62 protein-coding genes and 1 pseudogene (1 of these 63 cut by a window edge) are annotated in these 53,222 nt (G+C 64.1%); 31 read left to right on the forward strand and 32 right to left on the reverse strand.

Features of this window, described 5'->3' with window-relative positions:
- Nucleotides 1-401 carry the end of a CHASE3 domain-containing protein gene (locus tag AC0L21_RS00490; protein ID WP_473256993.1) on the forward strand. It extends 1,852 nt beyond the left edge of the window, so 401 of the gene's 2,253 nt are visible here — the last part of the coding sequence; the start codon falls outside the window, past its left edge; its stop codon occupies nt 399-401.
- Nucleotides 402-509: 108 nt separating this feature from the next.
- Here the strand turns inward: AC0L21_RS00490 and AC0L21_RS00495 are convergent, their stop codons facing one another.
- The 3 genes from AC0L21_RS00495 to AC0L21_RS00505 all read right to left on the reverse strand — a co-directional run bounded on the left by AC0L21_RS00495 (nt 510) and on the right by AC0L21_RS00505 (nt 2,456).
- Nucleotides 510-809, reverse strand: coding sequence for a putative quinol monooxygenase (locus tag AC0L21_RS00495; RefSeq protein WP_473258353.1), 300 nt, complete (start codon nt 807-809; stop codon nt 510-512).
- Between the two features lie 63 nt (nt 810-872).
- A complete protein-coding gene (locus AC0L21_RS00500) occupies nt 873-1,541 on the reverse strand; it encodes a type 1 glutamine amidotransferase domain-containing protein (protein WP_473256994.1) in 669 nt (222 codons plus the stop codon).
- A 156-nt stretch (nt 1,542-1,697) separates the two neighbouring features.
- Nucleotides 1,698-2,456, reverse strand: a complete 759-nt coding sequence (locus AC0L21_RS00505) for an alpha/beta fold hydrolase (protein ID WP_473256995.1) — start codon at nt 2,454-2,456, stop codon at nt 1,698-1,700.
- A 239-nt stretch (nt 2,457-2,695) separates the two neighbouring features.
- Here AC0L21_RS00505 and AC0L21_RS00510 point away from each other — a divergent pair, with 239 nt between their 5' ends.
- Nucleotides 2,696-5,575, forward strand: a complete 2,880-nt coding sequence (locus AC0L21_RS00510) for an ATP-binding protein (protein ID WP_473256996.1) — start codon at nt 2,696-2,698, stop codon at nt 5,573-5,575.
- A 39-nt stretch (nt 5,576-5,614) separates the two neighbouring features.
- Here AC0L21_RS00510 and AC0L21_RS00515 read toward each other — a convergent pair whose 3' ends face one another.
- Nucleotides 5,615-6,511: a DMT family transporter gene (locus AC0L21_RS00515; protein WP_473256997.1), complete on the reverse strand. Its 897-nt coding sequence runs from the start codon at nt 6,509-6,511 to the stop codon at nt 5,615-5,617.
- Between the two features lie 502 nt (nt 6,512-7,013).
- On the opposite strand from AC0L21_RS00515, the gene AC0L21_RS00520 reads away from it, so the two are divergent.
- The 4 genes from AC0L21_RS00520 to AC0L21_RS00535 all read left to right on the forward strand — a co-directional run bounded on the left by AC0L21_RS00520 (nt 7,014) and on the right by AC0L21_RS00535 (nt 12,825).
- On the forward strand, nt 7,014-7,214 hold the full coding sequence (locus tag AC0L21_RS00520) for a hypothetical protein (RefSeq protein WP_473256998.1): 201 nt from the start codon (nt 7,014-7,016) through the stop codon (nt 7,212-7,214).
- 56 nt (nt 7,215-7,270) lie between these two features.
- Nucleotides 7,271-11,035: a vitamin B12-dependent ribonucleotide reductase gene (locus tag AC0L21_RS00525; RefSeq protein ID WP_473256999.1), complete on the forward strand. Its 3,765-nt coding sequence runs from the start codon at nt 7,271-7,273 to the stop codon at nt 11,033-11,035.
- 174 nt (nt 11,036-11,209) lie between these two features.
- A complete protein-coding gene (locus AC0L21_RS00530; RefSeq protein WP_473257000.1) occupies nt 11,210-11,962 on the forward strand; it encodes an AAA family ATPase in 753 nt (250 codons plus the stop codon).
- A 347-nt stretch (nt 11,963-12,309) separates the two neighbouring features.
- Complete coding sequence (locus AC0L21_RS00535; RefSeq protein WP_473257001.1) at nt 12,310-12,825, forward strand: ParB N-terminal domain-containing protein; 516 nt, start codon at nt 12,310-12,312, stop codon at nt 12,823-12,825.
- Nucleotides 12,826-12,940: 115 nt separating this feature from the next.
- Here AC0L21_RS00535 and AC0L21_RS00540 read toward each other — a convergent pair whose 3' ends face one another.
- Complete coding sequence (locus AC0L21_RS00540) at nt 12,941-13,237, reverse strand: HdeA/HdeB family chaperone (protein ID WP_245313402.1); 297 nt, start codon at nt 13,235-13,237, stop codon at nt 12,941-12,943.
- Nucleotides 13,238-13,456: 219 nt separating this feature from the next.
- Between AC0L21_RS00540 and AC0L21_RS00545 the strand changes: the two genes are divergently transcribed.
- Complete coding sequence (locus AC0L21_RS00545; RefSeq protein WP_473257002.1) at nt 13,457-14,515, forward strand: hypothetical protein; 1,059 nt, start codon at nt 13,457-13,459, stop codon at nt 14,513-14,515.
- A 56-nt stretch (nt 14,516-14,571) separates the two neighbouring features.
- Here AC0L21_RS00545 and AC0L21_RS00550 read toward each other — a convergent pair whose 3' ends face one another.
- The gene (locus tag AC0L21_RS00550; RefSeq protein ID WP_473257003.1) at nt 14,572-14,931 is read right to left on the reverse strand and encodes a c-type cytochrome; all 360 of its coding nucleotides are present in this window, start codon (nt 14,929-14,931) and stop codon (nt 14,572-14,574) included.
- Between the two features lie 151 nt (nt 14,932-15,082).
- Entirely contained in the window at nt 15,083-16,090 is a 1,008-nt protein-coding gene (locus AC0L21_RS00555) for an acyl-CoA desaturase (protein ID WP_473257004.1), read from the reverse strand.
- Between the two features lie 268 nt (nt 16,091-16,358).
- Here AC0L21_RS00555 and AC0L21_RS00560 point away from each other — a divergent pair, with 268 nt between their 5' ends.
- Nucleotides 16,359-17,093 carry a lytic transglycosylase domain-containing protein gene (locus tag AC0L21_RS00560; protein ID WP_473257005.1) on the forward strand — a complete coding sequence of 245 codons (735 nt, stop codon included), beginning with the start codon at nt 16,359-16,361 and terminating at the stop codon, nt 17,091-17,093.
- Between the two features lie 119 nt (nt 17,094-17,212).
- Here AC0L21_RS00560 and AC0L21_RS00565 read toward each other — a convergent pair whose 3' ends face one another.
- The gene (locus tag AC0L21_RS00565) at nt 17,213-17,488 is read right to left on the reverse strand and encodes a hypothetical protein (protein WP_027517656.1); all 276 of its coding nucleotides are present in this window, start codon (nt 17,486-17,488) and stop codon (nt 17,213-17,215) included.
- Nucleotides 17,489-17,772: 284 nt separating this feature from the next.
- Between AC0L21_RS00565 and AC0L21_RS00570 the strand changes: the two genes are divergently transcribed.
- Nucleotides 17,773-18,018, forward strand: coding sequence for a hypothetical protein (locus AC0L21_RS00570; RefSeq protein WP_473257006.1), 246 nt, complete (start codon nt 17,773-17,775; stop codon nt 18,016-18,018).
- A gap of 3 nt (nt 18,019-18,021) precedes the next feature.
- Here the strand turns inward: AC0L21_RS00570 and AC0L21_RS00575 are convergent, their stop codons facing one another.
- Together AC0L21_RS00575 and AC0L21_RS00580 are read right to left on the reverse strand one after the other, a co-directional pair.
- Entirely contained in the window at nt 18,022-18,690 is a 669-nt protein-coding gene (locus AC0L21_RS00575) for a cell envelope biogenesis protein TolA (RefSeq protein ID WP_473257007.1), read from the reverse strand.
- 278 nt (nt 18,691-18,968) lie between these two features.
- Entirely contained in the window at nt 18,969-19,505 is a 537-nt protein-coding gene (locus AC0L21_RS00580) for a helix-turn-helix domain-containing protein (protein WP_473257008.1), read from the reverse strand.
- Nucleotides 19,506-19,706: 201 nt separating this feature from the next.
- Between AC0L21_RS00580 and AC0L21_RS00585 the strand changes: the two genes are divergently transcribed.
- The 3 genes from AC0L21_RS00585 (at nt 19,707) to AC0L21_RS00595 (ending at nt 20,733) form a co-directional block, all read left to right on the forward strand.
- Nucleotides 19,707-20,057 carry a zinc ribbon domain-containing protein YjdM gene (locus AC0L21_RS00585; protein ID WP_027569793.1) on the forward strand — a complete coding sequence of 117 codons (351 nt, stop codon included), beginning with the start codon at nt 19,707-19,709 and terminating at the stop codon, nt 20,055-20,057.
- Between the two features lie 112 nt (nt 20,058-20,169).
- Nucleotides 20,170-20,385, forward strand: coding sequence for a hypothetical protein (locus tag AC0L21_RS00590; RefSeq protein ID WP_473257009.1), 216 nt, complete (start codon nt 20,170-20,172; stop codon nt 20,383-20,385).
- 162 nt (nt 20,386-20,547) lie between these two features.
- Nucleotides 20,548-20,733 carry a hypothetical protein gene (locus AC0L21_RS00595; protein ID WP_473257010.1) on the forward strand — a complete coding sequence of 62 codons (186 nt, stop codon included), beginning with the start codon at nt 20,548-20,550 and terminating at the stop codon, nt 20,731-20,733.
- Between the two features lie 22 nt (nt 20,734-20,755).
- Here AC0L21_RS00595 and AC0L21_RS00600 read toward each other — a convergent pair whose 3' ends face one another.
- The gene (locus tag AC0L21_RS00600; RefSeq protein ID WP_473257012.1) at nt 20,756-21,676 is read right to left on the reverse strand and encodes a DMT family transporter; all 921 of its coding nucleotides are present in this window, start codon (nt 21,674-21,676) and stop codon (nt 20,756-20,758) included.
- Nucleotides 21,677-21,714: 38 nt separating this feature from the next.
- Here AC0L21_RS00600 and AC0L21_RS00605 point away from each other — a divergent pair, with 38 nt between their 5' ends.
- Complete coding sequence (locus AC0L21_RS00605) at nt 21,715-21,963, forward strand: hypothetical protein (RefSeq protein ID WP_473258389.1); 249 nt, start codon at nt 21,715-21,717, stop codon at nt 21,961-21,963.
- A gap of 153 nt (nt 21,964-22,116) precedes the next feature.
- On the opposite strand, the gene AC0L21_RS00610 is transcribed toward AC0L21_RS00605, so the two are convergent.
- Together AC0L21_RS00610 and AC0L21_RS00615 are read right to left on the reverse strand one after the other, a co-directional pair.
- Entirely contained in the window at nt 22,117-22,371 is a 255-nt protein-coding gene (locus tag AC0L21_RS00610; protein WP_018454524.1) for a hypothetical protein, read from the reverse strand.
- Between the two features lie 129 nt (nt 22,372-22,500).
- Nucleotides 22,501-22,704 carry a hypothetical protein gene (locus tag AC0L21_RS00615; RefSeq protein WP_473257013.1) on the reverse strand — a complete coding sequence of 68 codons (204 nt, stop codon included), beginning with the start codon at nt 22,702-22,704 and terminating at the stop codon, nt 22,501-22,503.
- A 330-nt stretch (nt 22,705-23,034) separates the two neighbouring features.
- Between AC0L21_RS00615 and AC0L21_RS00620 the strand changes: the two genes are divergently transcribed.
- Nucleotides 23,035-24,345 (forward strand): M15 family metallopeptidase domain-containing protein, encoded by a 1,311-nt coding sequence (locus AC0L21_RS00620; RefSeq protein WP_473257014.1) that lies wholly within the window; start codon nt 23,035-23,037, stop codon nt 24,343-24,345.
- Nucleotides 24,346-24,355: 10 nt separating this feature from the next.
- Here AC0L21_RS00620 and pdxY read toward each other — a convergent pair whose 3' ends face one another.
- From pdxY to AC0L21_RS00635, 3 genes are read right to left on the reverse strand one after another with little or no spacing between them, the layout of a single operon-like run.
- Nucleotides 24,356-25,168 carry a pyridoxal kinase gene (gene pdxY / locus AC0L21_RS00625; RefSeq protein ID WP_473257015.1) on the reverse strand — a complete coding sequence of 271 codons (813 nt, stop codon included), beginning with the start codon at nt 25,166-25,168 and terminating at the stop codon, nt 24,356-24,358.
- 49 nt (nt 25,169-25,217) lie between these two features.
- Nucleotides 25,218-25,859: an FMN-binding negative transcriptional regulator gene (locus tag AC0L21_RS00630; RefSeq protein ID WP_473257016.1), complete on the reverse strand. Its 642-nt coding sequence runs from the start codon at nt 25,857-25,859 to the stop codon at nt 25,218-25,220.
- Nucleotides 25,860-25,903: 44 nt separating this feature from the next.
- Nucleotides 25,904-26,596 carry a TetR/AcrR family transcriptional regulator gene (locus AC0L21_RS00635; protein ID WP_473257017.1) on the reverse strand — a complete coding sequence of 231 codons (693 nt, stop codon included), beginning with the start codon at nt 26,594-26,596 and terminating at the stop codon, nt 25,904-25,906.
- A gap of 97 nt (nt 26,597-26,693) precedes the next feature.
- On the opposite strand from AC0L21_RS00635, the gene AC0L21_RS00640 reads away from it, so the two are divergent.
- Nucleotides 26,694-27,359 carry an O-methyltransferase gene (locus AC0L21_RS00640; protein ID WP_473257018.1) on the forward strand — a complete coding sequence of 222 codons (666 nt, stop codon included), beginning with the start codon at nt 26,694-26,696 and terminating at the stop codon, nt 27,357-27,359.
- 164 nt (nt 27,360-27,523) lie between these two features.
- A complete protein-coding gene (locus AC0L21_RS00645) occupies nt 27,524-27,868 on the forward strand; it encodes a DMT family transporter (RefSeq protein WP_473257019.1) in 345 nt (114 codons plus the stop codon).
- Nucleotides 27,869-27,919: 51 nt separating this feature from the next.
- Here AC0L21_RS00645 and AC0L21_RS00650 read toward each other — a convergent pair.
- Nucleotides 27,920-28,235: pseudogene (locus AC0L21_RS00650) on the reverse strand (hypothetical protein).
- 83 nt (nt 28,236-28,318) lie between these two features.
- The gene (locus AC0L21_RS00655) at nt 28,319-28,525 is read right to left on the reverse strand and encodes a hypothetical protein (protein WP_473257020.1); all 207 of its coding nucleotides are present in this window, start codon (nt 28,523-28,525) and stop codon (nt 28,319-28,321) included.
- A 110-nt stretch (nt 28,526-28,635) separates the two neighbouring features.
- Here AC0L21_RS00655 and AC0L21_RS00660 point away from each other — a divergent pair, with 110 nt between their 5' ends.
- Nucleotides 28,636-28,914, forward strand: a complete 279-nt coding sequence (locus AC0L21_RS00660; protein ID WP_473257021.1) for a DUF3551 domain-containing protein — start codon at nt 28,636-28,638, stop codon at nt 28,912-28,914.
- Nucleotides 28,915-28,932: 18 nt separating this feature from the next.
- On the opposite strand, the gene AC0L21_RS00665 is transcribed toward AC0L21_RS00660, so the two are convergent.
- The 3 genes from AC0L21_RS00665 to AC0L21_RS00675 form a co-directional block, all read right to left on the reverse strand.
- A complete protein-coding gene (locus tag AC0L21_RS00665; RefSeq protein ID WP_027517641.1) occupies nt 28,933-29,211 on the reverse strand; it encodes a hypothetical protein in 279 nt (92 codons plus the stop codon).
- 173 nt (nt 29,212-29,384) lie between these two features.
- On the reverse strand, nt 29,385-30,383 hold the full coding sequence (locus AC0L21_RS00670) for an SH3 domain-containing protein (protein WP_473257022.1): 999 nt from the start codon (nt 30,381-30,383) through the stop codon (nt 29,385-29,387).
- 173 nt (nt 30,384-30,556) lie between these two features.
- Complete coding sequence (locus tag AC0L21_RS00675) at nt 30,557-32,479, reverse strand: FAD-binding monooxygenase (protein WP_473257023.1); 1,923 nt, start codon at nt 32,477-32,479, stop codon at nt 30,557-30,559.
- A gap of 103 nt (nt 32,480-32,582) precedes the next feature.
- Here AC0L21_RS00675 and AC0L21_RS00680 point away from each other — a divergent pair, with 103 nt between their 5' ends.
- Together AC0L21_RS00680 and AC0L21_RS00685 are read left to right on the forward strand one after the other, a co-directional pair.
- Nucleotides 32,583-33,047 carry a MarR family winged helix-turn-helix transcriptional regulator gene (locus AC0L21_RS00680; RefSeq protein WP_007591720.1) on the forward strand — a complete coding sequence of 155 codons (465 nt, stop codon included), beginning with the start codon at nt 32,583-32,585 and terminating at the stop codon, nt 33,045-33,047.
- 121 nt (nt 33,048-33,168) lie between these two features.
- Nucleotides 33,169-33,597, forward strand: a complete 429-nt coding sequence (locus AC0L21_RS00685) for a COG4315 family predicted lipoprotein (RefSeq protein WP_473257025.1) — start codon at nt 33,169-33,171, stop codon at nt 33,595-33,597.
- A 7-nt stretch (nt 33,598-33,604) separates the two neighbouring features.
- Here AC0L21_RS00685 and AC0L21_RS00690 read toward each other — a convergent pair whose 3' ends face one another.
- Nucleotides 33,605-34,222: a L,D-transpeptidase gene (locus AC0L21_RS00690; protein WP_063628391.1), complete on the reverse strand. Its 618-nt coding sequence runs from the start codon at nt 34,220-34,222 to the stop codon at nt 33,605-33,607.
- Nucleotides 34,223-34,575: 353 nt separating this feature from the next.
- Here AC0L21_RS00690 and AC0L21_RS00695 point away from each other — a divergent pair, with 353 nt between their 5' ends.
- From AC0L21_RS00695 to AC0L21_RS00710, 4 genes are all read left to right on the forward strand, one after another.
- Nucleotides 34,576-35,598: a hypothetical protein gene (locus AC0L21_RS00695; protein WP_473257026.1), complete on the forward strand. Its 1,023-nt coding sequence runs from the start codon at nt 34,576-34,578 to the stop codon at nt 35,596-35,598.
- Nucleotides 35,599-35,976: 378 nt separating this feature from the next.
- Nucleotides 35,977-36,207 (forward strand): DUF6894 family protein, encoded by a 231-nt coding sequence (locus AC0L21_RS00700; RefSeq protein WP_007591727.1) that lies wholly within the window; start codon nt 35,977-35,979, stop codon nt 36,205-36,207.
- 92 nt (nt 36,208-36,299) lie between these two features.
- Entirely contained in the window at nt 36,300-36,689 is a 390-nt protein-coding gene (locus AC0L21_RS00705; protein ID WP_027517634.1) for a hypothetical protein, read from the forward strand.
- A gap of 109 nt (nt 36,690-36,798) precedes the next feature.
- Nucleotides 36,799-37,050, forward strand: a complete 252-nt coding sequence (locus tag AC0L21_RS00710) for a hypothetical protein (RefSeq protein ID WP_473257027.1) — start codon at nt 36,799-36,801, stop codon at nt 37,048-37,050.
- Between the two features lie 28 nt (nt 37,051-37,078).
- Here AC0L21_RS00710 and AC0L21_RS00715 read toward each other — a convergent pair whose 3' ends face one another.
- From AC0L21_RS00715 to AC0L21_RS00735, 5 genes are all read right to left on the reverse strand, one after another.
- Nucleotides 37,079-37,264: a hypothetical protein gene (locus tag AC0L21_RS00715; RefSeq protein WP_018454544.1), complete on the reverse strand. Its 186-nt coding sequence runs from the start codon at nt 37,262-37,264 to the stop codon at nt 37,079-37,081.
- A 175-nt stretch (nt 37,265-37,439) separates the two neighbouring features.
- Complete coding sequence (minE, locus tag AC0L21_RS00720; protein WP_007609560.1) at nt 37,440-37,721, reverse strand: cell division topological specificity factor MinE; 282 nt, start codon at nt 37,719-37,721, stop codon at nt 37,440-37,442.
- Nucleotides 37,718-38,533, reverse strand: coding sequence for a septum site-determining protein MinD (gene minD, locus AC0L21_RS00725; RefSeq protein WP_007591740.1), 816 nt, complete (start codon nt 38,531-38,533; stop codon nt 37,718-37,720). Before minD ends, minE begins: the two co-directional genes overlap by 4 nt.
- Before the next feature lie 19 nt (nt 38,534-38,552).
- A complete protein-coding gene (minC, locus tag AC0L21_RS00730; protein WP_473257028.1) occupies nt 38,553-39,251 on the reverse strand; it encodes a septum site-determining protein MinC in 699 nt (232 codons plus the stop codon).
- Nucleotides 39,252-39,535: 284 nt separating this feature from the next.
- Nucleotides 39,536-40,552 carry an ABC transporter substrate-binding protein gene (locus tag AC0L21_RS00735; protein WP_473257029.1) on the reverse strand — a complete coding sequence of 339 codons (1,017 nt, stop codon included), beginning with the start codon at nt 40,550-40,552 and terminating at the stop codon, nt 39,536-39,538.
- 99 nt (nt 40,553-40,651) lie between these two features.
- On the opposite strand from AC0L21_RS00735, the gene AC0L21_RS00740 reads away from it, so the two are divergent.
- From AC0L21_RS00740 to AC0L21_RS00765, 6 genes are all read left to right on the forward strand, one after another.
- Nucleotides 40,652-41,299, forward strand: coding sequence for a TetR/AcrR family transcriptional regulator (locus tag AC0L21_RS00740; RefSeq protein WP_007591743.1), 648 nt, complete (start codon nt 40,652-40,654; stop codon nt 41,297-41,299).
- An 85-nt stretch (nt 41,300-41,384) separates the two neighbouring features.
- Nucleotides 41,385-42,155 (forward strand): ABC transporter permease, encoded by a 771-nt coding sequence (locus AC0L21_RS00745; protein WP_473257030.1) that lies wholly within the window; start codon nt 41,385-41,387, stop codon nt 42,153-42,155.
- 30 nt (nt 42,156-42,185) lie between these two features.
- Entirely contained in the window at nt 42,186-43,223 is a 1,038-nt protein-coding gene (locus AC0L21_RS00750) for an NAD-dependent epimerase/dehydratase family protein (protein WP_473257031.1), read from the forward strand.
- Complete coding sequence (locus AC0L21_RS00755; RefSeq protein ID WP_473257033.1) at nt 43,210-44,031, forward strand: GNAT family N-acetyltransferase; 822 nt, start codon at nt 43,210-43,212, stop codon at nt 44,029-44,031. The genes AC0L21_RS00750 and AC0L21_RS00755 overlap by 14 nt, the downstream gene beginning before the upstream one ends.
- Nucleotides 44,032-44,037: 6 nt before the next feature.
- Nucleotides 44,038-45,093, forward strand: a complete 1,056-nt coding sequence (locus AC0L21_RS00760) for a dihydrodipicolinate synthase family protein (protein ID WP_473257034.1) — start codon at nt 44,038-44,040, stop codon at nt 45,091-45,093.
- The gene (locus AC0L21_RS00765; RefSeq protein WP_473257035.1) at nt 45,081-45,872 is read left to right on the forward strand and encodes an ABC transporter ATP-binding protein; all 792 of its coding nucleotides are present in this window, start codon (nt 45,081-45,083) and stop codon (nt 45,870-45,872) included. Before AC0L21_RS00760 ends, AC0L21_RS00765 begins: the two co-directional genes overlap by 13 nt.
- A 132-nt stretch (nt 45,873-46,004) precedes the next feature.
- Here the strand turns inward: AC0L21_RS00765 and AC0L21_RS00770 are convergent, their stop codons facing one another.
- The 3 genes from AC0L21_RS00770 to AC0L21_RS00780 all read right to left on the reverse strand — a co-directional run bounded on the left by AC0L21_RS00770 (nt 46,005) and on the right by AC0L21_RS00780 (nt 48,546).
- On the reverse strand, nt 46,005-47,096 hold the full coding sequence (locus AC0L21_RS00770) for a TRAP transporter substrate-binding protein (protein ID WP_027569765.1): 1,092 nt from the start codon (nt 47,094-47,096) through the stop codon (nt 46,005-46,007).
- Between the two features lie 146 nt (nt 47,097-47,242).
- The gene (locus AC0L21_RS00775; RefSeq protein WP_007609546.1) at nt 47,243-47,500 is read right to left on the reverse strand and encodes a hypothetical protein; all 258 of its coding nucleotides are present in this window, start codon (nt 47,498-47,500) and stop codon (nt 47,243-47,245) included.
- Nucleotides 47,501-47,595: 95 nt separating this feature from the next.
- Entirely contained in the window at nt 47,596-48,546 is a 951-nt protein-coding gene (locus tag AC0L21_RS00780; RefSeq protein ID WP_473257036.1) for a DUF2778 domain-containing protein, read from the reverse strand.
- Nucleotides 48,547-48,768: 222 nt separating this feature from the next.
- Here AC0L21_RS00780 and AC0L21_RS00785 point away from each other — a divergent pair, with 222 nt between their 5' ends.
- Together AC0L21_RS00785 and AC0L21_RS00790 are read left to right on the forward strand one after the other, a co-directional pair.
- Complete coding sequence (locus AC0L21_RS00785; RefSeq protein WP_473257037.1) at nt 48,769-49,209, forward strand: DUF1810 domain-containing protein; 441 nt, start codon at nt 48,769-48,771, stop codon at nt 49,207-49,209.
- A gap of 97 nt (nt 49,210-49,306) precedes the next feature.
- Complete coding sequence (locus tag AC0L21_RS00790) at nt 49,307-51,388, forward strand: methyl-accepting chemotaxis protein (RefSeq protein ID WP_473257038.1); 2,082 nt, start codon at nt 49,307-49,309, stop codon at nt 51,386-51,388.
- A gap of 5 nt (nt 51,389-51,393) precedes the next feature.
- Here the strand turns inward: AC0L21_RS00790 and AC0L21_RS00795 are convergent, their stop codons facing one another.
- The gene (locus AC0L21_RS00795) at nt 51,394-51,984 is read right to left on the reverse strand and encodes an NADPH-dependent FMN reductase (RefSeq protein WP_473257039.1); all 591 of its coding nucleotides are present in this window, start codon (nt 51,982-51,984) and stop codon (nt 51,394-51,396) included.
- 51 nt (nt 51,985-52,035) lie between these two features.
- Entirely contained in the window at nt 52,036-52,983 is a 948-nt protein-coding gene (locus AC0L21_RS00800) for an AraC family transcriptional regulator (RefSeq protein ID WP_473257040.1), read from the reverse strand.
- Nucleotides 52,984-53,222: the final 239 nt, after the last annotated feature.

The raw sequence follows: 53,222 nt of genomic DNA on the forward strand, positions 1-53,222 counted from the left end.
CGACGCCGCCGGCGGAAGGCGGCGCCGAGACCATTTTCGTGGTCGAGGATGATCCGCTGGTGCGCAACTTCGTCACCGTGCAGCTCCAGAGCCTCGGCTACCAGACCGTCGCCGCGCCCGACGGCAAGGCCGCGCTGGAGCTGATCCAGGCCGGCCAGCCGTTCGATCTGCTGTTCACCGACGTCGTGATCCCCGGCGGCATGAGCGGGCGCGAGCTCGCCGACAAGGTGGCGACGATCCGCCCCGGCGTGAAGGTGCTCTATACCTCGGGCTATACCGACAACGCCATCGTCCACCACGGCAAGCTCGACGACGGCGTCATGCTCCTGACAAAACCCTACCGCCGCAACCAGCTCGCCGAGATGATCCGGAAGGCGCTGGGTGGCGGGGTGGCGGGTTAGAGTTTCTGGCTCGCGCGCCTTGGTCGAAGTCCCACCTGGAAATGTCGGTGTGGTAAACGCGCACGGCCATTACGAATGGCGATTGGGCCATTCGCGGCGTGATGCCCATCATCCAACATCCACGGCTTTCGCGATGACTGCCGTACGTTCCGCCAGTTCAGGAACCTTGGCCAAGTAGGCCTGGTAGTGCCGCGAGCTTCGATGCGCTTCGACCGCAGCGGCGTCCCGGTAAAGCTCATCAAGGACGTAACGATGGTCGTCCGAACTGTCGCGCCAGACGTCCCAGCGCAGATTGCCGGGCTCGGCCCTGCAATGCGGCGCCAGACCAACAAGGAGTTCTCTGAGCTCAACGCTCTTGCCCGGGTGAGCAACTAGAATGGCAGTGATCTTCGAGGGCATTGTTATCACCCAGGCTTCCTCGGGGGGAACGGCGGCCTTCAGGGCAGCCAAGCGATGCTCGGCTGCCTAGTTCTATTTTCTGAGTGCCGCTAGCAACTCCTTGGCCAGGAGCCCGGCCGAGGCGGGATTCTGGCCAGTGATGAGGCGCCCGTCGACGACGACGTGAGGTTGCCAGTTTGCTGCCGACGTATACTCGGCACCCTCTGCCCGCAGGGCATCTTCAAGTTCGTAAGGCACGTCTTCGCGCGCGTAGTCGTACTCTTCCTTCTTCGAGAACGATGTGAGCTTCTTGCCCTGCACGAACGGCTTGCCATCGCCAAGGTCTACCCCGAGCAGCGCGCACGGACCGTGACAAACGGCAGTTACAAACTTCCCACTGCTCCAGGCGCGCACGACTGCATTCTGAACGACAGGGTTACGCTGAATGTCGACCATCGGTCCAAGACCGCCTGGCACGAAGATGGCTTCGTAATCGGCAGCATCAACCTCAGCCAGTTTGCGACTGCGATTCAAGCGGCGAAAGGCCTTGCTTTCGAGAAAAGCCTTCTGCGCAGGATCTTTCTCGTCATAGGCATCATATGGCGTCCATCCGCCCCTTAGAGAGGCGAACTCAACGGCAATGCCTGCCTTGTCCAGCACATCGAACGGATGCGCGACCTCGGCGAAAAAGAAGCCCGTCTTACGATTTTTCGGACCGATCACGGCTGCGTTGCTGACGATAACCAGGACGTGCTGAGTCATGATACTCCCCTTGAGTTTTGTGAAGGCCCTAAGCCCAAACGTCGTAATATTCGCCAACATGGCATTGGGCAGCTGGGATCAAGCAGCGTAGAGCGGCCGCTGAAGAAAGGACACCAAGCCTCTTCAAACCGGCCCTTGTTTAGTGTGCCGGTGATATCAATCTGCTTCTCCGGCTGCGCTTTCGATGAAGGCTGCAACTTCCCGCGGATGGGAGAGCATCGCGGCATGGCTGCTCGGCAGCTCGGTAAGTTTCGCTTTTGCTCGCGAAGACATGAAGCGCTGTGTGCTGGGCGGCACCATGTGATCTTGCGTTGTCAGCATGTAGTGCACGGGCTTGTCTTTCCATGCTGCGCCGACGATCTTGTGTTCGACCGCTTTGAGTCCCCACGGAACTTGTGCTGCTGCCATGAAGGCGGTGATGGAGATATCGACATCCTGCGCAAATGCACTCGGAAACTTCGCCGGATCAACCAGAAGATAGCCGCCGCTCGGCGGCAACAACGGTGCTCCAGCCTCGCCCGGAGTAGGACGCGTCGCGAGCTCGTAGACGGATTCTCCGACCTCTGGCGCGAAAGCGGCAATATAGACAAGCTTGCGAACCTTCGGATCGCTTCCGGCTTCGGTGATGACGGCACCGCCATACGAGTGGCCCACCAAAATGACCGGCTTTCCCGCCTTGCGGATGACCTCCCGCGTTGTCTCGACATCACCGTCGAGCGTTGCAGTCGAGTTCTGGACGACCAAAACCTCATAACCGTCGCGGGTGAGAATGTCGTAGACAGCCTTCCAGCCCGAGCCGTCAACGAAGGCGCCGTGGACGAGAACGATCGAGACGGGCCTGCTTGCGGGCGTCTGCGCGAACGAAGGAAGGCTGGCCGCCATGGAGAGGAATGCTCCGAGGATCAGGCGTTTCATTGCGATACCTTTCGGACGGACGAAACTTCGATCCAGCGACTATAGTACGGTGGGCGGTGCGGGTCGGTTAAATCAGGTAAATCCGCTGTTCGTGGCAGGGGCCCGCATGAGGCTAAGGAACGCTTTGGGTCCTGCGACCAAATGCTCGCTGCAATCGTGCTTTTTTAAAAACCGCGATGTTCAGCAGCCTTGGGACGCATGATATTTCAGCGGATTGTCGCCTCGTTTGGCAGTGAAGAATGCGGGCTACCACGGAGACATTGCAGAGAGGCCGGCGTCGAGAGGAACTCACGTTTTCCTTTGGGCCATTCCAACTCGTTCCGCGCCGCCAGCTTCTTCTTTTCGATGGTCGCGCGGTCAAAATGGGCGGGCGCGCCTTTGAGCTGTTACAGCTGCTGGTGCAGCGTCGCGGCGAACTCGTCAGCAAGAATGAGTTGATGGAGGCCGCTTGGCCCGGCACCTTCCTCCACGACAGCAATCTCAAGGTCAATATGTGGAGCTTGAGGCGCTCGTTGGGCGACACGCAGGTTGAGCCCGTCTACATCGCGACGGTGGCGCGGCGGGGTTACAAGTTCATTGCGGATGTGCAAGCCAGCATCGGCGAGATCGGGGACGAACTTGCGCATGCGGAGCCGGCCAGCTTGTCGAGGCCGCCCGTGGTGCGAGGCATCGTTGGTCGCGACGCCGAGATTGCCGATATTGCCCAGGCCTTGATCGGGAGTAGACATATCACGCTGGCAGGCGCCGGCGGCATCGGCAAGACGACGGTCGCCGTCGCAGCCGCACAGGTCTTCGCACCCCGCTGCCGTGACGGCGTGTGCTTCGTCGACCTCGCGACGATTGCTGACCCCATGCTTTTCGGCGCTGCGCTGGTAACGGCCTTGGGGATCCGGGGCAATCCGGACAACAACATGACTGCCGTCCTCGATTATCTGAGGTCGCGCCAAATGCTGGTGGTTCTGGACAATTGCGAACATGTGTTGCCTGCCGCCATCATGTTTGCCGGCAGGTTCATGACGGACACATCGTCTTCCAGGCTGCTGGCCACCAGCCGCGAGCCGCTAGGCACCCCCACTGAGCATCTGATGCGGCTCGGTTCGCTTGGCTCGCCCAGGCCCGGCTCCGCCCTTACAATCGATCAAGCCATCAAATTCCCTGGGGTGCAGTTGTTTGTCCGCCGCGCCGCAGAATGGTCGGACTATCAGTTCGTCGATGACGACTGCGAAGCGGTCGCCCGGATATGCCACGCGCTCGACGGGCTTCCTCTTGCCATTGAATTGGCGGCAGCCCAGCTCGGCAGGTTCACGCCTCGCCAACTGGTGACGCTTCTCGATCAAAACCTGGGTTTTCGCGCCCCCGGCATCGACGGCGCGACGCCGCGTCATGAGACCCTGATGGCGACGATCGACTGGAGCTTCAAGCTCCTGTCACAGAGGGAAGCCAGACTGTTCGGTTTGCTGTCGGTGTTCAGTGGCGCGTTCGACGCCGAGGATGCCGTTTTTGTCGCGGAGGCTGCGGGGCTCACGCCGGTCGACGTCGTCACCGGCCTCGGCGGCCTGGTGACCAAATCGCTGTTGAACGCGCAAGTGCAAGGAGCCAGCCTTCGCTATCGGCTGCTGGACAGCACACGGCATTATGCAGCGGAGCGCCGGCTGGGTGATCCTACATCCCGCCATGCTCTACACCGTCACGCACAGCGGGTGCTCGCTCTGTTCGAACAGTCCGAGGAGGAGTGGAACTGGCGCGAACCCGCCGATTGGACGCACCGGTATCTTGGCCGCATCGCGGACCTGAGGGCAGCTTTGTCATGGGCGTTTGGCGAGGACGGGGACCCCCTCCTCGCGATCAGGCTGGCGGTGGCCGGCATTACGTTGTGGTCGGAGACGTCGATTCTTTCGGAGGCGCAGGCACGGTTGGAGACCGCGCTCGGCTTGGCCAAGTCCATTGCATGTGACGATCTGCTGCGTGCAAAGCTCGCCTGTGCGCTGGGATGGAGTCTGTTCTACGCGCGCAAGCTCTCGAACGAGAACGCGCTTGCATGGCTCGATGCCATTGCCTTCGCAAGGCGTGCCGGGGATGTCGAGTATCAGCAACGTGCATTGGTCGGGTTTGCTTTTTACCTGCTGCAGATCGGTCAAATCCCGCGTGCGATTACCCATCTTGAAGAAGCAACGGCGCTGGCCGATCGGGACCGTGACCTGACGGCGACGTCCGAAGCCGATCGCGCTTGGGCATGGGCTCACGCCTTCGCCGGCGAATTGGGCAAGAGCCGCCTGGTTCTCGATCGCCTCGCAGCGACCTATTCGCTGGCCGAAAGCCGTTCGCGCAAGGATGCGAACGAGGTTTATCGCTTCATCACCGTTCGCTTCAATCTGCCTTTCGTGGCCTGGATGCAGGGGCAAGCCGAATATGCGGCGAAGCTGGCCAACGATGCCGTCGAGGCCGCGGATCGCGGCGGTCACTGGGTGTCGCAGTCGAATGCGCTAGGCCTCGCCGCACTTCCGATCTCACTCGAAACCGGGAATTTGGCGGCGCTCGAGCATTACGCGGAGCGGCTGCGTCGCAATCTGGATCGGGAGCGCATCTCGCGCTGGATTCCGGTCGAGCGCTATTTCTCGGCCTGCCTGCGCGATTTGCGCGGAGATCTTGCGGCGGTGGAGGATATCCGTGCGGCGATCGAGGAGCTGATCGACTGTCGCTTCCTGATGCGGATCGGCAGCTATCTCGCCATCCTCAGCCGCGCCTATCTGCGACAAGGGCGGATCGAAGAGGCGCGAAAGGCGATCACAAGGGCTATTCACCATCAGGAAGATCAGGGAGAGCGCTGGTGTCGTTCGGAGCTTCAGCGGGTCGAGGCGTCCGTACTCCTTTCCGAAGGTGAGCCGCTTCTTGCCGAAAACCTGTTACAGCAGGCACTGGCTGAGGCGCGCGCGATAGGGGCGAAGACCTTTGAGCTGCGCGTAGCCACCGATCTTGCAGCGCGCTGGATAGCGGCCGGGCGCCGGCCGAAGGCCGTCCGATTGCTCACTCCGATCTACGAGCAGTTCAGTGAAGGATTTGAAACTCACGATCTGCTCGCCGCCGCGTGCCTGTTGGAGCGCGCGCGAGCGTCCGCTTAGGACGTCAGGCGGCCGGCCGCTTCATGAGTCCGCGCCCTATCACCGCGTCGCCAGCACCACCGCCGCCAGCGTGAAGACCAGCGCGGCAATCTGCCCCGCTCCCAGCGGCTCGTGCAGCGCGATCGCGGATGCCACGACGCCGATGACGGGCACCGCCATGGTGCCGATCGCGGCGACGGAGGCCGGCAGGCGCGCGAGCGCTGCGAACCAGCTGACATAGGCGATGCAGAACTGCACCACGGTCGAATAGACCAGGAGCCACCATCCGACCGGCGTCACCAGCTCCAGATGCGTGGTCTCGACGGCAAGGCCGATGATCGTGATCGGCAGGCAGCCGATCCCGATTTGCCAGGCCGCGGCCGTGATCGGCGGCAGACGGATCGGGTACTTCTTCGAAAACACCGTGCCGGCGGCGAAGCCGAGCGCGCCGCACAGCGCCATGACGATGCCCGGCAGCTTGTCCGCGGTGGCGGCAAAGCCGTTGCCGCCCATGATCGAGGCAAGCCCGGCAAAGGCCATCACCAGCGCGATGGTGCGCAACAAGGTCGGCCGCTCGCCCAGCACCGGCCAGGCGATCAGCGAGGCCCAGACCGGCATGGTGTAGGCGATCAGCGCGGCTTCGCTCGCCGGCAGCCACAGCAGCGCCAGCCCCATCAGCACCATCCAGCCGGTGACGTTGAGGATCGCGGCGGTCACGAGCCGCGGCCAGATTTCGCGCGGGACACTGAGGCTGTCGCGGCGGATCAGCGCCAGCGCCGCCAGCAGCACTGCGCCCAGCACGCCGGTGACCCCGCGCAAGGTCAGCGGCGGCAGCTCGGAGAGCAGGAATTTCGTCACTGGCCAGTTGAAGCCCCAGCCCACCGAGGTGATGGCGAGGAACATCAGGCCGGCCGGGGCGATGCGCGGTCGCAGCACCGGCCGAGTCGAATCAAGCATGTGGGTAGTCCGGCAAAATCGAGGGCAGCTTGGCGCGGATTCGCCCCTCCCACCACCACCCCGGCGGGCATGCCTGCCCTCACCTTCCGTAGCCCTACGTGAGTCCCGGTGTGGCAAGCCCGCGATCTAAAAATATACCTGCCCTGTGAACAGCGGGGTGAAGCCTCAGCGGCACCCCAAGATGGAAATTTTTTCGGTTGGGAATCCCTGAGGACTCACTGATACTTGGCTCAACAACAGGCGCGGGCCTGCCCCCTGTTATCCCCCACAATCCACCATATTTAGTATTTGATTCAGGAACTCGCACTAGTTCTTGACGGGCGTAACGGAGAGTCCTAGTTTTCGATCCGTTCGGCGCGAGTGTGTTTGCGTCCCGCCGGCACTCCCCCAAAGGGTCTGCAAAACAGCACTCCGCCAAGCCAGACAAAGGCAGCGGGATACGGGCTTGTCTGCCCGGCGAGCGGACTTTTCGGGCGCCTGAACGGGCTGGAAACAGGCTCGGATGGCAATGGTTGAAGACGTGACGTTGTGGGGCGTTGAACGCATGTCGGGCTCATCCCTTTGGGGCGGATGGGTCTGGACGTGCCGGCGGATGATCGGTGCGCGCATCGAGCAATCGCGTCGGGAGAAAACGGGCCGGGTCTACCGGCTGAACTGCGATGCCAGGGGCCAGGCGGCCGCCAAGCACCGCGAAATGAAATGATGACCCGGCACGCCTGAACGGAGGCGGTCCGGTCAAAGATAGGACGGGGCAAGACCATGCGGATTGAGCGGCGCCACACCACTTCGGGACAGTCACCTTACGCCGGCATCGAGTTCCGGCTGACCACGTCGGAGATCAGGAATCCCGACGGCTCGGTCGTGTTCAAGCTCGACAATGTCGAGGTGCCGACCGCGTGGTCGCAGGTCGCCTCCGACGTCCTGGCCCAGAAGTACTTCCGCAAGGCCGGCGTTGCCGCGCGCCTGAAGAAGGTCGAGGAAGAGTCCGTCCCCTCCTTCCTGTGGCGCTCCGTGCCCGACACCGAGGCGCTTGCCCTGCTGCCCGAGAAAGAGCGCTTCGTCAGCGAGCTCTCGGCCAAGCAGGTGTTCGACCGTCTCGCCGGCTGCTGGACCTATTGGGGCTGGAAGGGCAACTATTTCTCCTCCGACGAGGACGCCCAGACCTTCTACGACGAGCTCCGCTACATGCTGACCATGCAGATGGTCGCGCCGAACTCGCCGCAATGGTTCAACACCGGTCTGCACTGGGCCTATGGCATCGACGGCCCCGGCCAGGGCCATTATTACGTCGACCCCTTCACCGGCAAGCTGACCCGGTCGAAATCCTCCTACGAGCATCCGCAGCCGCACGCCTGCTTCATCCAGGGCGTCGGTGACGACCTCGTCAACGAGGGCGGCATCATGGACCTCTGGGTCCGCGAAGCCCGCCTGTTCAAATACGGCTCCGGCACCGGCTCCAACTTCTCGCGCCTGCGCGGCGAAGGCGAACGCCTCTCCGGCGGCGGCCGCTCGTCCGGCCTGATGAGCTTCCTCAAGATCGGCGACCGCGCGGCGGGCGCGATCAAGTCGGGCGGCACCACGCGCCGCGCCGCCAAGATGGTCGTCGTCGACGTCGATCATCCCGACATCGAGACCTATATCGACTGGAAGGTGAAGGAGGAGCAGAAGGTCGCCGCTCTCGTCACCGGATCCAAGATCAACCAGAAGCACCTCAAGGCCGTGCTGAAGGCCTGCGTCAATTGCGAGGGTTCGGGCGACGATTGCTTCGATCCCGAGAAGAACCCGGCGCTGCGCCGCGAGATCAAGCTCGCGCGCCGCAGCCTCGTGCCTGACAATTACATCAAGCGCGTCATCCAATTTGCAAAACAGGGCTACAAGGACATCCAGTTCGACGTCTATGACACCGACTGGGATTCGGAGGCCTATCTCACGGTCTCGGGCCAGAACTCCAACAACTCGGTCTCGCTGAAGGACGACTTCCTGCGCGCGGTCGAGACCGACGGCGACTGGAATCTGGTCGGACGCACCACCAAGAAGATCACCAAGACGCTGAAGGCGCGCGACCTCTGGGAGAAGATCGGCTACGCCGCCTGGGCGTCGGCCGACCCGGGCCTGCACTTCAACACCACCATGAACGACTGGCACACCTGCAAGGCGTCCGGCGACATCCGCGCCTCCAATCCGTGCTCGGAATACATGTTCCTGGACGACACGGCGTGCAACCTCGCCTCCGCCAATCTGCTGACGTTCTACGACATCCCCTCCAAGCGCTTCGACGTCGAGGGTTACGAGCATCTCTGCCGGCTCTGGACCATCGTGCTCGAAATCTCGGTGATGATGGCGCAGTTCCCGTCGAAGTCGATCGCCGAGCTCTCCTACGAGTTCCGCACGCTCGGCCTCGGCTATGCCAATATCGGCGGCCTCCTGATGACCATGGGCCTGTCTTATGACTCGAAGGAAGGCCGCGCCATCGCCGGCGCGCTGACCGCGATCATGACCGGCATCACCTACAAGACCTCGGCCGAGATGGCGTCCGAGCTCGGCACCTTCCCCGGCTACAAGAAGAACGCCGCGCACATGCTGCGGGTGATCCGCAACCACCGCCGCGCCGCCCACGGCCAGTCCAACGGCTACGAGGCGCTGAGCGTCAATCCCGTGCCGATGGACCTGGTGTCCTGCCCGCAAGGAGACCTCGTCACCCATGCGCAAGCAGCCTGGGATGCGGCGCTCGAGCTCGGCGAGAAGCACGGCTATCGCAACGCCCAGACCACGGTGATCGCGCCGACCGGCACGATCGGCCTCGTGATGGATTGCGATACCACCGGCATCGAGCCTGATTTTGCGCTGGTGAAGTTCAAGAAGCTCGCCGGCGGCGGCTACTTCAAGATCATCAACCGCGCGGTCCCCGCAGCGCTTCGCGCGCTCGGCTATCGCGAGAGCGAGATCGCAGAGATCGAGGCCTACGCCGTCGGCCACGGCTCGCTCTCCAACGCGCCCGGCATCAACGCCTCGACCTTGAAGGCCAAGGGCTTCACCGACGAGGCCATCGCCAAGGTCGAGAAGGCGCTGCCGACCGCCTTCGACATCAAGTTCGCCTTCAACAAATGGACCTTCGGCGAAGATTTTATCCGCGACCAGCTCGGCATCGGCGCCGAGGCGATCGCGGCCCCCGGCTTCGACCTGCTCCAGGCCGTCGGCTTCACCAAGCGCGAGATCGAGGCGGCCAACGTCCACATCTGCGGCGCGATGACGGTGGAAGGTGCCCCGCACCTCAAGGCCGAGCACTATCCGGTGTTCGACTGCGCCAACCCCTGCGGCAAGGTCGGCAAGCGCTATCTCTCGGTCGAGAGCCACATCCGCATGATGTCGGCGGCGCAGCCCTTCATCTCGGGGGCGATCTCCAAGACCATCAACATGCCGAACGACGCAACTGTAGAGGACTGCAAGTCCGCCTACATGCTGTCGTGGAAACTCGCATTGAAAGCCAACGCGCTCTACCGCGACGGCTCCAAGCTCAGCCAGCCGCTCAACTCGCAGCTCATCGCAGACGATGAGGACGAGGACGATGCGGTCGATCATCTCTACGACAAGCCGATGGCGGCGCGCACCGCCCAGGTCTCGGAAAAGATCGTCGAGAAGCTGGTCGAGCGCATCATCGTGATGCGCGAGCGCGAGAAGATGCCGGATCGCCGCAAGGGCTACACCCAGAAGGCGGTCGTCGGCGGCCACAAGGTCTATTTGCGCACCGGCGAGTATGACGACGGCCGCATCGGCGAGATCTTCATCGACATGCACAAGGAAGGCGCGGCACTGCGCTCCTTCATCAACAACTTCGCCATCGCGGTGTCGCTGGGTCTCCAGTACGGCGTGCCGCTCGACGAATATGTCGACGCCTTCACCTTCACCCGCTTCGAGCCGGCGGGCCCCGTGCAGGGCAACGACAGCATCAAGTACGCGACCTCGATCCTCGACTACGTCTTCCGCGAGCTGGCGGTGAGCTATCTCAGCCGCTTCGACCTCGCCCATGTCGATCCAAGCGAGACCGGGTTCGACGTGCTCGGCAAGGGCGTCGAGGAAGGCAAGGAGCCGGATGACCACGGCCAGCGCGCCTCCAAGCTGGTGTCGCGCGGCCTCACCCGCTCCCGCACCGACAACCTCGTGGTGATGCGCGGCGGCTCGACCGCGGTCGCCCAAGGCAACGACAGCGCGCCGGCCGGCGGCTCCAAGGTCACCTCGCTCGCCTCCCACGGCGCAGGCCGTGCCGGCGACGTCCTGGAAGGCGCGGTCGCGCTGAAGCAGGAAGTGGCCCACGACCTCTCGCCCACCGAGAAGCTGGAGGCCCTGCAATGGAGCAAGGCCGGCAGCGCGCAAGTCGCGGTCCCCAGCAAGGCCGAGCGCCGCGCGGAAGCGAAGGCCAAGGGCTACGAAGGCGAGATGTGCAGCGAGTGCGGCAACTTCACGCTGGTGCGGAATGGCACCTGCATGAAGTGCGATACTTGTGGAAGCACGACGGGATGTTCGTGAGAGTTAGCTTACGGCAACGTATCGCGTCAGCACCATAACACACTCCGGCGGTCGCTTTGACCGCCGGAAGCGCTTGAGGAACGAACCATGAATCAACACTCTAGTGCTACTGCACTCACAGTCCAGCCGATCTCTGCCATCTAAGGCAGCCCCCATGTCAGCTCATAGTAGACCATGCACATTTCGTCAGTGACTATCGAAGCTTTCAAGCGGGTCAAGCAAGTTGAACTAAGCTTGGCTGATGTCACTATTCTGATTGGAGGAAACAACTCCGGCAAATCATCTGTTTTGCAGGGGATCCACTTTGCCGTGACAACGTTGCAATCGGCACGATCGGCAAGTCTTTCTCCGAATAAGCCCATAAACACGCTCGGCTTCGAACAGCTAATCTTCAAGCCCGCCAGCGACCCGATGAAGCTGCATCATGCCGCGGACATGAATACCGCTAAGGGCCCCGTATTCACGTTTAACTACGCAACCGATGCTGCGCCCGACGATCCTAAGCAATTTCGTTTTATGATGCGTCGAGGCAAGAATGCGAACTTAAGCCTCACATTTCAGCACAACAATCATTTCTACGGCCTCGCGTCCGATAGAAGCCGTCCCCTCTCAGTATTCGTCCCAGGACTAGCAGGTGTAGCTCTCCGAGAGGAGCGTCGCACTGACGCAATCGTTGCGACCGGTCTCGCGCAAGGTGACGCGAACTTGTACCTGCGCAACATTCTATTACGGCTGCTTAGTGATCCTCCGCGGCTGAAACAGTTTCATTCTATAATTGGTGAACTCTTCGAAGGCCTGAAAATACAATCCAACTACGACGAGCGTCTGCATCAGCACATAGAGATACTTGTGAAGGTGGGAGACCAACTTTCACCCCTTGAGCTCGTTGGAACTGGCACACTTCAAGCATTGCAACTCGTCGCATAGAGCGGAGCGAAAGCCATCATTCGGCGATCGATGTTGATGGGTTTCGCTCCGCTCTACCCATCCTACGAGCTTCGTCCGACTTGAAGTGCGGGATGAAATTTCCCATGAGGAGCTCCGATCAAAAAGCTTCTTTTGGTTGATCTTTTTGCTGTATCACGCTCCGCGCGAGTAACCCTAATCGCTTACAAAAATGCTCGCGCACAAGGCCTGGTCCCGCGCGTGAGTGCCAGGACGCCGCAAGCCAGCACCCCGCCGCCGAAATTACCTTTGCGGTCGAGCCCTTCCCTCCTAAACTCCGACCACCGCCGGCATCGGTTCCGACGGCCCGGTAGAAGCGGAGTGAAGTTATGCCCAAACCGGAAAGCTTCCCGATCGAGAAGATCTTCGTTCCCACGAAGCAGAAGAAAGCCATCAAGCCCGAGATCGTCGGGGAGATCGCTGAAAGTATGCTGGACATCGGGCAGCAGGAACCAATTTCCGTTCGGATCGACGGAGACCGCCTCGTTCTGGTCGAGGGACTGCATCGGCTCGAAGCCTGCAAGGCGCTGGGCGAGACAACCATTATCGGTGTCATCGTCCCGGCGGAGGTCGCTCAACACAGGCCGCTGCTGTCCGAAGGACCCGCAGTCGAGGCCGAGCGCATCAAGATGGCGCGATTGAAACAGCTGCGCCTCGAGAAGGAAGCCGCGGAGGCATCGACGGCTGCCTTGAAGAGCGTCAACGCAACGGAAGCGCCGCGCAGCCGTCCGGCGAAAGGCGCCCGCGGCAATCCGAAGGCATCACCGGGCCGGACCGTGGGATCGACACCGAAAACATTGTCGGACTGGATCACGCAGCAAAAGGGCCACGGCGGCCGCTATTGATGGCCGGCGATGACGGTGCAGTGCACTTGACTGTCGATGTAGATTCAATGCACGTCGCCGTAACGCGTTATGGTCAGGCCGACACGACCGCAAACGCCCGCGCCCTCCTCGGCCGCTACTTCGTATTGGCCTCGACGGCCTCCAGCAGCGGCATCTCGCGATGCGACTCGCAGAAGCGCGAGAGCTTGTTGCCGTTCTTGTTCAGCGCTTGCGTGTCCACAACGGGATTGTTGCGGCGGCCGGCGTAGAACCCGGCGAGCCAGACGTTCACGGTCTGCATGTGGGTAATGCGCTGGGTGATGTACTGGTCGCAGCTGATCTTGGAAACGTCGACCAGCACCTGGGCCTTGGCCGGCACGGCCAGCAGCAGGGCCGCGAAGGCACCAAGGATGATCGCTCTTGTCTGAACCATATTTTCCTTCCGATGAATGTCTGCACGGTGGCGACGGTCGGGGGCTGCCTGCTTGATCCAGATCAAGGGCGCCCGTTGCATACCCGGCGACCGCCCCACCCCGAGGCCTCGCCATAATTTCTCCTTCGCACGCGCGTTGTGTTGGATCGTGGCGAGCCTTATCGTTCCGATCGGACTGCCGCACTCCCATTGACGCCCGACTGGATCGAGAGCGCATCGGTGCCCGAGACGAACGACCCCAAACCTGACGACCACAAGCCAGACGCGCCCAAGCCTGACGCCCCCAAGCCGGACGCAGAGCGCGCCGATGGCGGGCTGGCGCGGGCTTACGACCGGATCAAGAGCGCGGAGCAAGACCTTGCGCGGCTGGACCGGCTGGTTTCCGGAATGGAACGCGGCAACGAAGGCCCGCGGGTCTCGCGAGCAAGCGCCGGGGCGGAGGCTGTCGAGACTCCCAAGGACAAGGCTCCCGAGGCCAAGACTTCCAAGAGCACGGCGCTGGCGCCGGCTAGCACGGTTCGCAACCAAGGCCTGAAGGGAAATCGGCCCATGCTGCGCGCTCTGGTCGGTCTCGTGCTGGCGATCGGGATTCTCGGTGCCGCCTTCGCTTCGCAATATCGCGACGAGGCCAGGTCCATGAGCAGGTCGATCATGGCGCGATGGGCTCCGCCGGCGGCGAGCGAGCCTCCGCAAGCGTCCACGGTTGAAAGTCCGGCGCAGCCGCCGGCCGTGCAGCTCGCTGCCGCGGATGAGCCCGGCACGGTGCCCACGCCGCCGGTCGGCAAGGACACCGAGAGCAATGCAGGGTTTGACGCTTCAAGAGCCGACGCTTCAAGGCCTGACGCTTCAAAAACCGGCGCCACGGCGCCTGACCCCTCGTCGTCCGATCTCGCGCAATCGCTCAAGACCATCACCAGCGAGCTTGCGAGCATGAACGGAAAGCTCGAGCAACTGAAAAGCCGCAACGAGCAGACGCTGCGCGAGCAGGCCGAGACCATTCAACAGCTCAAGGCGGCGCAGGAGAAGGATGCGGCGGCCAATGCGCGCCTCGCCGCACAGGTCCAGGCGCTGCAAAAGGAGCTGACGACGTCATCCGCATCTTCATCCGCACCTGCATCCGCGAAACCCGCCGCGCGAAGCGTGATGAACAACGATGCGGCTACGCCTGCACGGCCGCACGCGCAGGCGGCCGCACCTCGGCGACCCCGGCCGTCGCGCGGGCCCTGGATGCCCCCGCCCTATATGGTCGATCCCTACTACGGCGATCCGGATTGGTGAGCCCGCGAGGCGGATGAGCCGACGGCGCGAAGCGAAGCGACACCCCTCAACCGCGGCTAGTCGCTCCTCAGGCTCAGGATGTAGCTCGCCAGCGCATCGGCCTGATCGGACGTCACGATCAGATTCGGCATGTTCTGGTGACTGGTCTTCAGGAACACTTTCAGCGAGAGCGCAGTGGTGCCCTTGCGATTTGCGATGGCTTCGAATCCCGGGGCCGTATCGAACAGTCCGGCCATGCCGGGCTCGACGGCGTGACACGTCTGGCACCACGCTTGCGCAAGACGATGCCCCTCCGATGCCGTGCGCGCGGCCGGCCTGGGTGCCCCGCCGGCGCTGTGGACGATCATGACAAGAAACAGCCCCGACAGCGCGATCAGGATCCCCAGGCCGAAATAATTGCGAATGCTCCGCGACATAGCCATACCTCGCGCTTGCTTGGCAGCTTGCGAGCGTAGGCCCGGCGCGAGGACGCAGAATTGATCCCGATCAAGAACTGCCCTTGCGAACCCCATCGTACGATGACGGCGAGTGATGGGTTTCGCTTCCGCTTGACCCATTCTACGGGAGTCAGACCATCGCTTCCGTATCTGCCACTGGACGTTTCCCGTCCTCTGAATCTCCGGAGCGAGCAGTCCTGCTTCCCGCCGCAAAGATGTCGTGCACCAGCCCGAGTTTCCCCAGCCCCAGAATGATCAGGCCGTTGATGTCGATCTCGTACCAGGCGTGCGAAATGTAGGCGTCGCGCGGAAACCGGTGATGGTTGTTGTGCAGGCCTTCACCGAAAGTGAGGATCGTGGTCACGAACTCGTTGGTGGTGCCGTCGTCGAGATCGAAGCGGCGGTAGCCGTAGCGGCCGTCGCTGTGGCAGACCGAGTTGACCAGCGACGTCGCCATGGTCATGAGGTAGCTGCGGAACAGGCCGGAGAACAGGATACAGCCGGTCATCGTGTGCACGCCGCCAAAGGCGTAGCCGATCGCGCCCGGAATGATCACCGCCGAGAGCGCGTACCAGTACCAGCGCGTCCTGGTGAAGAACATGGCGATCGGATCGGCCAGGATGTCCTTGGCGTAGTATCCGGCATCGGTGGTGGCCTGGTCCCACACCCAGCCGCCTTGCGCATGCATCATCCCCTTGGCGAAGGTGACATAGGGGTTGCCGTCGCCGTCATAATAAGGGCTGTGGACGTCGCCGGGCTTGTCGGAGTGAAGATGATGCCGGCGATGATTGCTCACCCATTTCAGGATCGAGCCCTGCACCGCCATGGTGGCGATGGCGGCGAACAGCGTCCGCATCACCGGACCGCAGCGGAAGCTGCGGTGCACGAAATAGCGATGCATGAAGCCGATCCCGACCGTGGACAACGCGAACGTGCCGGCGAAGACCGAAACCTCCACCCAGCCGATGCCTTGCCAGAAGGCCCAGACCAGCGCCGCGATCGAACCGCCGATCATGATGACGAACGAGATGTAGGAATCGCGAAACTTGGCCTCGACCACCGGCCCTTCGACCAGCACGCCCGGCGGCATTTTCCGCTCCGCAGCTTCCGCCGACACCACGCTTTCGATCACGGTCATTCCAGCCGATCCATTCACACAAAATTAACCCTGTTGCGGCGCACAGTACAACCTCGGGTTATTTCCATCAAGGATTGGAGCTGCCGTGGGAGTACGGAGCGGCGACTTGAAAGACGCGACCGGAGGAAAAAGAAGCCGGGATTTCAAGGCCTGGTGACAGCGTTAACCAGGTACAAAGCCTCCGCGATGCACTCCCACAAGACCGATGCCAGGACGAAGCAAGCCCCTCCTCTCTCGCCTTCGCAAGCTCCGGCGTAGCGCGCGATGGATGCGAAAGACTTTCGCGCGCGCACCGCGGATGGTTCGGATCGCGGGCGGCATGGCGATGCTGCTTGCGGTCGTCGTGCTCGTGAATATCGCCTATCAAACCATGCGCAAGCCGACCGAGCTGTTCGTCCTTGTCGGCCACGCGCTCGACAAGGAGCCATCGGAGACCTGGCGGCAATACGGGCCGCTGTTCCGCAAGCATGCCACCGCGACGATCACGCCCGAATTGCTGGCCGCGCTGGCGCAGGTCGAGACATCGGGCAATCCGCTCGCGCGCACCTACTGGCGCTGGCGATGGAGTTTCAATCCGCTCGCGATCTACCGGCCCGCCTCCAGCGCCGTCGGCCTGTTCCAGATGCTGGACGGGGCCTACGCCGACGCCGCCCGGTTCTGCGTTCGCGGCAATGCGGTCACGGAAGCCGGCTGCGGTTCGACCTTCCTCTATGTTCGCGCAATCCCGAGCCACGCCATCGAGCTGGCATCGGTGTATCTCGACCGCAATGTCGCTGATGTTCTCGCCCGCGCGGGCGATGTGAAGGCGAGTGCGCGCGAGAGGCAGGATCTCGCCGCCTTCATCCATCTCTGCGGCGCTGGCCCCGCCACGGCCTACGCGCGCCGCAAGTTCCAGATGATCGCCGACGAGCGCTGCGGCGATCACCTCGTCGCGAGCTACGTCGCCAGGGTCAACGCGATGAAGCGGCAGTTTGTGCGGCTTGCTGCGGATGACGGCGGTTAGCAAAGGAGCGTAGCCCGGATGAGCGAAGCGACATCCGGGAATGCTGCGGTAACGTCCCGGATATCGCTTCGCTCATCCGGGCTACAGGCGCCAATCAATTCCGCGTCCGTCGGTGGCCTTCACCACCAGTACGGCCAGCGCCAGCCCTCGTAGCGGACATACGACGACACCAGGGGCGGGCCGTAGGGATCGACCCGGTCGTCTTCCGGGCGATAACGATAGCGCGGAACGATATTGTAATCCCACGGCGTCGGCCTGAGCACCGGGACATCCACCCTCAACCGTTGTTCATCCACCACGCGGGCCTTCCGCGCCCGGGCTTCGGCATCCGATATCCCGAGATTACACAGCACCAAGGCGGTTCCGAGCGCACACGCGACAGTCATGATCTTCATGCGTTTGTCTCCTTGCCGCCAGAGTGCAAAAGGACGCCAGGCAAGGCAAGCGAATTTGCGATCAAGCATTGCCGGAACGACCGATGCTGGCCGCCCCGCCTCCATCAGCTTCATCCGCTGCTTGTCCCACCGGCTCTGCTCCGCTTCCGCGCGCTCTCCAGCGCAGCGTGCTGCGCTTTGATCGCCTCCGCTCTCGCCTGGATTGCAAACAGCGATCCAACACGCTAAACGTCTGCGATTGAAGCAAATCGATTCCGGCCTCCGGGGGATATATGTGCAAGCTGATGGCATCTTTGGTCGTGGCGTTTTTGTCCCTGGGTATCTCGATGGCCAAGGCTGCCCCCGTTTACGAGTGTGGCGGCAACGCTGCCTGCCAGGCTAAGCGCGAGCGCATGTCCCAGGACGCTTACGATCGCAACATCGGCCGGTGCCTGACCGCAGCGGGCGCCACGCGCGAGCAATGGCGCGCCCATGCCGTGCCGCGCGCGCAGGCGGACAAGGTCCGCGCCTGCCTCGAAGCACGCGGCTAAGCCCTACTCCCGCGCGCGACGCACAGCCTCCGCCAGCTTCATCCGCTGCTTGTCCCAACGCGTCGCCTCCGCCTCGGCGCGTTTGTCGAGTGCGGCTCGCTCAGCTTCAATCGCCTCCGCCCGCGATTCGTGCTGCCGCCTCGCCTCGTCCAGCGCCGCCTGCGCGCTCGCGACCGCTTTCTCGCGGCGCGCGCGCTCCTTGGCGCGGGCGGCCTCTTCCTTGCGGCGCTCGGCTTCCCGCCGCCGCTCTTCCTTCTCGAAAGCCGCGGCAGCCTTGCGCGCCTGTTGAGCGTCGATCTTGCTGGATGGTTGCTTTGCAGCCTTTGAAGGACGCTTCTTCGGCTTGGACTTGGCTTTGGACTTGGACTTGGTTCTAGACTTTTTTGGCTTGGCCTCGTCGTCAGCGAGATCGGTCGGCAACTCGGAATGCTCGGTGAACGCCCCGTCCGATCCGACCGGACGCCGGAGCACCACGCCCGGCTTCTCCATCGTCGCCGCGACGATGTCGGGATCGTCGGTCTCCTTCGCGGCGCCCTGATGAAACAGATTGGACCTGGCGCCCCAGGCATCCAGCGCCGCCTTCATCGAGGGCGCGGCGATCGCCTGGTCGTAGAATCCGAGCGAGGTCTGGTAGGTCTTCAGTTTTCTTTTTGGTTTTGCTTTCTTTGGCATGTCGCTCCGCAGCTGGCGAGCCACCAGCTTCCAGCGGCGCCATCTTGCCATACTGCCCCTGTTTTGCCCGACGAGTCAAATTCGATTCGGTATCGCCGAAGTCGAGGCGAGGCCGTAGCCCGGACGGTGCCCGCGGCGCGATTCCCGGATTGCGCTGCGCTCCATCCGGGCTACGGCCAATACCAACTCTTTTTCGGATTTCCAACACACTGAAATCCCTCGAGATTTCTACTGTGCATGGGGTTGTTTTCGACGTTTTTATTTTGACGGGGTGCTGACTACGCCGCGTCGACATCCTCGGGCGCCGGCCTCGCGACGAGCCCGTCGAGGCCGACCATCAGCAGATCGGCGATGTGCATCAGCTGATACAGCGGAATGTCCGCCAGGCCCTCCTCGGCCAGCGAGACGAAGGCAGGCGTGGCGCCGATGAGCTCGGCGAGCTGGCTTTGCGTGTAGCCGCGTTTTTCGCGCGCAGCCCTGAGGCGCTCGCCTATCCCCAGCCGGTGTCGGGACTGCTCGTCCGCGGTCATCATCACGGCCTGCTCGTCCGCGCTCGCATAGCCGTCCACGAACGCGCTGCCGATCAGCCTGCCCTTGCGCCAGGCAACCCGGCAGTCCTTGCGCAGTCCGCTGCTGAAGACCAGCGTGAACTGCTCGGCGACCCAGAGCGAGGCGTTGAGGCCGAGGCGCGCGCCGGTGCCGGAGACATCGCGGATCGTGCAGGGCGCGCTGATGATCTTGCCGGTGCCGTTGTCGAACTCGACAATGCCGGTGCGCAGCGTGTGATGCCTGACTGCGGCGCGATGCTCGCTCATGACCAGAACACTCCCTTCCGCCGCGACGTCGAACCGACGCAGCTACAAATTCCGGACCTCGATACCGCAGAGTTTTTCCTGAACTCCTAAGTTTCCAAGGGTTCCGCCATGACTGAAAGCCATGGTAAAGGATTTGCTCCCAATCCATCTTTTTCCGGCGGAAAGCGTGCGGCGCGCCCGTGACGGGCGACGAGGCGAATAATGACCGACGCGATGAAATGTCCGACCTGCAACTCCGAGCACGCTTATCAGGATCGCGGCCTCTGGGTCTGCCCGGAATGCGGCCACGAATGGAGCGGCACGGCGGAGGCCGCCGCGGACGCCGCGCAAGAGGCCGGCGTGCGCGATGCCAACGGCAATGCGCTCACCGACGGCGACAGCGTCATCGTGATGAAGGATCTCAAGGTCAAGGGCTCCTCCTCCGTCGTCAAGGGCGGCACCAAGGTCCGCAACATCCGCCTGCAGGACGCGACCGACGGCCACAACATCGCCTGCAAGATCGACGGCATCGGCGCGATGAATTTGAAATCGGAGTTCGTGAGGAAGGCGTAAGCGCCGCGAACGCCAGGCGACCGCCAACGACGCATCGGGACGAAGAAGCGATGCGTCGGCCTGAACTTTTCGCGAGTTCGGCCGTTCTCTCTGTCAACAGAGGATGGCGGAAATGGTTTTCGATTTGCGGATCATCGCGATCTCGGCGAGTCTCGTTTTGGCTTCGATCGCGGTTGCCGCGGCCAGCGATCTGCGCGACCAGCCGTCCTCGGCCGCCGCCGGAACGAGCGGGCCTGCGGGCGATGCGCGACCCATTCGCGTCGTTCTGCCCGCGCCATGGGAGCCCGCGACGCCGTCGTCAGGTTCAGCGGCCGCTACGCGAAAATAACCCGCCCTACGATCCCGCCAGCCGCACGTCCTGTTCAAAAGTGGACATACGCTGCTGCGCCGGGCCGGTACCGATCACTCAGCATCCGCACGACAATTTTGGGAGGCCGCTCTGCGAGAACCGCCAACAAGCGACGCGACCGGGCCGAACCCCACCGATGACATGTTCGACAATCTGAGCGATCAGGCCGTCTTGCGATTGTACGAAAACATCCGGCATCAGGTTGCCGCCGACAAGGCGCTCGGCGGCAGGTATCGGCTGCTCGGAAAATCCGCCAGCGAGCGCGCCGAGCGGCTCGGGCGGGAGCTGACCTGCCGGGGCGTCAAGTTCACCACCATCGAATGGTAAGCGCCGTTCGCAGGCTTGCGATCTATCGCTGCCGCTGCGCCAGATAGAATCCGCACAGCACCGTCACCAATCCCGCCGTCTGCAATAGTGTCGGCGGCTCGCCGAGCAGGAGCCAGCCGGTGAGCACCGTCAGCGCCGGCACGCAGGCAGGGACGACGGCGGCGCGGGCGACGCCGAGGCGCTGCACCGAGACTGCGAACAGATAAAGCGCAGCCGGGCCCGCAAGCACGCCCTGCGCCAGCGCCTGGATGGCGTTCTCACCGATACCGATCGCCGCGATCCGCGCGAGTCCGCCGGTCATGAGGTAGATCGGCAGCAGCAGCAGCGACAGCACGTTGATGACGAGCGCAGCCGACACGGCCGAGACACGCCAGTGGCGCAGCAGCGCGCCGAAACCTGCGAACATCAATCCGGTCAGCACGAAGGTCAGATCGCCGAGCACGCCGTCGACGCCGATATGGCCGATTGATTCCGCGCCGATCACGCCGAGTCCGCCGACGATGACGACAGCGCCGGCGATGCGCGACGCGGAGACGTGCTCCTTCAGGAACAAGGCCGCGAGCAGCAGGCCGCCGAGCGTCGCGCAGGAGGGCTGGATCACGCTGCCATGGCCGAGCGGCACGAACAGAAAACCAGTGTAGGAGATCAGCGACATCACGGGGCCGCCGAGCACCATCAGCGCAAGGCCCCTGCCCCAGCCGATGCCGCAGAGATCGGAGATGCCGCCGCGTATCACCAGCGGCAGGAACGCGATGCCGGACCAGACATAGCGATGCACGAGCAGATCGACCGGCGTGAAGCCGACCTTGAGCCCGTGCCGCGTGCCGGCAAAGCCGAGCGCCCAGAACACCGCCGCGGCGAGGCCGCAGAGCACGCCGACAAGCGCCGGCGCCGCATCGTTCTTTTGAGTGAGAGCGTCGGCGCCGCTCGTCCGCTGATCCATCAGCAAGGCTTATGTCAGCCAGCGACGAGGCTCAACCCATGCCGTTGCAGATCTGGCTAGAAAAATCCGGGGCTGAGATCGAGCCCATATGTCAGGCTCAGAACGAACACGAACAGCGCGGCGGCTGCGAACAAGGCGAGATGCCTAAGAATGAACGCGCGCGGCGAGACGCTTGCAACAACGGCTTTCTGTGCAATGGGCATGACTACTCCATTATGAAAATGATTCTTGGCTGCTCAATAAGCAGCGACCGCATCAAGCGCCGCGATCTGCAAAGCAACTATTAAAGAGATCACACTCGCTTTGAACGGCCGTACACAAGTGACACGTGATCATGACTCGCCGCGCAAAAAAAAGACCGCGCTCCCGAAGGGAACGCGGTCCAGGCAGGCTCGGAAAAAGAACCTGCGTTGGCTTGATGTTGGCTTGTGGGCCCCAGATCAGCGGGCGCTACCCGTTGTCACATCAGCGGTCTTCACCTTGCGCGGCGACAGAACGCGAGCTTGGTGAACCGAAGCAACGTTGGTGGGCGCCGAGGCCTGCTGCTCGACATGCGCGGCACCGAGCACGCGCACCTGCATCGGGGAAACCGGAAAGCCGTTGGCCTCATAAGTCGGCAGCTCAGCGGCGAAAGCCGCGGTGCTGCCCGCGATCGTCAGGATGGCGGCGGCGATCGACAGAGTCTTCTTGTTCACGGGTGATGCTCCTTCAGTGGAAGATTCGGAGCACATTTAAGCGCGTTTTGCTGCATTGCGACATCCGTTGTTGCAACGCAACAACGCGCCGGGTGCATGGCAATATGTTTAATGCGCGTGGGCGGGGACTCAGCCGCCGAGCACATGGCCCCAGCCGTCGAAAACGTAGTCCTTCCAGATCACGGTTCCGTCATCGCCCGTCCGGCTGGCCCGCCTGAAATCGTCGGCCTGCTCAGCGGTCCAGGTGATGATCGTATCGGAGAGCTGGTCGTGCAGGATGGCGGGCTCGCTGGGATCGAAGGCGTCCATCGGACGAAGCGAGGAGTGCGTCATGGGCGCCTAACGCGCCGACCGTGACAAGGTTGCGCAACGTGTGGGTGAAACACCCTTACGGCGACCCGTGCCAGAATATTCGTCCTTATCGAATTTTGCACACCGCCCGCGCGCAAGCGCCGGTGGAACCGTGATGGAACCCGCGTTGCCCCCGCGCAACACCTGGTCGAAAAGCCCGCTTTTGCCGAATTGCGCCATTGCGCCGCCACACCGTCCTCCGAACAATCGACGCGCGGCGTGCCTTTTCGTGCAAGACTGTTTGGCCAAGACTGTCTGGTCAGACTATTCGGAGAAGACGAGGTTCAACAGAACCGTTTGGAGGCAGGGATCATGAATGATCGGCGGTCTCTTCTGGTGGCGGTCTCCTGCCCCTCGGCGGTTCTCGCCGGCTGGCTGGCGCTTTCTTTGTCCGCGTATGCTCCTGCCCTCATCGAGAACAGCGGCGCCAATGCTTCTGCCGTCTCGCGCGCTAAGGATCTTGGCCGGCTCGACCTCGCCGACATCCCGCACGCTGCGGCCATCGAGGACGGCGTCGCCCTGACCGCCGATATCGCGGCCGCCGTCGCTGCGACACCCTCGATCGTAACCACCGAAGTGGCAGCGCCCGAGGCCCCAGCTCTGGCCATCAAGCTCGCCTCGGCCGACCCAGTGCTGATCTTGCCGACCGAGGCGCCGCTCGCGCCGCAGATTTCGCCTGACCCAGCACCAGTCGCCAGCGAGGTTGCTCCGGCTCCGGCGCCGGAGCCCGTGATCAAGCTCGCATCCGCCGATCCCACTGAGATCGTGACGACGGACGCGCTGTCGCCCGCGACGATCGCGACCGGCCCCGCGCCTGCCGCGAGCAAGGCTTCGCCGTCTGCGGATACGACCGCGGTACTCGACGAATGCTACGTCATGGAAGCCTGCATCGACCGCTATCTCTGGGCGCTCTACCAGCGCACGCCCAAGGAAGACTCGGTCAAGGTCGAGGATCGCCGCGCCGTCACCGTCAAGCGCAAGGGCAAGATGGTAACCGTGATGCGCAGCTTCACGAAACTGGTCGACGAGGACTTTGGCTGGAAGGATCCGAAGGCGGCCGACCGCGCCGGCATGTCGATGATGGACTACGTCATCGGCGGCATGGACAAGAGTTTCAAGAAAAAGCTGTTTCGTACGTTGCTCGCGGCTGAGGCTGCCGGGCTTTCGCCGGGCATCACCAGCGCGTTCCGCGACGACTATCGCCAGTCGATCGCGAGCGGCCTGAAGGCCGCCTCCGACCGCTCCTATCATGGCGGCAGCACGCGAGGCGGATACGGCCACGGCATGGCGGCCGACATCGTCAGCACCAAGGGCGACAACCGCGCGCAACGCTGGGTCTCGACCGAGGTGCTGTGGAAGTGGGTCGATGCCAATGGCAAGGCGCTCGGCATCGGCCGGCCCTATCTCGGCCGCGATCCCCCGCATGTCGGTCCGGTCGACGGTACGGAATACGTCTCGCGCCGCGGCACGTCGGACCGCAAGGAAGCCAACGTCAAGCCGAGGAAAGCGCGCGCCGTGGCAAGCGCAAAGCCGCCAAAGGCGAAGGCACAGGCGACGCGCGAGCAGAAGATCCCCGCGAAGCCGCAGAAATCAGCGCAATCGGCCGCGAAGCGCGCGACCTGAGTATGACGGCTTACCGTCCCGGCATCGGCAGCGGCACGAGCCGCATCTCCGCGGTGCCTGCCTCCTGCGTCCGCACCAGCACCGCGAAGATGGTTTCGACCGCGAGCCGCACCGCCGCCTCGGTCGCTGTGCCCTTGGCCAGATGCGCCGCGATCAGGCCGCTGAGGAGATCGCCGGTGCCTGAGGGGCGGATCGGCAGGCGCAGCGTCGCAAAGCGCGACAACTGACCGTCGGCGCACAGAATCGTTTCCACCTGCCCTTCCGCCGTATCAGTGAGCGTGCAACCGGTGGCGACCACGTCGATGCGGCCGGTCCCGGCCAGCGCCGCGCACGCCGCGCGCAGGCCCTGCGCATCCGCGATGTCGAGGCCTGCGAGCAGCCCGAGTTCGAACTGGTTCGGCGTGGTCAGATTGGCGACCGGCAGCAGCCGGTGCCGGACCACGTCCAGGATGCCGTCGGCGACGTAGACCCGGCCGTCATCGCCGATCACGGGGTCGCAGAGATAGACCAGCTTCGAATTGCGGGTCAGCGCCCGCTCGACGAAATCGGCGACGACAGCGGCATTGCCGGACGAACCGAGATAGCCGGTGACGAGGATCGCGGCCTCGTCGACGAGATCGCGCTCCTCGACGCCTCTGAGCAAATCTGAAACAAGCTCTGTCTCCAGCACCCGCCCGCGCAGGCTCGGATAACGCGGATGGTTCGACAGCAGCGTTGTCGGCACCGCCGCGACATTCACCCCTTCCGCCTGGATGGCATAGGCGGCGGCGCTGTTGCCGACGTGACCGTGGACCACCTGGCTTTGAATGGAGATGACGAGCATGAAAGAGGTCCGTAGGGTCAAATGCCGGAGCGCGCAAGAGTAGCCCGGATCACGAACCGTGGTACCCAAGCCCCGGCCGCAGCACTTGCATCTTCCGCGCCAGCCGCCGATGCCCGCTCTCCTCCGACCGTGCCAGCCGGCCGGCGACCGCGACGTGGTCCGCATCGCTCTTCTGCTGGTTGAGCTTTGTCTGCCCCTCGACGGTATCCACTACGAGATCGATGACGCGAATGGCGGCCAACATGGTCTCGCGCTTGTCTGGCTCCATCTGCGCCAGGTCCCATGGCGTCTTCGGCAGCCGCGCTTCGGCGACCGCGAGTAGCGCATCGCCGTGCCCGCGGTTCTCCTCGAGCCCGCGCCGATGCGCCACGCCCGAGAGGTGCACGGCCTCGTAGAGCCAGGTCGAGACGTTGTCGCGCGAAGAATACCAGTCGTTGGAAATGTAGGCGTCGTCGCCGGCAACGATCAGCAGGAAGCGCCGCGTGCCGTCCGCGAGCGGAACGAGCGGATTCCCGGCGGTGAAATGGATTTGCACGATCGTGCGCCCGTCGCGCTGCTCCAGCACGAAGGGCACATGCGAGGCGCGCGGACCGCGCTCATCCGCCGCGACGATCATACCGAAGCCGCGCTGACTTGCGAATTCCAGCGCTTGCTGCTCCTCGATGCGGAATTGGGGGCGGAGGACATGCATGGCGGGGCGCTCGTCGACTGGCTGGAGGACAGATCGAGGCTAACTCATGATCCGGTCAAGTCAGAAGCGATATTGGCCCGCAAACGCGGATGTCGGGAATGATCTCGCCGCCGCGCCAGCTCATCGATATAGGCGCAGAACATGTCGGCCATTGCGTCGGCATGATGCGCGATCTCCGCCTCGTTGCGCGGTGTCTCCGAGAACTGCTTGCCAACCTCGCTCAGCGTCGTCTTGATCAGCTCGCCGGCAAGCTCCCGCGTCGCATCCGGCGCGTTGGGCAGGGCCTCCCGCATGAAGGCCGCGACGATGCCGTTACCGGCGGCCCGCGCGTCGTGTGCTTCGGGCGCATCGCGATAGAGCGGCGCGGCGTCGCTGAGCGCCGTGCGGATCGCAGCCTCCTCGCACTCGGAACGAATGAAGGCGTGGACCAGCGCTCGCAGCCGCACCAGTGGCGGTTTCGCCCGGTCCGCCAGGATGCCGCGCAGGAGCTCGCTCGTGCGCCGCCACTCGTCGCTCTGGAGGCGGAACAGGATCGCCGCCTTGTTCGGAAAATATTGATAGAGCGACCCGACGCTCACCCCGGCCCGTTCGGCCACCCGCGCCGTCGTGAAACGCTGCGCCCCCTCCTTGGCAAGGACCTGAACAGCCGCGTGCAGAATGGCCGCCACCAGCTCGTTCGAGCGGGCCTGCTGCGGCTGTTTTCGTGAGGAAACTGAACGGCTTCGGCGATCGGCCATGGCGCCCTCGGAAAATGCGAATAGCGAATGCGACGAATTAGTCGTATTTCAATTCTCACGCAAGCACGCGCCTCGCGACGACATCTGGAGACTACACATGACCACCCCTACCATCATATCACTTGCACCACTGCTCGATCGTCTGTTCGACCAGGACGAAGCGGCGCGCGGCGCGATGCGAGCCGCGTTCGCCGATGTGACCGACGCCGAACGCGCACGGATGATGCGGAGCAAGACCGCTTACCGCGACCTCTACGGGCGGCTGAAGGACGCACCGCTCGCAGTCTCCCGCGAGACCGGTCACCTGCTTTACATGCTCGCACGCAGCTCCCGCGCTAAAGCGATCGTCGAGTTCGGCACCTCGTTCGGCGTCTCGACCCTGCACCTTGCCGCGGGCTTGCGCGACAATGGCGGCGGCCGCCTCATCACCACCGAATTCGAACCGTCCAAGGCGGCCCGGGCGCGCGAGAACCTCGCGGCCGGCGGGCTGCTGGATCTCGTCGAAATCCGCGAAGGCGACGCGCTGAAGACGCTTCAAGTCGACCTGCCCGACACGATCGATCTCGTGCTGCTCGACGGCGCCAAGGCGCTATATCCCGATATCCTGGATCTGGTCGAAGGCCATCTCCGACCGGGCGCGATCATCGTCGCCGACAACGCGGACGACAGTCCCGACTATCTGGCGCGCATGCGCAGGCCCGGAAGCGGCTACATGTCCACGGCCTTTGCCGAGGATGTCGAACTCTCCGTGCGGATCAACTAACGCCACCGCCAATGGGCCGCCGCGCGAACCATCGCGCGGCGGTTTCGTGCTGCGCTCCGCCGTGTCGCAGGCTCGTCACTGACACGTGATAACTGGACCCGGGCAAACGTCATATTCCCCGTACCGCGCGGTATTTTTCTTTGCGCAACACGCCCGAGCCCGCGATGACTTCGGCCTTCAATGCCTACGCAGCGCTTGCCCTCGCTATCGTCCTGGAGGTCACGGCGTCTGCCTTCCTCCAGCAATCCGCGCAGTTCACGCGGCCGTGGCCGACGCTGGCGATGGTGCTGTTCTATGTCGCCTCGTTCTACGCGCTGTCGGTCGCGATCCGGGTCATCCCCCTGAGCATCGCTTATGCGATCTGGGGCGGGGTCGGCATCATCCTGACGGCAACCGTCTCCTTCGTGCTGTTTCGCCAGATGTTCGACGCTGCGGCCTTCGTCGGCATCGCGCTGATCGTGTCCGGAGTCGTGGTCATCAACCTGTTCTCGGCGGCCACGGTGCATTGATGCCGGCAAGGCCTCGGCTTGGCGACGCCCTCTCGGGCAGCCGGCTCACACCTACTGGCTTTGCGACGGCGTGGGAGCACGCCGCCTGGATCGCTTCGCGCCAGGCTTGGCCGCAGCTCCAGGCGGCGCCGTGTCGACCGATTCCAGATAGGCGGCAAGTGCCTTGGCTGTGGCCGAACTGGTTGCGTAGTGGTCCTTCAGGAACCAGGACAGCGTCAGGTTGAAGCGCCCTTTTGGCGAGGCCGCGCGGGCTGCGATGGCAGGTCGCGCATCCATCGGCGAAGAGCTTTTGCGGCGACTTGCCGGCATCGAGATTTTGCGCGGCGGCAATTGTCGCCGTCAGGACGGCGGCGGCTGCAAGAGTCATAGTTGGAAGACTCATCAGGCGCGCGGTCACGCCGCGCCCCGATCGAATGTGCGAAATCAATGTCGTCCCTGCCCGTCTTGCGGTCAGGCCGCCAATAGCTGATCGAAATCGGGCGGCGCGTAGGCCTTGCCGTCCTGGTCGGTGATGACGACCTTCCACCCCTCGCTCGCCCAAACCTTCGCCTTCGCGACGATGAGCAAACGGCTCTCGCGGGCAAAACTGCACTTCTCGTTGTCGCGTTCTGCGACCATCTTGTAGGCCAATGCGCATCCCCTTGCGTTGCCCTGCACCCGCTCTCGTCGTGGCAGCGGGCTTTGGCGGCAATTCGCCGGGAGCGTGGCAATTTGGTGCCATCCGCGGCAGCATGTGCTTTGTTCCGGCTAAGCGAGGGAGATCGATCGTGCGCCGCATCATGAATGCGATTCTGCTTCTCGCGGGCTTGTTTGGTGCGGGCCTGCCCCGCGCAGCGCCGACAGCGGCGCAGACCTACGATCCGCGTCATCCCGTCTGCATCGAGATCTACACCATCGACGGCCGCAGCATCGATTGCAGCTTTGCGACAATGGCGCAGTGCGCCGCGACCGCGTCCGGGCAGTCCGCCCAGTGCTACGCCAATCCCTATGCCGCGCAGAGCCGGCAGCTGAGCCCGGTTCCGTCGCCGCCGCGACGAAGCCGATAGCACAGGTCTGCGCTCCGATCAGTGGACGCGAATGATGTGGGGGCGGCCAAGATCGATCAGCCCCTGCACCGCCGAGAGGCGGTCGTCGAGGGCTGCGATGGTCAGCAACAGATTGTTGCGGCGTTCGTCGAGAAGGCCCATCTCGGCGCCGGAGAGTTTGGTGCTCGATCGCTCCTTGTGAATCACCTCGAGAGATTGGCGCAATCCGGCAATCAGCCCGGACAGCTGCTTGGCTTCCTTGGTCATCGACCGCTTCGCGACATTATGGCGGCGCGTCTCCGCCTGGTTCTGTCTCATCGTCGTCATCCTCCCGTGCCCCGCTGCCCCGAGTGGATGCTTACAGCTTTGAGTAGACATATTACGATCGATGAAATCTGTCCGCGAAGAAGCTTCTTAAATTGTACGCGCACGGAACCCGGTCCGCCCCGAGCAGAAAGCCCGGCGCGAGGGCCGGGCTTTTGTTGGTAAATTTAGTGCTTTTGGTGGCCGCCACCGGGACCGCCGGCCGGCGCACCGCCGCCGTGCGGCGCGGCGTTGATGTGAGGTGCGCCGCCACCAGCGCCATGAGGCATCGCAGGCGCAGCCGCGCGCGGCGCCGGCATCTGGGCATGAGCATTCATCGGCGAGCCGCGGCTCACATTGGGCTGGGCCATATGCGGCATCGCGGGCCGGCTTGCGGGCGCGGCTGATACACGCGGCGCCTCGTGTGCGCGCGCCATCGGTTGCGCAGGCACAGCCGCGCGGTGTGCGGCCTGCTCGTGCATGATGCGGGCCTGTGCATCGCGCGGATTGCGGCCCTGAAGATTGGTCCGCTCATGCGCGATGCGGTCAGCTCGTCCCGCACGGCTCCGGTCCGTCGTCACCGCAGTCTCGTGCCTGGCGATCGCGGCGTCGTGTCGTGAAGTCATGGTATCACGGCCGGAGACCGCGGCCGCGCCCTTAACACTTTCCTTCGCATTTACCTTGGCATTCGCACCGTTGCGCCCGAGTGCGACCGCCGCATCGCGCGTTGCCGCGCGGCCGATGCGAGCCGCGCGCGGATCGATCGTCATCCGCATCGCGTCGCGCTGGTGCGAAGTCCAGTAGCTATTCCAGTGGGCATGCCGCCGATACCAGGGCCGCCCCTGATAATAGCTCGACCAGTACGAGGTCAGCACGAAGGGGACGATCGGCACGTCGATCTCGTCAACATAGTCGGGGAGATAGACGTAGTGATTGCGGTAGAGATATTCGAGATATTGCGACGACACCCAGCCGCGGTCATCCGAGAAGCTCACGTCGCACCAGGCATTGCCGCGCAGGCAACCATGGATGTCGACGCGGGCGCCCTCGGGGATGCGATCGACCAGCGGAAAGCCCGGACCCGGCCCGGCGCGCAGGCCGGTCGAGACGGTGACCATGCCCGGTGCGGCCAACGCGGCCGTCGGGGCGAGCAGCAATGCGGCTAACAACACGCTTCGGAATTTCATGGCGTAGTCCTCCTCTTTCGAGTCGGAACGCGCAGGCACAGCGGGCGTTCCGCGTGCGAAGATCTCATTCGTCAAAAGATCGAGACGTATACCGCGCGCGGTTCAATATTCATTCGCCGTTCATCGACACCGCGCGGAGAGAGAGCCTGCGGGTGCGCCGGCGACCTCACTCGTCAGTTCACTTGCAGCATGAAGGCGTCGAAGTACGCAGCAAGCGCAGCAAAATCATCGAGCGGCAGCACGGTCGCGACATACTGATCCGGCCGCACTACGACCATGCAGCCCGCCCTACGGTCGATGCCGCGCATGGTGAAAACGTCCTGACCATTCTTGAGGTCCGGACAGAACAACTTCTCGTAGTCGATCAGGCCGTACCGGCCCTTGCGCGGAAGCAGCAGCGCTGGCATCGCCTCGACGGCGAGCTCGCGATGATCCTGCTGGAACACCGCCCGCAGGTCGATCACGCTGTCGATGTCGGCGGCCGCGGGCGTGTAACGCCGGACCGGCGACTCCCGCGCCTCGGAGAGGAAATTGCACAAGGCGCGAATGGCCGAGCCGGCGGCTGCCGGATCATCAGCGCCGGAGAAAGCGTAGATGCGGAAGCGGCCATCCGCCGGCGCAGCGTGACCGAGATGCACGGGCTTGGCATCCGCAAGCCGGATCACCGGCGCGGAATGAAAGCGCGTGCCGATGACGAAACCTTGCGCGAGATGCTGATGGGAGGTCGCTCCGGTCAGAACCGACGGGCGGTAGTGCGTCGCCGTGCCCGCGGTGTAGCGGCCGTGCTTCACGAAATAGTCCTGCGTCCTGGCGGCGTCGGCGCCGCCGGTCTTGGCCGCGGACGCGAGAATCCCGGCCCATTCGCGATCGAAATCGATCAGCTCTTTCGCAACCGCCTGGCGCTCCTCCGAATAGGAATGCAGCAGGCTCGGCGCAGACTGCTTGCGCAAAACGGCAGCGAGCTTCCAGCCGAGATTGAAGGCGTCCTGCATCGAGACGTTCATGCCCTGCCCCGCCTTCGGGCTGTGGGTGTGGCAGGCATCGCCGGCGATGAAGATCCGCGGCAGACGCGTGGCGATCTCGGTCTCCGGCACGTCGTCGAACTTGTCGGTCAGGCGCTGGCCGATCTCGTAGACCGACCACCACGCGATCTCCTTCACATCGAACGTATGCGGCTTCAGGATCCGCTGCGCTTTCGCGATCACGTCATCGGCGGTGATGTTGCGATTGGCGACGCGCTCGCCGATGTCGAGCTTGGCGAGCTCGACATAGAGGCGGACCATGTAGCCGCCCTCGCGCGGAATGATCAGCAGGCTGCCGTCCTTCGCCGACTGGATCAGGGCTTTGAAGCGGATGTCGGGAAAATCGGTCACCGCCAGCACGTCCATCACGCCCCAGGCATGATTGGCGGAATCGCCGAGCAACTCGCGGCCGATCGATCTGCGCACCATGCTGCGGGCGCCGTCGCAGCCGACGACGTAGCGCGCCTTGATCGTCTCGACCTTGCCCTCGTTCTCGGCATCGACCCGTTCGAGCCGCGCCGTCACGGCATGGTCGGAGGGACCCGCGGCCGGATCGACCCGAAGGTCGAGCAGGCGCCGGCTGTAATGGGGCTCGAGCCTCGCTGGCGCCTTGCGCATGACGTCGAGAAAGCCGTCATGGATGCGCGCCTGGTTGAGAATGACGTGCGGGAATTCCGACAAACCGTCCTCGACGTCCTGCACCCGGCCGCTGCGGACGATATGTTCCGGCGCCCGCTCGTCCGGCTTCCAGAATGTCGTCTCGTTCACCCAGCAGGCTTCCTTCAGGACGCGCTCACTGAATCCGAAGGCGTGGAACATCTCCATGGTGCGGCATGCGATGCCGTCGGCCTGCCCGACCAGCAAGCGGCCCGGCTTCTGCTCGACGATGCAGGTCTTGATGTCGGCAAACTGGGCAAGCTGGGCCGCGAGCGTCAGGCCCGCAGGGCCACAGCCGACGATGAGGACATCGACCTCGTCAGGCACGCCCCCCGTTGCGCCCGAACCCTGAATGCGCGCGGCGGGATCGGCGATCTCAGGGTCGCCCGGCTGAAATCCATTGAGATGGAATTGCATGAGCACCTCTCCCGGATACGCTCTGTTTGGATATTGCTCAGTATGCTGACTATCAGTATACTTGTCAACGACACCGGCGGACCTGCCCCAACGGAGAAATTCGGTGAAAGACAACAACGACATGCCCGGACATCTGGCGCGCCGATTCCAGCAGATCGCGGTCGCGGTGTTTCTGGCCGAAGTCGGGGATGCCGGCTTCGACCTCACGCCGGTGCAATACGCCGCGCTCGCGACCATCAAGGCTAATCCTGGGCTCGACCAGGTGACCCTCGCAGGATTGATTGCCTACGACCGCACCACCATCACCGGCGTGATCGACCGCCTCGTGCAGAAGGGGCTCGCGGAGCGCCGCGCCTCGCGCCGCGACCGGCGTGCCCGCGAGCTCGAGATCACCGACGAAGGCCGCCGCACGTTGCGCAAGATCACGCCGGCCGTGGAATCCGCGCAACGCATCATGCTGCGCGGCCTCAGCGCGAAAGAAAGTGAGGATCTGATGCGCCTTCTGCACAAGGCCATCGCCGCCGGCAACGAGCTCAGCCGCGCCCCGCTGCGCGAGGCGCAGGCATAACCCCCGTAATTCTACCGGTAATTGTCGCAGTGTCGCGAAACCAGGAACTAACCTTCGCCTGTTACGGTCGGCCGCATTCGGCGTTTAACGCGCGATTAACTTTGCCGGTCTGGAGTTTCGGATGTTCAGGTTCCTCATTGCGGCGGCGGCCATCGCGCTCTCGACCGCTCCGGCACTCGCGAACGGCCATGGCGGCGGCGATGCCCCTCCTCCGCCGAAGCCCGCGACCTCACCGGCGAAGGTCATCCTGACCAAGCAAGGCCCCACGCTCGTCGACCTCAATGGCATGACGCTCTACTATTACGAGCGCGATACCACCGGCAAGACGTCGAACTGCAACGGCAAATGCGTCGAGAGCTGGATTCCGCTCTCCGCAACGGCCGATGCCAAGGCGATCGGCGACTTCACCGTGATCAACCGCAACGACGGCAGCAAGATGTGGGCATATCGCTATCGTCCGCTCTACACCTCGCCGGCCGACAAGGCGCCGGGCGAGGCCAACGGCAATGCCACGACGCTGCAATGGCGCATCGCCCGTCCCGAGAACTAGGGCGACCTCACCCGCGCCAGCTCGGCCGCGCCTCGACCTGCGCGTTCTGTCCGGGCGGCAGCACCACGACCATTGAATTGAGCTTCACCCGGTCATAGAGATCGATCACGTCCTCGTTGCGCATCCGGATGCATCCGGACGAGATCGCCTGCCCGATATATTCCGGCTGGTTGGTGCCGTGGATGCGGTAGAGCGTGTCCTTGTTGCCGGCATAGAGATAGATGCCGCGAGCACCCAGCGGATTCGCGGGACCACCGGGCACACGCGCCGGATAGGGTCCGAGCCGCGCCTGGATGTCCGCCGTCGGAACCCAGTCCGGCCATTCCGCAAGGCGACCGACCCGCGCGACCCCGGAGAACGCCATGGCTTCCTCGCCGACCGCGACACCGTAGCGGATCGCCTTGCCTTCGGGCAGCACGAAGTAGAGGTAGCGCGCATCGGTATCGACCAGGATCGTGCCCGGCTGCTCCTTGCGCGGGTAATCGACGATATGACGAAGATATTGCTCGGGCACGTTCGCCTGCGCGTACGGCGTATGAGCGAGTAACTGCCGGTCGCGCGGCGTCATGCTCGCGTCTGTCGATGGCGAAAGCGTCGTCTGCATGCAGCCGCCCAACGGAAGCATGGCAAGGACGAATAGAACTAATAAGGATCTTGGCACCGCCGGCCCCAATAGCGATAGCAGCACCCCCAGCAACACCAGATGCTGCCAAAATCGTGCTGAAAACAAGGCATTGCGGAACAATTACGCGTGTTTGGTCGACCGGGTTCCATCACCACAAACGGCGCAAGAGCGTCGCACAGTCTCCATCCCCTCGCCTTGCTTTGGTCAAACCCGGCTGGACTCGTGCGTCATGTGCTTGGGCCTCGGGAATTGGATGGGCTCACCTCACGGATCTGCTCGCGCGAATGCGGACGGCCAACACTTCAACTACTCAACACCGGGCTTCAAAACACCCGGGCTTCAAAGGAGCTGCGATGCTCGCGACGCTGAACTCTCGGCAAATCGTCGATGAGATCGTGAAGGACACGGTCACGAACAACGACCCGCACGACGCGGTGCAGATTTCGCCTGACATTGTGCTGGCCTCGCGCCGTCTCAGCGTCGCGCCCGCGCTTGCGCCTGAGATCACGGCCCGTCCGGACCCCAAAATAGATCCGGCGTTCGCGCTGAAGTCCAGGATGAATCCGCAGCCGAAGTTCAGTCCCATCGCGGAGCCGCAGGCGGCAGCGCCCTCGGTCGACACCGCCGTGCGCGTCGCGCCCGGTGATGGCCTCAGCCGGCAGAAGCGCTCCTCGGCCGGCAAATGGCTGCGCGGCGCGTTCGTCACGATGCTGTTTGCGGGCGGAAGCGCGGCCGCCACTGTCGCCTGGGAGAAACATGGCGACACCGCAAGACAGATGCTCGCCGAATGGACGCCGGCATTGGCCTCGCTACTGCCTTCGACCTCGGAGACGGCACCGCTCGCCGCCGCACAGGCTGCGCCGCCTGCGGACCAGGCCGCAACGGGTCAAGCCGCCACGGATCAAGCGGTCGATCAATCTGCGGCTCCGCCTGCAACCCAGGTTGCAGCAGCAGTGCCCACGGCAACACAACCCGATCCTGTACAATCGGTGCAGTCGATGACGCGCGATCTCACCGCGATGGCGCAACAGATCGAGCAGCTCAAGGCCAACATCGCCGAGTTGAAGGCCGGGCAGGAGCAGATGGCACGCGAGATGGCGAAGCCGCCGGCGCCGAAGCCGGTGGCCGATGCGAAGCCGCGCGTCGATCCGCGCGCGCAAACGTCCGCGCTGCCGCCGCGGCCCGCGGCGCCGCCGGTTCGCAAACCGAAGCCGGTCGTGTCGCACACCTACATGCCGGCTTATTCGCCCGCGCCGCTCGCGCCGCCGCCGCCGGCCTCGCAGGCTGCCGCAGCCCCACCGCCAGCTGCCATGACGACGCAAGCCGTTGCCGACGACGACGGACCTGTCGTGCGCCCGCCAATGCCGCTGCGCTGAACCATCTCACGCGAGGACACGACGCGTCGCGCCAGGGACGCTGTCCGAGTCGGTGTGATGCGTTGAGTCCGGATGACTACGGGAAGCGATGCTTCGATCGTTTTTGCATCAAGAGAAAAGGCCGTCGGGATCTATGCCGGCGGCCTTCTCTTGCAGCTGCCGGTTCCCGGAGCCCGGTTCTGCTGCAATTTCATGCCTCATGATCACGCCGACATATTTAATAAAATCTTAACACGCTTGAATCTTGCACATCATTTCTGCGCCATAAGCACAGAGATTGCGCGCGCCGTTCATTCGATAAACATCGACTCAGTGGTACCATCGGTCATGTGTTGAAACGTCGACCCGAAGCTCAATTCGTCATACCGGGGAATTCGGATGCCTTACTATTCCTTCGATCTCGTGGTTGGTGAAGAGTTCAAGAACCAGGGCGGTATCATCCTCGAAGACATCGAGGTCGCCTCCGATCGCGCCGTTCAGCTGGCCACCGAGCTGTCGCAGGTGAAGCCCGAGCTGCAAAGCAAGGGTTGCGCTGTGCGCGTCACCGACCGCGATCACAAAGAGGTCTATCGCACGCCGCTTGATCCGGTGCCGGCCTGGCGGCGCTAGCTCGCCGGCCGTCTTCGCGGCCGCACGCTATCCCCATTGCGGAGCGGCGCGCCAGCCGTTAGCCTTCCCGAAAATTCGGGGAGGTACCAAGGATGCGCACTGGTTTTCTGATGACGGCCCTGTTGCTGCTGGCGGCGCCGGCCCAAGCGGCCGACCATCCACGTTCGACCTATGTCACGTTGGTTTTGCAAGCGTTCGCCGCCAAGGTCGAATGTCCCGGCACCGATGTCGTCTACCAGGATCTGGTGCAGAAGGCGGAGCAGATGCAGCTGCCCGAAGGCACCACCGAGAAGGTCCGCAAGGCGATCGCCTGGATGCACACCGGCGGCAAATTGGGCGAGAAGCAGGACGACGATCTGATGGCCGAGGTCGCGGTGGCCACCCAGGCGACCGACCTCAACCAACGCCGCCTCGGTATGCCCAGCTGGTGCGAGGCCCAGAAGACCAACCTCGCCGGCCTGATCCGCAGCAAGGGCGGCTAGCGTGATCGCGCGGCGTTAAGCACGCCGCGCCGGAACTTTCGCTTCGGCCAATAATCGTCACAATCCTCGCCAGCATGCGGCTCTCTTCGAATTCGAACAGGGGAGCCCCATGCGCATCAACCATGTCCTTCTCGCGGTCGCGTTTGCCTTTGCTACGGTGCTGACTGCGCCCGTGCTGGCGAAGAATTCCGATGCCCAGAAGGGCGAGGACAAATCGACCTCGTCCTCATCGTGCAGCGCCTATCAGCAGGCGCCCGACGGCTCGTGGGAGCCGCTCCCCTGCAAGGAGACCGGCGAGCGCTCGCAGCCGCAGACGCAGCATCGCACATCACCGCAGGGCGCGGATCGCGGGGAGCATTGAACGCGGGGAACCTTGACGCGCGAGGGTGTCAGCTCTGGTGCGGACCGCGGATGATCTTCATCGCGTCGGCGATGTGACGCCACTCCTTAGCCTCATCGGCCTCGCCGCGGCCCTCGCAAGCCCTGGCCTGTTCGGCGGCCTTCGCGATCGCCGCAAAACCATGCTGTTCCAGCATCTGGCGCGCGACGGTGTGGACCTGGACCTCGGTCATCATGGGCGTTCTCCCGTTTGACGAAACCGCGGTGCATCGCGCCGCCGCGGGTTGTTCACAACGATTGAGCCCCGGACCTCGTTCCGCAGCGTTCCCGTCCGCGCGCAAAAGGCGGCCCGCTATGCCCAGCGGACCGCCTTTTCACCCACCCCAATTTGAAGCGTCGCGGCCGAAATCCCTATCCGGCCGCCGCGCGCCTGCGCTCGAAATCGTTGGGCACCTCGATATCGACCTCGAGGGTCGAGACCTCGTCGCCGCGATCGAGCCGGACGATGACCTTGGTCGGGTCCAGCGTGACGTGCCTGGAGACGACCGCGAGAATTTCCTCACGCAGCACACCGAGCAGATCGGGCTGGCCGCGCAGTCCGCGTTCATGGGCAAGCAGGATCTGCAACCGTTCGCGCGCGACGGGTGCAGAGGCCTTGTTGCCGCGGAGAAGCCGAAGCAGACCCATGCTCATGCGGCCCTCCGTCGCAGCAGGCGGTCCATGAATCCCTTGCGCTCGGTCGGCACCTGCATCGGCACGGTGTCGCCGCACAGCCGCCGCGCCGCGTCGATATAGGCCCGCGCCGGGGCGCCTTCCGCGTTCGAGAGCGTCACGGGCGTACCGACATTGGAGGCGCGCAGCACGTCCTGGCTCTCCGGGATGATGCCGAGCAAGGGTGTTGCAAGAATTTCGAGAATGTCCTCGATGGTCAGCATCTCGCCGCGCGCGGCGCGCGAGGGATCATAGCGGGTGATGAGAATGTGCTTCTCGACCCGCTCGCCCTTCTCGGCCCGCACCGTCTTGGAATCGAGCATGCCGATGATGCGATCGGAATCGCGCACCGAGGAGACTTCGGGATTGGTGACGATCACGGCTTCGTCGGCAAAGCGCATCGCCATGGAGGCGCCGCGCTCGATGCCGGCCGGGCTGTCGCAGATCACCCAGTCGAAACGGCTGCGCAGATCGTCGATGACCTTGCCCACTCCCTCTTCGGTCAGCGCGTCCTTGTCGCGGGTTTGCGAGGCCGGCAGCAGCCAGAGGTTCTCCAGCCGCTTGTCCTTGATCAGCGCCTGCGGCAGCTTTGCGACACCCTGCACCACGTTGATGAGGTCGAACACGACGCGGCGTTCGGCGCCCATCACGAGGTCGAGGTTGCGCAAGCCGACGTCGAAATCGACGACCACGACCTTTTCGCCGCGTTGCGCGAGCGCAGCCCCCAGTGCGGCGGTCGTCGTCGTCTTGCCGACGCCCCCCTTGCCTGACGTCACGACCAGTACCTTGGCCATCTCAAAAATCTCCTTCTGGTCAGTTCAGCGCAGTAATTCGCATGGTGTTGCCCTGCAGCCAGGCTTGGGCCGGCTTGCCGCGCAGGGCCGCGTCGATATCGTCGGCGGTCTGGTAAAAACCATCGATTGCAAGCAGTTCGGCCTCGATCTTCTGACAATAGATGCGTGCGCTCGTGTGACCGTTCACGCCCGCCATGGCGCGGCCGCGCAGCGCGCCGTAGATGTGAATGGAGCCGCCGGCGACGACCTCGGCGCCCGAGCCGACCGAACCCAGAATGGTGACGTCGCCTTCGGGGAAGATCACGGTCTGGCCGGAGCGCACGGGGCTTTCGAGCAGCAGCGAGGTCGGCTTGGTCTCGACCTTTGCCTCAACCTTCTTGGGCGCACTCGGTTCGACCACGCAGCTCCGCCCGCCCGACAGCAGCGGCGGCATCATGGGGGTCAGCCGGCCCTCCTCCACGCCCTCGATCCCGAGCACGCGGATGTTGCGGTCCTGAAGGCTGGTGAGCAGATGGCCGATGCCGGACTGGCTGAGATCGACCGAGGACAGGTCGATCACCACGGGGCGGCCCGCGAAGAAGCCCGGCGAGCGCGCGATGGTGGTGTCGATCTCCTGCAGCCAGTCATGGATCGGAACCGTCGGCACGAACACGAAGGCCACATAGGAGCGCCCACGCAAGCGCACCATTTGGCGTTGAGGTTTTACTGCAGCCTCCATAGCGGCCGACTCGTTCCCTGTTATTGAATGGTTAACGATGCCGCCGATATGGTTAATGGCCGGTTAATTTCTCCGTGGGGTTACGTGGAGGCGGGCTGGCCGGCCGTGGCTCTCGGCGACGGGCAGCCGCCCCGATCTCCGGTGTCGTCCTGGCGAAAGCCAGGACCCATACCGCGGGATCCATCGATGCGGACGGTGGGAGCACCGAACCACGAGTCTTCGCCAAACCGCGCCCTGGGGTGATGGGTCCTGGCTTTCGCCAGGACGACGATAAGGAAGCCCCCCTACTTCTTGACCTTGCTCGCATCCATCTTGATGGCGGGATCGAGCATCCTGGTCGTGAACGCCGTCGTGACGTCGAACGGCTTCTCCATGCCGAGATAGGTCTGGACCAGCTCGTAGTCCTTCTTCATGCGCTCACCGTCGATCCAACCGAGCGCCTTCGTCGTCGTGAATTCGTCCGTCATCAGGAACTTGATGCGCTCCCACTGGCGCTCCTGATTCTCCTTGTCGAGACCGGAGACCTGATCGAGCAACGCCTTCAGGCAGGGCGCGGCGTCGGCGACGCAAGTCGCGAACGCCTTTTGCGTGACCCGCACGAACTCCTCGACCAGCTTCGGGTTCTTCTGCAGATAGCCGCCGTTGACGATCAGCGAATTGCCGTAAGGGTTGAGCCCGATGTCCTTCCAATTGACGTAGCCGAGATCGCTCCCGAACTCGATCACCTTCAAATCGTGCTCGTTGTAGAAGTCGCTGATGATGTCGACGGTATGGCTCTTCAGCGCGGCGATCTTCGCCGTCGGCCCGACATTGACGAAGCCGACGGAGTCCGGGGCAAGCCCTGCGGCCTTGGCGAAAGCCGGCCACATCACGCGCGAGGCGTCCCCGGGCGGATTGCCGATCTTGTGGCCGGCAAAATCCTTGACCCCGTTCACGCCGTAGCTCTTCAGCCAGTAGAAGGTCTGGCCGGTGTTGGCGTAGACGCTCATGACGGCAACAGCGTCAGCGCCCTTGCTCTTCGCCACCAGCATGGTGGCGAGATCGGCGACGCCGAACGGCGAGCCGCCGGAGCCGACCTTGGCGGCGGAGACGCCGGAGCCCTTGCCGACCTCGATGGTCAGATCGATGCCCGCCTTCTCGTACCAGCCTTGCGCCTTGGCGTAATAGTACGGCGAGTGATCGGCCGTCGGTGCCCAGTTCAGGATCAGATTGACCGCCTCGCCCGCGGTCGCGGGCACGACTGGTGAACCGAGCATCAGGGCCACAGCCAGAGCCGAGCCCGCCGCCTGCAAACGCTTCATCGCATCTCTCCTCGTGCCCGCGACCGGCTTGTCGCTCTCCCCCTGTGAGGATACCAATGCAACAAGGCCGCCCTCAACTTGTCAACTGTTTGGTTGGAAATGCCCGCAAAACGTTCAGGCGACACCGTGCCGCAGCGGCGCGACCCGGTCGCCACCCGCAAGAAGCTGCTCACCGCGGCGCGCGAGGAGTTCGCCCGGCACGGCTTTGCCGGTGCCCGCGTCGACGAGATCGCGGAGCGCGCCGGCGTCAACAAGCAGCTCGTCTACCATTATTTCGGCGACAAGGACGCGCTCTATCTTGCCGTGCTCGAATGGGTTTACGCCGATATTCGCGAGCAGGAGCGCCAGCTCAATCTCGAAGGCCTGCCGCCTGAAAAGGCGATCCGGAAGCTGATCGAAGCCTCGTTCGATTACCTGGCGACGAACCCCGATTTCATCGTGCTTCTGAACGACGAGAACCGCGGCGGTGCCCGCCACGTCCGCGGTTCGACGCGGCTGGAGGCGATGCATTCGCCGCTGGTGAAGAGCGTGTCCCACATCCTTCACGAGGGCGTCCGCGCCGGCATGTTCCGCAAGGGGATCGATCCGATCCAGCTCTATATCTCCATCGCGGGCCTCAGCTATTTCTATCTCTCCAACACACCGACGCTGTCGGCGATCTTCGGCAAGGACCTGTCGAGTCGGGCGGCGCGGCGCGCCCGCCGCCGGCACGTCGCCGATCTCGTACTGCATTCGCTCCGGCCATAATCAACCAACTGGTTGAAACTTCCCTCCGGGACGGTTAGGCTAGAGACCAGGCGGCAAGGTGGCCGGCGGCAACAGGGAGCAACCGGTGACAGGAGACGGCGCCCGCAATACGCGCAGCTTTGCGGTCATCCTGATCGTGCACCTCGCCGTGCTCGTGCTCTGGCAGGTCCTGGTCGATGCCTTCCACGTGCCAAAGTTCATCCTGCCCTCGCCGCTCGCGACAATCCAGACGCTGGGAACCGCGAGTTACGCCTGGGGCGCCAATACGCTGGTGACGGCGATCGAGATCCTCGGCGGCTTTGCGCTCGGCGCATTCGTCGGTGTGGCGCTGGCCGTCATCTTCAGCTGGGCGCCGCTGATCAGCCTCGTACTGCTGCCGCTGTTCGTGACGCTGAATATGATCCCAAAGGTCGCGCTCGGTCCGCTCCTCATCGTCTGGTTCTCCTACGGCATCGTGCCGAACATCCTGATCGCCTTCAGCATCTGCTTCTTCCCGATCCTGCTCACCACCGCGCGCGGCTTGCGCGAGGTGGAGCCGGATCTGCTCGACCTCGTCAAATCGCTGCGCGGCTCGCGCTGGACGCTGTTCCGCAAGATCCAGCTGCCGGGATCGCTGCCTTACATCTTCTCCGGCATGAAGGTCGGCGCCATCCTCGCGGTCGCCGGCGCCATTGTCGGCGAGTTCATCGCCTCCGAGCGCGGGCTCGGCTACCTCATGATCCAGGTGCAATCCTCGCTCGACACGCCCGCGATGGTGATGGCTGTCGTGCTGCTGACGCTGCTCGGCGTCGCGCTTTACGGCTTCGTGCTCGTCCTCGAACGCATGTTCGTGGTCGGTGACGCAACACCGACTTGAACGGCAAAGCCAAGACCAAGGACCACAACCATGCTCCTGACCCGCCAGACACTGCCGAAGACCATCCCCGATATCGCCGCGCTCGACGATCTCCTGTGCCGGCCGACGCAGGCATTGATCGACGACCTCGCCAGGGTCGAGGGCGACATCATGGTCCTCGGCGTCGCCGGCAAGATGGGGCCGACGCTGGCGGGGCTTGCCAAAGCCGCAGCGCCCGATCGCCGCGTCATCGGCGTCGCCCGCTTCAGCGACGCCGGCGTCAAGGACTGGCTGCATGCGCGTGGCGTCGAGGCCATCAGTTGCGACCTGATGGACGAGACCGCGATTCAGGCGCTGCCGAAGGCGCCGAACATCGTCTTCATGGCCGGCCGCAAATTCGGCGCGGAGGGCGATCTGTCGCTGACCTGGGCGATGAATGCGCACGTGCCGGCGCTGGTCGCGCAGGCCTTCCCGTCATCGCGGATCGTGGCGTTCTCGACCGGCTGCATCTATCCCTTCGTCCCGGTCGACGGCAAAGGCTCGAGCGAGGACATGGCGCCGAACCCGCCCGGCGAATACGCCCAGTCCTGCGTCGGCCGCGAGCGCATGTTCGAGTATTTTTCGCGCAAGTTCGGGACGCCCGGGCGGCTGTTCCGCCTCAACTACGCGATCGACATGCGCTATGGCGTGCTCCACGACATCGCATCGAAAGTGCTCACGGGCACGCCGATCGACGTCAGCATCGGTCATGTCAATTTCATCTGGCAGGGCGATGCCTCGTCCCAGGCGCTGCGCTGCCTCGCGCATTGCACGGCGCCGACCTCGTCGATCAATGTCAGCGGCCACGAGATCTTGGCGGTGCGCGACCTCGCAGCAAGATTCGGGGCGAGGTTCGGCCGCGCGCCGGTGCTGACAGGAAACGAACAGCCGACGGCGTGGCTGACGGACACGTCCAAGGCAGTCGAGCTGTTCGGCCTGCCGGTCGTCGACACCGATCAGCTGATCGCATGGACCGCGGATTGGGTGTCCCGCGCCATGCCGAGCCTCGGCAAGCCCACCAAATACGAGGTGCGCGATGGACGCTACTGACGATCCGGCCATCATCAAGCTCGGCGTCGACGATGCGATCGCCGGGCTCGTGCTGTCGGCGGAAGCACGCTGGAACCAGACCGAGGAGGACTGGCGCATCTTCCTGCACGACGGAATCGTGTTCGGCATCCGCGACGGCAGACGGCTGGTGGCAACCGCGGCCCTGCTGCCCTACTCCAGCAAAAACGCCTGGATCAGCATGGTGCTGGTGTCAGGCCCCCATCGCCGCCGCGGCCTTGCAACGCGCCTCGTCGATGCCTGCCTGGAAACCGCCCGCAGGAACGGCCTGACAAGCTGGCTCGACGCGACGCCCGACGGTGCTGCCGTCTATGGGCCGCTCGGGTTCACGCCGACCCTGCAATTGCGCCGTCTCAAGCTGGTGAAATCCGCGTCCGCATCCGGGCAGGCACCTTCATCCGCGACGCTCGACGCGCTCTGCGCGCGTGACCGGCGCGCTACGGGCCTCGATCGAACCGCCCTGCTCTCCAACCTCGCTCAGCGTCCCGGCTCACGCATCGTTTCCGCGAACGGCGCCATCGCGCTGGTTCGGGACGGACGCACCGCGCGCCATATCGGCCCGCTGTTTGCCGACGACACCGCAGCCGCGCTGACCCTGGTCGATGCCATTGCGCAATCTGAAACCGGACCGCTGCTGCTCGACGCCGTCACGTCGCAAGCCGCGTTCCCTGACGGATTGACCGCATCGGGCTGGAGCATCGAACGCCCGTTCCAGCGCATGCGGTACGGCCCCGCCACTGCCGCGGGGGAAGACATGCCGTTTGCCGTCGCCGGCCCTGAATTCGGATAGGACATCATGCACCACAGCCAGATCAACAGCGAAATCCGTAAGCTGATCGCCGACGGCACCGTGCTGCCGGCGCATCCCCTCGCGCTGACCGCCGAACGCCAGCTCGACAAGAAGCATCAGCGCGCGCTGACGCGATATTACATCGAGGCCGGCTCCGGCGGCCTTGCGGTCGGCGTGCACACCACGCAGTTCGCGATCCGCGATGTCGGCCTCTATCGTCCCGTGCTGGAGCTCGCTGCCGAGACGGCGGCGAACTGGACCAAGCGTCCGCTGGCGCTGGTCGCGGGCCTCGCCGGTCCGACCAGGCAGGCCACCACTGAAGCCCGCACCGCGCGCGACCTCGGCTATCACGCAGGGCTCCTCAGCCTCGCCGCGATGAAGGGCGCGTCGGAAGACGACATCATCGCGCATTGCGCAGCGGTCGCAGCCGAAATTCCGCTGGTCGGCTTCTACCTTCAGCCGGCAGTGGGCGGCGTGCTCCTGTCTAGCCGGTTCTGGCAGCGCTTTGCTTCGATCGACAATGTCATCGCGATCAAGATCGCGCCGTTCAACCGCTACCGGACCCTCGATGTTCTGCGCGGCGTCGCGGCAGCCGGCGCGCTCGACCGCGTCGCGCTCTACACCGGCAATGACGACCACATCCTGCTCGATTTGATGCTGCCGTTCGACCTGCGCGACAACGGAATCACCACGCGCACTTATTTCAAGGGCGGCCTGCTCGGCCACTGGTCGGTCTGGACCGCGAGCGCAATCAAACAGTTCGAGCGCTGCAAGGCGGCACGGAACAAGGACAGCGTCCCGGCCGATTTGCTCGCGCTCGATGCCCGCGTCACCGATTGCAACAGCGCCTTCTTCGACGTCGCCAACGATTTTCACGGCTGCATCGCCGGCTGCCACGAGATACTGCGACGGCAAGGCCTGATGCAGGGCCTGTGGTGCCTCGATCCGAACGAGAGCCTGAGCCCCGGCCAGAAGGACGAGATCGAGCGCGTCTACCGCGAGCATTCCGACCTCAGCGACGACGCGTTCGTGGCCGCAAACTTGGATAAATGGCTGGCATGAGCTCGAGCCCCTTCATCAGCCTGCAAGGCGTCCGCAAGGTCTATCGCAGCGGCGGCGCCGAATTCCTGGCGGTGTCCGACGTCACCATGGACGTGCAGGAGGGTGAGCTTGTCTCGCTGGTCGGCCCGTCCGGATGCGGCAAGACCACGGTGATGAAGATTTTGGCCGGCCTGCACGGCGCCGACGGCGGCACGGTGAAGATTGGCAATGCCAAAAGCCCGTTCGATCCGACCCGCGACATCGGCATGGTGTTCCAGCAGGCGCTGCTCCTGAAATGGCGGACCATCCTGGACAACGTGCTGCTGCCGGCGGAGATCGTCGGCCTGCCGATCAAGGCCGCGCGCGAGCGGGCGCGCGATCTGCTCAATCTGGTGGGACTTGCCGGCTACGAGCAGAAATATCCGCGAGAGCTGTCCGGCGGCATGCAGCAGCGCACCGCGATCGCGCGCGCCTTCATTCACGACCCGAAACTGATCCTGATGGACGAGCCGTTCGGCGCGCTCGACGCCTTGACGCGCGAGCAGATGAATCTGGAGATGCTGCGGATCTGGCGCGAGAGCGGCAAGACCATCATCTTCATCACGCACTCGATTCAGGAAGCCGTGTTCCTGTCCTCGCATTGCGCCGTGCTGACGTCAGGTCCGGCGAAGATGGCCGATTATTTCCCGATCGACCTGCCCTTCCCGCGCGATCTGCCGCTCAAGACGACGGACGCGTTCGGCGCCTATGCGCGGCGCATTTACGAGAAGCTGGGTTTGGGCGCGGCCCAAGGCGCCTGATGAATCCGTAGCCCGGATGGAGCGCAGCGCAATCCGGGGCGGTGCCGTTGACGTGCGAGACCCGGATTACGCTTGCGCTCTATCCGGGCTACGAAAGCCGGGCGCGGCGTGAGCACCGCGCCCCTCTTGCGATCAGGTCTTGTTGCGCATCTTGCCGAGCAGATAATTGTCGTAAAAATTCTCCGCGATCTGCGTGTAGAACAGCAGCTCTTTCATATAGGCGTCGTGGCTTTCCTTGGTGCGCTTGAACAGGTCGCTCTTGGTGGCGAGCTCGTTCAGATGCTCCTGGGTCGCGGCATAGCAGGCCTCCAGCACCGGCTGCGGAAACGCCTTCAGCTCCGCGCCATTGGCGATCAGCCGCTTCAGCGCCGCCGGATTGACGCTGTCGTATTTCTCGAGCATCCAGGCGCCCGCGGCCGACGCGGCCTGGTTGACGATCGCCTGGTACTGCTTCGGCAGCGACGCCCACTTCTCGTCGTTGACGATCATGTGCAGCATGGCGCCGCCTTCCCACCAGCCGGGGAAGTAGTAGTATTTGGCGACCTTCTGGAAGCCGAGCTTTTCGTCGTCATAGGGACCGACGAATTCGACTGCGTCGATCGTGCCCTTCTCCAGCGCCGGATAGATGTCGCCGCCCGCGATCTGTTGCGGGACCACGCCGAGGCGCGCCAGCACATGGCCGCCCATGCCGGCGATGCGGAATTTCAGACCCTTGAGATCGTCGACGGTCTTGATCTCCTTGCGGAACCAGCCGCCCATCTGGGTGCCGGAATTGCCGCAGAGGATGGCGTGCGCCTTGAACGGCTTCAGCGCCTCGTTGGTCAAATCGGCGCCGCCGCCGAAGTGCCACCAGGACTCCTGATGGCGATGGTTCATGCCGAACGGCGCGCCGGTCGCATAGGCCAGCGCCGGCTCCTTGCCGATGTAGAAATAGAGCGGGGTCTGCGCCATGTCGACAGAGGCTGTGCTGACCGCATCCAGCGCCTGCAGGCCGGGGACGAGCTCGCCGGCCGCAAAGGTCTGAATCTGGAATTTGTTGTCGGTGGCCTCGGCAACATATTTCGCAAAAGTCTGCGCGGTGCCGTAGATGGTGTCCAGCGACTTCGGGAAGCTCGAGGTCAGACGCCATTTGATCTCGGGCGCGCCTTGCGCAATCGCAGGTGCGGCAACCAGCGTCGTCGCACCAGCGACCGCGCCGCCCTTGAGGAATGTACGGCGTTTCATGATGGGTCTCTCCCTGAAGTATAGTTTCAACGTATCGGCTTGAGGCAACGATCTTCGTGGGCCATTGCCAGTTCCTATAGCGGAATTCAAGTCGTGAGCGGTAGCCCGGAGGGAGCGCCGCAACCCCGGCTTACGCCGTGTTGCTCTCAGAGCAGCTTTGCGCTGACGAACAGCGCGCGCACGGCGTTGGTCGCCTGCACGACGAGCATGGCGTTCTCGGCGGCGCCTTCGAGCGCTGCGACCGCGTCTTCATGCAGCGAGCGGAATTCCATCCACTCGACCGATTTGAAATTGGTGAGGAATTGATAGGCCTGGCCGACGGTCGCAATCGCCAGCGTGTCGCCGTTCAGCTTGATCTTGAACGTCGTGCGCAGCGGGGTCTCGGAACTTTGCGGATCACTCACTTTGCGGATCACTCATGGGCTGCTTCTGGACGATGACGGCTCAAGGAAGGGAAAACGGCAGCCCCGCCGCGGCAGGCAAATATCAGGAGCAGATATCAGGACTCGGTGCTCGCCCGCTGCGAGGCGGTCGCCGACGGGGTCAGCCTGGGCACCACGACCAGACGGTTGAACTCACCATTGTCGTAGGCCTTCATGAAACGATCATAGTCCTTGATCGAAACGCAGCCGTTGGAGTCGCCACGAGGCCCGAGCATGTAATTGTGGGTGAGCAGGCCGACGCGGCCGAGCGCGCTGGTCCCCTCGGTGGGCGTCAAGCGCAGCGCGCGGACGCCGTGAAACAGTTTTTCGCGCGGCTTCAGGTCGTAGGTCGCGGGCGGGGTCGCGCCAACCATGCGCTGGTCGACGTGCTCCGGGTCGTCCATCAGCGCGCCCATGCCGGAATGCGCTTCCAGCGCGAGGCCGCTCGGCAGGTAAAGCGCCTTGGCCGAGATGTCATAGACCGCGGTGCGCGAATCGTAACCGAGCGCGGCGAGATCCGGCGCCTTGCCGAACAGGCCGCTGTCAGGCGTCAGCGAGGCCAGCTTGATCTTGTCGGTGAATTTTTCGAAGAAGTTGCGGTTATCGACCCTCGGGTTGGTCTCGGCATAAGCCTGGCTGGAAGCAATCTGGGCCGAGAAGTCCGCCTGCGGCGGGCGCGAGCGCGGCATCGGGATGGCGTCGGCACGCTGCGCAAGTCTCGCCTCCTCGGACATGTGCCGGTCGTCGTCGGTCAGGGTCGAGCGCCAGTCGTCACCCTGGAGCTTCTGGGCGAGCATCGCCTTGGCATCGCGCAATTTGAGCTGGACCGCACTCACCGCGGAGCGCTCCAGCGTCCGCAGGCCGAGCTCGCGGGCGGGCGGACTGCTCGACGCCGAAGCGAAACGATCATCGAATGAAGGCGCATTGGCCGGCGGCAGCGCGGCGGTGACCAGCGAGCCCGAACCGCCGATATCCGCGACCCAGGCGGCAGCGCCCAGGGCCAGGGCGACGGCGGCCAGAGACAGCAATATCGCCTCGGCTCGCCCAATACGGCGGCGCGACAATAGCCTCTCGGCTTGTGCCCGGTCGGAAACCATCAGCTCCCCAAAATCGATCCCCGGGGGGACCCACCCCCACCCGAAGATTCTATACCAGCTACCACATTGGGAGCCAAAAGTTAGGCATAATCGCGGCCGGCAAGGGTCTGGCAAGGCTCCGGCAAGCCATTCCAGGGTATCCTAAGGTATCCAATGACCGATCCTTTCGACCTCAAACGCTTTGTCCGGGCCCAGGACCCGGCCTACCGCGACATCCAGGGGGAGCTGACCCGGGGCCGAAAGCAGAGCCACTGGATGTGGTTCGTCTTCCCGCAGGTCGCCGGCCTCGGCTTCAGCGCCATGTCGCAGCGCTACGCCATCGCCTCCCGCGCCGAGGCCAAGGCCTATCTCGCCCACCCCATCCTCGGTCCGCGCCTGATCGAATGCACCCGCCTCGTGCTTGCCATCGAGGGTCGGACCATCAACGCCATCCTCGGCGCGCCCGATGACGCCAAATTCCGCTCGTCGATGACGCTGTTCGACGCGGTGTCCGACGAACCCGTTTTCGACGAGGCGCTCGTCCGGTACTTTTCCGGCGATCGCGATCAGGCAACGCTCGATATCCTCGCCGCCCTCGACCGCAAGGCCAGGTGACCGCGGCCGCCGGCAGCCACCAGCGTAAACCCGGGATTAACATCGCCTGCCTATTGTCCGTGCAAATAATTTCCCGCGCCAGTTGCCGGACAGAATCATGAAAATCGGTACGCTCCTGACCACCGCCATCGTCTCGCTCTCGACCGTGGGCGGCGGCCTCGCCGTCTACGTCGCCGTGACGAAATACCACACGATGGAGCGGATCACCGAAGCCCAGGGGCGGCTGGCGATCGTCCGCGCCGTCAGCGACATCCCGCGCTACCTCAATCCCGAGCGCGGCTTTTCCACCAACATCCTCTATGGCCCTCCTGCCGTCGACCCGGCGCTGCTTGCCGAGCAGGGCAAGCTGCGCAAGCAGACCGATGCCGCCCGCGACACGATGAACGCGCTGCGCAAGGACCTGCCCGGCCCGTTCGACGACGGCAACACCACCGGCGGCAACATCGACGCCATCAATTCGAAGTTCACCGCGCTACGCGAGGCCATCGACAAGGCGATGTCGGGGCCGCCGGAGGCGCGCAAGGACGCCGCCAAGAAGATCGTCGCCGACAATGCCGTGCTCAACGCCAGCGTGACTGCGCTGCTCAACGAGCAGGTCCGCCGCATGGCGATCCTCAATGGCGACGCCTACCGGCAGGCCAGCTACGCCAACATCGCCATGACATTGCGCGACGTCGGCGGCTTCAACTCCAGCCTGCACAAGAATCTCGTCGGGGGCAAGAAACCGGCGACCGACACCGAGAAGGCCGAGATCAGCCGCTCGCAGGGCCGCAACGACCAGATCGTGATGTCGCTGCTGGAGTTGCGCGGCAATCCCGCAACGCCGGCGAACGTTGCCGCCGCGCTGGAGAAATTCAACGCGATCTACATCGAAGAGTTCGGCCGCGAGCTCAAGCTGGTGAAGGAGGGTGCGGTCAGCGGCAAGTACGAACACGACATGGACACCTATTACACCGCTACGCAGCGCGGCCTCAGCACCATCATCGAGGTCCGCGACGCCTTTTACGACAACGCCGAGCAGATTCTCGCAGGTGCTTCCACTGCGGCCCACACCAGCTTTACCATCGCACTCGCGGGCCTCCTCGCTGTGCTGATCGCCAGCGCCGGCCTCATCGTCACGGTCCGCCGCCGGGTCTGCGCTCCGATCGTCAACCTGACGACGCGGATGTCGCGGCTTGCCGAGGGCGAGGTCGCGGAAGAGATTCCCGGCGCCGAGCGTTCCGATGAAATCGGTGCCATGGCCGCGGCCGTCCGGGTCTTCAAGGACAACATGATCCGGGCCGACAGCCTTGCGGCCGAGAAGCAGGCCGAGAACGACGGCAAGATGCGCCGCGCCCAGGCGCTCGACGGGATCACCCGCGCGTTCGAAGCCAAGGTCACCGAGCTCGTCGGCGGATTGTCGAAAGCCTCCTCCACCATGGAAAGCACGGCGCAGTCGATGACCTCGACGGCGGCCCAGACCAACAGCCAGGCCGCGGTCGTCGCCGCCGCCTCACAGCAAACATCGAGCAACGTGCAGACCGTCGCGAGCGCCACCGAAGAGCTGACCTCTTCGATCTCCGAGATCGGCCGTCAAGTGGCCCAGTCCACCGAGATCGCGGCCCGCGCCGTCGACAACGCCCGCCGCACAGGCGACACCGCCCGTGCGCTGGCCGAGGGCGCGCAGAAGATCGGTGACGTCGTGACGCTGATCCAGAGCATCGCCGAGCAGACCAATTTGCTGGCGCTGAACGCGACCATCGAGGCCGCCCGCGCCGGCGATGCCGGCCGCGGCTTTGCGGTGGTTGCTGCCGAGGTGAAATCGCTGGCGGGCCAGACCGCCAAGGCCACCACCGAAATCTCCGAGCAGATTTCGGCGATCCAGGCCGCGAGCGACGAGACCGTCACCGCGATCCGTAACGTCGCCGACGTGATCGGCGAAATCGACCAGATCGGCAACGCGATTGCGGCCGCGATCGAGGAACAGGGCTCGGCGACCAAGGAGATCGCCCGCAGCGTCCAGGAGGCCGCGCGCGGCACCCAGGAGGTCAACACCAACATATCAGGCGTGCAGCGCGCCGCCGACGATACCGGTACGGCCGCGCGGGAGGTGCTGGGCGCGGCCGAGCAGCTCTCGACCCAGTCACGCGATCTCGCCGGACAGTTCGATCGCTTCCTCGGTGAGGTCAGGGCCGCGTAAGGCGCTCAGTACGGCGGCGCCTTGCGCGCCCGCTGCGCCTTGGCCGCCTCGATCCACCATGCGAGATCGTCGGCGAAACGCGGGAACGAGCGTTCCAGCGCCTTGCCGCCCTCGCCGATCGGTTCGCCCGCCTCCGACAGTGTCTGTGCGATCGGGCCGACGCCGATGGTGCTCGACACCACCACCATGCCCATCTCCGACAACGTGCCATGCCAGGCGGTCGAGGCACGCGCGCCGGACAGGCGGCCGGCCGAGTAGCTCACGATCGCGGCTGGACGCCAGAACCACTCCTCGAGGAAGTGGTCGGTGAGATTCTTCAGGCCGGGCTGAATGCCCCAATTGTATTCGCCGGTGACGAAGACGAAACCATCGGCGCCGCGGATCTCTCCCGCCAGCTTCTCCAGCGCCTCGGGTGCGGAGCCCTTGGGATATTCCTTGTACATGCGATCGAGCATCGGCAGGCCGATCGCCTTGGCGTCGATGAACACGACCTCGTCGCCGCGGGCGCGCAGGCGATCGATGACGAAATTCGCGAGGCGGATGCCCATGCGGTCGGAACGGTAGGAACCGTAGAGGACGAGGATGCGATTGCTCATGACCGGTAGTATAGCACGGATCATCAAGACCGGCCTCAACGTTTTGACGCACTAGGTTCGCCGTCCGCATTCAAGCGTTTGCGACGGTGTCTCGCCGAACTGGTCGCGATAGCTTCTGGAGAAGTCGCCGAGATGCCAGAAGCCGAACGCCAGCGCGACGGCCTTGACGCTGTCGGCACCGGCGAGCAGCCGCTGGCGCACCAGCCACAGCCGGCGCAGGCGCAAGTAGCGGTGCAGGCTCATGCCGCGATAGCGGCGGACGACGTCGTGCATGGTGCGAACGGACAGGCCGAGCGTGCGCGCGATCTCGTCGCTGTAGATGGGCTGCGAGAGGTCGTCGGAAAGCAGCGCGCGGATGTCCTGAAAGACCTTGAAGTTCCGCTCGTCATTGGGGCGCAGGGTCCATCGCGCAGGAACGATGCTTTCGAAAATTGCGTCCACAGCGCCGAGCAGGGTCTCCCTCATGGCGGCAGCCTTCAGCGGCACGTCGGGCGCATCGACCGGCTCTGAAGCGGCTGCCAACACCTCCCGAACCACACCGCGGAGCCGGTTCAAGCCCGCGGCGGTCGTTTCGAAGATGTTGAAGCAGAGGGCTGCTTGTGGCCAGCCGCGATCTGTCACCTCCGGCCTGAACACCACCGAGGCGATTTGCCGCTGCACCTCCTCGATGGTGGTGTAAGCCGCGCCGCTGCTGCCGATGACGATGACGGGTCGTGTGCGCTGCGTGCCGTTGAATCGAACCGGCACGTCCAAATCGTCCATCGTGAATCCGATCGCGGTGCAATTCTCGACGAGTTGTGCGTCGACCACCCGCGGAAATGCCCGCGTCAGATTCACGTCGCAGCCGGGCAGCGACAGAATGGTCTGCTCGGCCGAAATCCTCCGGACGAAAGGCGTGAACTCGAAGTTCAGGCCTCGTATGGCACTTCGAAATTCATCGACGTCGGTGAAACGAAATACCTTCGGCGCCAGCGTCGGCGCATCATCAGTTCTGTTCATGGCAATGTGAAACTTCGCGTCGCAACAAACGCGCGTCCGGCGAGGATGCCGGCCCAACTTCCCCGTTCCGGTGTCCCTTAAGTCTGAAAGAATCACTTCGCACTATGTTGCCCAGTTGGCGAGCGGCGAAGTCCAAGGACAAGCCGGCGCATCAAATCTCGCCAATTTTCGATAGCGTTTTCCGTGTATCCAGCGGTGCACATATACCTAGACGAGCAAAATCCAAATTTCAAATTAAC

The sequence above is a fragment of the Bradyrhizobium sp. WSM4873 genome, from assembly GCF_055811355.1.

What these genes read in the sequence shown, in the direction of transcription:
- AC0L21_RS00700 (WP_007591727.1), top strand. Translation starts at nt 35,977, where the DNA reads ATGCCTTACTATTCCTTCGATCTCGTGGTTGGTGAAGAGTTCAAGAAC.
- AC0L21_RS00685 (WP_473257025.1), top strand. Translation starts at nt 33,169, where the DNA reads ATGTTCAGGTTCCTCATTGCGGCGGCGGCCATCGCGCTCTCGACCGCT.
- AC0L21_RS00770 (WP_027569765.1), bottom strand. Translation starts at nt 47,096, where the DNA reads ATGAAACGCCGTACATTCCTCAAGGGCGGCGCGGTCGCTGGTGCGACG.
- AC0L21_RS00525 (WP_473256999.1), top strand. Translation starts at nt 7,271, where the DNA reads ATGCGGATTGAGCGGCGCCACACCACTTCGGGACAGTCACCTTACGCC.
- AC0L21_RS00640 (WP_473257018.1), top strand. Translation starts at nt 26,694, where the DNA reads ATGACCACCCCTACCATCATATCACTTGCACCACTGCTCGATCGTCTG.
- AC0L21_RS00530 (WP_473257000.1), top strand. Translation starts at nt 11,210, where the DNA reads ATGCACATTTCGTCAGTGACTATCGAAGCTTTCAAGCGGGTCAAGCAA.
- AC0L21_RS00555 (WP_473257004.1), bottom strand. Translation starts at nt 16,090, where the DNA reads ATGACCGTGATCGAAAGCGTGGTGTCGGCGGAAGCTGCGGAGCGGAAA.
- AC0L21_RS00790 (WP_473257038.1), top strand. Translation starts at nt 49,307, where the DNA reads ATGAAAATCGGTACGCTCCTGACCACCGCCATCGTCTCGCTCTCGACC.
- AC0L21_RS00695 (WP_473257026.1), top strand. Translation starts at nt 34,576, where the DNA reads ATGCTCGCGACGCTGAACTCTCGGCAAATCGTCGATGAGATCGTGAAG.
- minD (WP_007591740.1), bottom strand. Translation starts at nt 38,533, where the DNA reads ATGGCCAAGGTACTGGTCGTGACGTCAGGCAAGGGGGGCGTCGGCAAG.
- AC0L21_RS00705 (WP_027517634.1), top strand. Translation starts at nt 36,300, where the DNA reads ATGCGCACTGGTTTTCTGATGACGGCCCTGTTGCTGCTGGCGGCGCCG.
- AC0L21_RS00800 (WP_473257040.1), bottom strand. Translation starts at nt 52,983, where the DNA reads ATGAACAGAACTGATGATGCGCCGACGCTGGCGCCGAAGGTATTTCGT.
- AC0L21_RS00765 (WP_473257035.1), top strand. Translation starts at nt 45,081, where the DNA reads ATGGCTGGCATGAGCTCGAGCCCCTTCATCAGCCTGCAAGGCGTCCGC.
- AC0L21_RS00515 (WP_473256997.1), bottom strand. Translation starts at nt 6,511, where the DNA reads ATGCTTGATTCGACTCGGCCGGTGCTGCGACCGCGCATCGCCCCGGCC.
- AC0L21_RS00615 (WP_473257013.1), bottom strand. Translation starts at nt 22,704, where the DNA reads ATGACGCACTCCTCGCTTCGTCCGATGGACGCCTTCGATCCCAGCGAG.
- AC0L21_RS00635 (WP_473257017.1), bottom strand. Translation starts at nt 26,596, where the DNA reads ATGGCCGATCGCCGAAGCCGTTCAGTTTCCTCACGAAAACAGCCGCAG.
- AC0L21_RS00500 (WP_473256994.1), bottom strand. Translation starts at nt 1,541, where the DNA reads ATGACTCAGCACGTCCTGGTTATCGTCAGCAACGCAGCCGTGATCGGT.
- AC0L21_RS00565 (WP_027517656.1), bottom strand. Translation starts at nt 17,488, where the DNA reads ATGAAGATCATGACTGTCGCGTGTGCGCTCGGAACCGCCTTGGTGCTG.
- AC0L21_RS00630 (WP_473257016.1), bottom strand. Translation starts at nt 25,859, where the DNA reads ATGCATGTCCTCCGCCCCCAATTCCGCATCGAGGAGCAGCAAGCGCTG.
- AC0L21_RS00690 (WP_063628391.1), bottom strand. Translation starts at nt 34,222, where the DNA reads ATGCTTCCGTTGGGCGGCTGCATGCAGACGACGCTTTCGCCATCGACA.
- AC0L21_RS00520 (WP_473256998.1), top strand. Translation starts at nt 7,014, where the DNA reads ATGGCAATGGTTGAAGACGTGACGTTGTGGGGCGTTGAACGCATGTCG.
- pdxY (WP_473257015.1), bottom strand. Translation starts at nt 25,168, where the DNA reads ATGCTCGTCATCTCCATTCAAAGCCAGGTGGTCCACGGTCACGTCGGC.
- AC0L21_RS00670 (WP_473257022.1), bottom strand. Translation starts at nt 30,383, where the DNA reads ATGAAATTCCGAAGCGTGTTGTTAGCCGCATTGCTGCTCGCCCCGACG.
- AC0L21_RS00735 (WP_473257029.1), bottom strand. Translation starts at nt 40,552, where the DNA reads ATGAAGCGTTTGCAGGCGGCGGGCTCGGCTCTGGCTGTGGCCCTGATG.
- AC0L21_RS00600 (WP_473257012.1), bottom strand. Translation starts at nt 21,676, where the DNA reads ATGGATCAGCGGACGAGCGGCGCCGACGCTCTCACTCAAAAGAACGAT.
- AC0L21_RS00645 (WP_473257019.1), top strand. Translation starts at nt 27,524, where the DNA reads ATGACTTCGGCCTTCAATGCCTACGCAGCGCTTGCCCTCGCTATCGTC.
- AC0L21_RS00675 (WP_473257023.1), bottom strand. Translation starts at nt 32,479, where the DNA reads ATGCAATTCCATCTCAATGGATTTCAGCCGGGCGACCCTGAGATCGCC.
- AC0L21_RS00605 (WP_473258389.1), top strand. Translation starts at nt 21,715, where the DNA reads ATGCCGTTGCAGATCTGGCTAGAAAAATCCGGGGCTGAGATCGAGCCC.
- AC0L21_RS00715 (WP_018454544.1), bottom strand. Translation starts at nt 37,264, where the DNA reads ATGATGACCGAGGTCCAGGTCCACACCGTCGCGCGCCAGATGCTGGAA.
- AC0L21_RS00740 (WP_007591743.1), top strand. Translation starts at nt 40,652, where the DNA reads ATGCCCGCAAAACGTTCAGGCGACACCGTGCCGCAGCGGCGCGACCCG.
- AC0L21_RS00590 (WP_473257009.1), top strand. Translation starts at nt 20,170, where the DNA reads ATGGTTTTCGATTTGCGGATCATCGCGATCTCGGCGAGTCTCGTTTTG.
- AC0L21_RS00535 (WP_473257001.1), top strand. Translation starts at nt 12,310, where the DNA reads ATGCCCAAACCGGAAAGCTTCCCGATCGAGAAGATCTTCGTTCCCACG.
- AC0L21_RS00760 (WP_473257034.1), top strand. Translation starts at nt 44,038, where the DNA reads ATGCACCACAGCCAGATCAACAGCGAAATCCGTAAGCTGATCGCCGAC.
- AC0L21_RS00570 (WP_473257006.1), top strand. Translation starts at nt 17,773, where the DNA reads ATGGCATCTTTGGTCGTGGCGTTTTTGTCCCTGGGTATCTCGATGGCC.
- AC0L21_RS00795 (WP_473257039.1), bottom strand. Translation starts at nt 51,984, where the DNA reads ATGAGCAATCGCATCCTCGTCCTCTACGGTTCCTACCGTTCCGACCGC.
- AC0L21_RS00710 (WP_473257027.1), top strand. Translation starts at nt 36,799, where the DNA reads ATGCGCATCAACCATGTCCTTCTCGCGGTCGCGTTTGCCTTTGCTACG.
- AC0L21_RS00560 (WP_473257005.1), top strand. Translation starts at nt 16,359, where the DNA reads ATGCGAAAGACTTTCGCGCGCGCACCGCGGATGGTTCGGATCGCGGGC.
- AC0L21_RS00585 (WP_027569793.1), top strand. Translation starts at nt 19,707, where the DNA reads ATGACCGACGCGATGAAATGTCCGACCTGCAACTCCGAGCACGCTTAT.
- AC0L21_RS00750 (WP_473257031.1), top strand. Translation starts at nt 42,186, where the DNA reads ATGCTCCTGACCCGCCAGACACTGCCGAAGACCATCCCCGATATCGCC.
- AC0L21_RS00755 (WP_473257033.1), top strand. Translation starts at nt 43,210, where the DNA reads ATGGACGCTACTGACGATCCGGCCATCATCAAGCTCGGCGTCGACGAT.
- AC0L21_RS00580 (WP_473257008.1), bottom strand. Translation starts at nt 19,505, where the DNA reads ATGAGCGAGCATCGCGCCGCAGTCAGGCATCACACGCTGCGCACCGGC.
- minC (WP_473257028.1), bottom strand. Translation starts at nt 39,251, where the DNA reads ATGGAGGCTGCAGTAAAACCTCAACGCCAAATGGTGCGCTTGCGTGGG.
- AC0L21_RS00595 (WP_473257010.1), top strand. Translation starts at nt 20,548, where the DNA reads ATGTTCGACAATCTGAGCGATCAGGCCGTCTTGCGATTGTACGAAAAC.
- AC0L21_RS00665 (WP_027517641.1), bottom strand. Translation starts at nt 29,211, where the DNA reads ATGAGACAGAACCAGGCGGAGACGCGCCGCCATAATGTCGCGAAGCGG.
- AC0L21_RS00785 (WP_473257037.1), top strand. Translation starts at nt 48,769, where the DNA reads ATGACCGATCCTTTCGACCTCAAACGCTTTGTCCGGGCCCAGGACCCG.
- minE (WP_007609560.1), bottom strand. Translation starts at nt 37,721, where the DNA reads ATGAGCATGGGTCTGCTTCGGCTTCTCCGCGGCAACAAGGCCTCTGCA.
- AC0L21_RS00550 (WP_473257003.1), bottom strand. Translation starts at nt 14,931, where the DNA reads ATGTCGCGGAGCATTCGCAATTATTTCGGCCTGGGGATCCTGATCGCG.
- AC0L21_RS00540 (WP_245313402.1), bottom strand. Translation starts at nt 13,237, where the DNA reads ATGGTTCAGACAAGAGCGATCATCCTTGGTGCCTTCGCGGCCCTGCTG.
- AC0L21_RS00575 (WP_473257007.1), bottom strand. Translation starts at nt 18,690, where the DNA reads ATGCCAAAGAAAGCAAAACCAAAAAGAAAACTGAAGACCTACCAGACC.
- AC0L21_RS00510 (WP_473256996.1), top strand. Translation starts at nt 2,696, where the DNA reads ATGCGGGCTACCACGGAGACATTGCAGAGAGGCCGGCGTCGAGAGGAA.
- AC0L21_RS00505 (WP_473256995.1), bottom strand. Translation starts at nt 2,456, where the DNA reads ATGAAACGCCTGATCCTCGGAGCATTCCTCTCCATGGCGGCCAGCCTT.
- AC0L21_RS00620 (WP_473257014.1), top strand. Translation starts at nt 23,035, where the DNA reads ATGAATGATCGGCGGTCTCTTCTGGTGGCGGTCTCCTGCCCCTCGGCG.